This is a genomic window from Peribacillus sp. 05N428, from assembly GCF_056397085.1.
This window is the reverse complement of sequence record NZ_JBFTMS010000037.1, coordinates 1-41,212: the sequence shown is the minus strand read 5'-3', so window position 1 is coordinate 41,212 and position 41,212 is coordinate 1. Positions and strand designations below refer to the sequence as shown.

Annotated in this window: 33 protein-coding genes and 5 pseudogenes; 8 read left to right on the top strand and 30 right to left on the bottom strand. The window is 37.0% G+C overall.

What is annotated here, in order from left to right:
• Nucleotides 1-27 precede the first annotated feature (27 nt).
• The 3 genes and pseudogenes from AC1DIV_RS23800 to AC1DIV_RS23790 form a co-directional block, all read right to left on the bottom strand.
• Nucleotides 28-1,230: an IS110 family RNA-guided transposase gene (locus AC1DIV_RS23800; protein ID WP_477577509.1), complete on the bottom strand. Its 1,203-nt coding sequence runs from the start codon at nt 1,228-1,230 to the stop codon at nt 28-30.
• A gap of 505 nt (nt 1,231-1,735) precedes the next feature.
• Nucleotides 1,736-2,032 carry a molybdopterin-binding protein gene (locus AC1DIV_RS23795; RefSeq protein WP_340878490.1) on the bottom strand — a complete coding sequence of 99 codons (297 nt, stop codon included), beginning with the start codon at nt 2,030-2,032 and terminating at the stop codon, nt 1,736-1,738.
• 183 nt (nt 2,033-2,215) lie between these two features.
• Nucleotides 2,216-2,799, bottom strand: a pseudogene (locus AC1DIV_RS23790) (molybdopterin-dependent oxidoreductase); the annotation flags it as partial.
• A 1,252-nt stretch (nt 2,800-4,051) separates the two neighbouring features.
• Here AC1DIV_RS23790 and AC1DIV_RS23785 point away from each other — a divergent pair.
• Nucleotides 4,052-4,504, top strand: coding sequence for a hypothetical protein (locus AC1DIV_RS23785; protein ID WP_340875848.1), 453 nt, complete (start codon nt 4,052-4,054; stop codon nt 4,502-4,504).
• Between the two features lie 307 nt (nt 4,505-4,811).
• On the opposite strand, the gene AC1DIV_RS23780 is transcribed toward AC1DIV_RS23785, so the two are convergent.
• The 3 genes from AC1DIV_RS23780 to AC1DIV_RS23770 all read right to left on the bottom strand — a co-directional run bounded on the left by AC1DIV_RS23780 (nt 4,812) and on the right by AC1DIV_RS23770 (nt 8,160).
• Complete coding sequence (locus AC1DIV_RS23780; protein ID WP_340875847.1) at nt 4,812-5,126, bottom strand: MTH1187 family thiamine-binding protein; 315 nt, start codon at nt 5,124-5,126, stop codon at nt 4,812-4,814.
• Nucleotides 5,127-5,361: 235 nt separating this feature from the next.
• Complete coding sequence (locus AC1DIV_RS23775; protein ID WP_340875846.1) at nt 5,362-6,531, bottom strand: MFS transporter; 1,170 nt, start codon at nt 6,529-6,531, stop codon at nt 5,362-5,364.
• Nucleotides 6,532-6,783: 252 nt separating this feature from the next.
• Nucleotides 6,784-8,160, bottom strand: a complete 1,377-nt coding sequence (locus tag AC1DIV_RS23770) for an aminotransferase-like domain-containing protein (protein ID WP_340875845.1) — start codon at nt 8,158-8,160, stop codon at nt 6,784-6,786.
• Between the two features lie 159 nt (nt 8,161-8,319).
• Between AC1DIV_RS23770 and AC1DIV_RS23765 the strand changes: the two genes are divergently transcribed.
• Complete coding sequence (locus AC1DIV_RS23765) at nt 8,320-9,222, top strand: DMT family transporter (protein ID WP_340875844.1); 903 nt, start codon at nt 8,320-8,322, stop codon at nt 9,220-9,222.
• 455 nt (nt 9,223-9,677) lie between these two features.
• Here the strand turns inward: AC1DIV_RS23765 and AC1DIV_RS23760 are convergent, their stop codons facing one another.
• Together AC1DIV_RS23760 and AC1DIV_RS23755 are read right to left on the bottom strand one after the other, a co-directional pair.
• Complete coding sequence (locus tag AC1DIV_RS23760; protein WP_098865036.1) at nt 9,678-9,890, bottom strand: hypothetical protein; 213 nt, start codon at nt 9,888-9,890, stop codon at nt 9,678-9,680.
• Nucleotides 9,891-10,175: 285 nt separating this feature from the next.
• Nucleotides 10,176-10,802, bottom strand: a complete 627-nt coding sequence (locus tag AC1DIV_RS23755; RefSeq protein ID WP_340875843.1) for a GyrI-like domain-containing protein — start codon at nt 10,800-10,802, stop codon at nt 10,176-10,178.
• A gap of 481 nt (nt 10,803-11,283) precedes the next feature.
• Between AC1DIV_RS23755 and AC1DIV_RS23750 the strand changes: the two genes are divergently transcribed.
• Nucleotides 11,284-12,375 carry a GerAB/ArcD/ProY family transporter gene (locus tag AC1DIV_RS23750; RefSeq protein ID WP_323599301.1) on the top strand — a complete coding sequence of 364 codons (1,092 nt, stop codon included), beginning with the start codon at nt 11,284-11,286 and terminating at the stop codon, nt 12,373-12,375.
• Between the two features lie 254 nt (nt 12,376-12,629).
• Here the strand turns inward: AC1DIV_RS23750 and AC1DIV_RS23745 are convergent.
• Nucleotides 12,630-12,895: pseudogene (locus AC1DIV_RS23745) on the bottom strand (serine hydrolase domain-containing protein); the annotation flags it as partial.
• A gap of 468 nt (nt 12,896-13,363) precedes the next feature.
• Between AC1DIV_RS23745 and AC1DIV_RS23740 the strand changes: the two are divergent.
• Entirely contained in the window at nt 13,364-14,080 is a 717-nt protein-coding gene (locus AC1DIV_RS23740; RefSeq protein WP_340875841.1) for a vanadium-dependent haloperoxidase, read from the top strand.
• A 502-nt stretch (nt 14,081-14,582) separates the two neighbouring features.
• On the opposite strand, the gene AC1DIV_RS23735 is transcribed toward AC1DIV_RS23740, so the two are convergent.
• Nucleotides 14,583-14,984 (bottom strand): hypothetical protein, encoded by a 402-nt coding sequence (locus AC1DIV_RS23735; protein ID WP_340875840.1) that lies wholly within the window; start codon nt 14,982-14,984, stop codon nt 14,583-14,585.
• A gap of 371 nt (nt 14,985-15,355) precedes the next feature.
• Between AC1DIV_RS23735 and AC1DIV_RS23730 the strand changes: the two genes are divergently transcribed.
• A complete protein-coding gene (locus tag AC1DIV_RS23730; protein ID WP_477577508.1) occupies nt 15,356-15,826 on the top strand; it encodes a hypothetical protein in 471 nt (156 codons plus the stop codon).
• 823 nt (nt 15,827-16,649) lie between these two features.
• Entirely contained in the window at nt 16,650-16,952 is a 303-nt protein-coding gene (locus AC1DIV_RS23725) for a hypothetical protein (RefSeq protein WP_340875838.1), read from the top strand.
• Nucleotides 16,953-17,331: 379 nt separating this feature from the next.
• On the opposite strand, the pseudogene AC1DIV_RS23720 reads toward AC1DIV_RS23725, so the two are convergent.
• The 10 genes and pseudogenes from AC1DIV_RS23720 to hflX form a co-directional block, all read right to left on the bottom strand.
• Nucleotides 17,332-17,475: pseudogene (locus AC1DIV_RS23720) on the bottom strand (iron chaperone); the annotation flags it as partial.
• A 537-nt stretch (nt 17,476-18,012) separates the two neighbouring features.
• On the bottom strand, nt 18,013-20,070 hold the full coding sequence (locus AC1DIV_RS23715) for a transglycosylase SLT domain-containing protein (protein WP_340875837.1): 2,058 nt from the start codon (nt 20,068-20,070) through the stop codon (nt 18,013-18,015).
• A gap of 381 nt (nt 20,071-20,451) precedes the next feature.
• A pseudogene (gene tnpC, locus AC1DIV_RS23710) lies at nt 20,452-22,041 on the bottom strand (IS66 family transposase).
• Between the two features lie 41 nt (nt 22,042-22,082).
• The gene (gene tnpB / locus AC1DIV_RS23705; RefSeq protein WP_340875836.1) at nt 22,083-22,421 is read right to left on the bottom strand and encodes an IS66 family insertion sequence element accessory protein TnpB; all 339 of its coding nucleotides are present in this window, start codon (nt 22,419-22,421) and stop codon (nt 22,083-22,085) included.
• Between the two features lie 15 nt (nt 22,422-22,436).
• Nucleotides 22,437-22,757 (bottom strand): IS66 family insertion sequence element accessory protein TnpA, encoded by a 321-nt coding sequence (gene tnpA / locus AC1DIV_RS23700; protein WP_057276191.1) that lies wholly within the window; start codon nt 22,755-22,757, stop codon nt 22,437-22,439.
• 608 nt (nt 22,758-23,365) lie between these two features.
• The gene (locus AC1DIV_RS23695) at nt 23,366-23,947 is read right to left on the bottom strand and encodes a hypothetical protein (protein ID WP_340875835.1); all 582 of its coding nucleotides are present in this window, start codon (nt 23,945-23,947) and stop codon (nt 23,366-23,368) included.
• Nucleotides 23,948-24,889: 942 nt separating this feature from the next.
• On the bottom strand, nt 24,890-26,224 hold the full coding sequence (gene glnA / locus AC1DIV_RS23690) for a type I glutamate--ammonia ligase (protein ID WP_034313424.1): 1,335 nt from the start codon (nt 26,222-26,224) through the stop codon (nt 24,890-24,892).
• Nucleotides 26,225-26,260: 36 nt separating this feature from the next.
• The gene (locus AC1DIV_RS23685; RefSeq protein ID WP_048680941.1) at nt 26,261-26,665 is read right to left on the bottom strand and encodes a MerR family transcriptional regulator; all 405 of its coding nucleotides are present in this window, start codon (nt 26,663-26,665) and stop codon (nt 26,261-26,263) included.
• 197 nt (nt 26,666-26,862) lie between these two features.
• Complete coding sequence (locus tag AC1DIV_RS23680; protein WP_477577506.1) at nt 26,863-28,131, bottom strand: methionine gamma-lyase family protein; 1,269 nt, start codon at nt 28,129-28,131, stop codon at nt 26,863-26,865.
• 12 nt (nt 28,132-28,143) lie between these two features.
• On the bottom strand, nt 28,144-29,397 hold the full coding sequence (gene hflX, locus AC1DIV_RS23675) for a GTPase HflX (RefSeq protein WP_048680932.1): 1,254 nt from the start codon (nt 29,395-29,397) through the stop codon (nt 28,144-28,146).
• Nucleotides 29,398-29,565: 168 nt separating this feature from the next.
• Here hflX and AC1DIV_RS23670 point away from each other — a divergent pair, with 168 nt between their 5' ends.
• On the top strand, nt 29,566-30,174 hold the full coding sequence (locus AC1DIV_RS23670) for a trimeric intracellular cation channel family protein (protein ID WP_340875832.1): 609 nt from the start codon (nt 29,566-29,568) through the stop codon (nt 30,172-30,174).
• Nucleotides 30,175-30,211: 37 nt separating this feature from the next.
• On the opposite strand, the gene spoVK is transcribed toward AC1DIV_RS23670, so the two are convergent.
• From spoVK to AC1DIV_RS23620, 10 genes are all read right to left on the bottom strand, one after another.
• Nucleotides 30,212-31,168 carry a stage V sporulation protein K gene (spoVK, locus tag AC1DIV_RS23665; protein WP_034313433.1) on the bottom strand — a complete coding sequence of 319 codons (957 nt, stop codon included), beginning with the start codon at nt 31,166-31,168 and terminating at the stop codon, nt 30,212-30,214.
• Nucleotides 31,169-31,551: 383 nt separating this feature from the next.
• A complete protein-coding gene (hfq, locus tag AC1DIV_RS23660) occupies nt 31,552-31,785 on the bottom strand; it encodes an RNA chaperone Hfq (RefSeq protein ID WP_034313436.1) in 234 nt (77 codons plus the stop codon).
• A gap of 3 nt (nt 31,786-31,788) precedes the next feature.
• Nucleotides 31,789-32,709, bottom strand: a complete 921-nt coding sequence (gene miaA, locus AC1DIV_RS23655) for a tRNA (adenosine(37)-N6)-dimethylallyltransferase MiaA (RefSeq protein ID WP_048680990.1) — start codon at nt 32,707-32,709, stop codon at nt 31,789-31,791.
• A gap of 259 nt (nt 32,710-32,968) precedes the next feature.
• On the bottom strand, nt 32,969-34,291 hold the full coding sequence (locus AC1DIV_RS23650; protein ID WP_340875829.1) for a sensor histidine kinase: 1,323 nt from the start codon (nt 34,289-34,291) through the stop codon (nt 32,969-32,971).
• A gap of 547 nt (nt 34,292-34,838) precedes the next feature.
• Nucleotides 34,839-36,776: an FtsX-like permease family protein gene (locus tag AC1DIV_RS23645; RefSeq protein WP_340875828.1), complete on the bottom strand. Its 1,938-nt coding sequence runs from the start codon at nt 36,774-36,776 to the stop codon at nt 34,839-34,841.
• Nucleotides 36,754-37,530, bottom strand: a complete 777-nt coding sequence (locus AC1DIV_RS23640) for an ABC transporter ATP-binding protein (RefSeq protein ID WP_340875826.1) — start codon at nt 37,528-37,530, stop codon at nt 36,754-36,756. Before AC1DIV_RS23640 ends, AC1DIV_RS23645 begins: the two co-directional genes overlap by 23 nt.
• A 98-nt stretch (nt 37,531-37,628) precedes the next feature.
• A complete protein-coding gene (locus AC1DIV_RS23635; RefSeq protein ID WP_340875825.1) occupies nt 37,629-38,690 on the bottom strand; it encodes a sensor histidine kinase in 1,062 nt (353 codons plus the stop codon).
• Entirely contained in the window at nt 38,687-39,394 is a 708-nt protein-coding gene (locus AC1DIV_RS23630; RefSeq protein ID WP_251542513.1) for a response regulator transcription factor, read from the bottom strand. The genes AC1DIV_RS23635 and AC1DIV_RS23630 overlap by 4 nt, the downstream gene beginning before the upstream one ends.
• Nucleotides 39,395-39,466: 72 nt before the next feature.
• Nucleotides 39,467-39,922, bottom strand: coding sequence for an SMI1/KNR4 family protein (locus AC1DIV_RS23625; protein ID WP_241637916.1), 456 nt, complete (start codon nt 39,920-39,922; stop codon nt 39,467-39,469).
• A 398-nt stretch (nt 39,923-40,320) separates the two neighbouring features.
• Nucleotides 40,321-40,614 carry a hypothetical protein gene (locus AC1DIV_RS23620; protein ID WP_142398553.1) on the bottom strand — a complete coding sequence of 98 codons (294 nt, stop codon included), beginning with the start codon at nt 40,612-40,614 and terminating at the stop codon, nt 40,321-40,323.
• A 308-nt stretch (nt 40,615-40,922) separates the two neighbouring features.
• On the opposite strand from AC1DIV_RS23620, the pseudogene AC1DIV_RS23615 reads away from it, so the two are divergent.
• Nucleotides 40,923-41,212, top strand: a pseudogene (locus AC1DIV_RS23615) (DUF1641 domain-containing protein); the annotation flags it as partial.

Genomic DNA, 41,212 nt, shown 5'->3' with positions numbered 1-41,212 from the left:
TTTTTCTCTGTTTCACAAAATCGTTAATCAGGCTAAATCTAGGAATGCTTCTTTTCTCTTTAATAAAGCGTAAATCCAATGAAGCAACTTATTCATACAGGCAACGATTGACACTTTGGCCGGTTTTCCTTCTGATTTTTTCTTATCATGGAAGGCTTTAAGCTTTTTGTTCCTTGAACTTCTTATGCCACATAGTACGGCAAGATACAGAGAATGACGTAGTCTGCTCGAACCTCTTTTAGTAATACGATTAATGGTTGCCGTAAACTTACCCGATGAGTGAACACTTGGATCTACTCCAGCGAAGGCAACTAGTTTTTTCGGGTGATTAAACCGATCGATTTCACCAATTTCAGAGATAATCGTGGCTGCGATTTTTTCTCCGATACCGGGAATCGATTGGATGATCTTATATTCTTCCAGTTCATTTGCCAGGGCCACTATACGATCTTCCAACTCAGAGAGGTGTCCCTGGTAATGAAAAAGCAACTCAATATACATACTAATATTGATTACGTGACTTTGATACACGTTTATTTGAAATGGATTTCGAGACGCGGAGTCCATTATTTTTTTTGCTTTTTCCCATGCCCATTGACCCGATCTGCTAGGACAGAACTCTATAACACTCTGTGCTAGTTTACTTTCCCCGGCTGCTAATACCGCCTCTGAAGTGGGATATTCCTTTAATTTCAATAAAGAAACCCTTGAATATAGATCCCAAAAAACCTTTCGGTATTCAGGAAACACTTGATCTAAAATCGTGTGAAACTGAAGTTTAGCTTCCACATACATATTCGTTACGATTTCCCGTTGTCTGGACAAATTCCGAAGGTCTAATAGCTGAATTCCTCTAATTTTATGAGGTTCTAAATCCTCTTTGTAATACAGCACACACAACTGGTACGCATCGATAGCGTCCGTTTTCACCTTCCGTAAGCTGGACTTCTTTGCCTGATAAGAAWTAATCGGATTTAGTAAGATATATGGAAMCCCTTGTTCCTCCAGGTATTGAATAACAGGAGAATGGTAATGCCCTGTAGATTCTAAAATGACCATAGGCATTTGCCCTGTCACCTCTTCAATTTCTTTTAGAAATTCTAAAAAATGATCTAACKCCTCTTTGATATGCTTCATTGAAAAGCTCTTCCCATACGGTTTAGATTGATTTAAAAATGCCTGAACTTGGTTCTCTCCTTTTGCCACATCCAGACCAACAACTGGATTCATTGTTTTTTCCTCCTCTACTTACTAACCAGTACCCCTAGTCCTCCATGTAGTGTCATAGCTCCGCTTGTTATTCGAGATTTGCGTCCCAACCAGCCTCAAACATGTTTCTACAAGTAAGGGGCGGACAGTTTAGTTCACGGGATCAAGTCCCACGCACCCGTTAGTTCTATAACATATAGTTGAGTTGACACAAACTGTGAAATAAAAAAGTTACCTTTCAGAAACTTAGGAGTAGAAATCCATTATTATATTTAGGAAGCCAGTCAATTAATTGGTCATAGTTACTTGAGAAGATTGCGTTGTCTTTAGTATTAGACTGTTCAAGTGAATTAGAATATCCGTTTGTACAATTTGAATGTTGCCTCCAGCCACTCATCTCAACTTATCATCTAAATAGGGTGTCATCTCCTTATTCAGTTCTTTTTTTCTCTATATCACAAAACCGTTATTTGGCTAAATCCAAAAGTTTTTTCAGCCGTTTTCATTTCCTGAAATAAAATTTAAGTCATTCTACCTTAACCTTAATTTTATCAATGGCATTATATCCATAACCTTTCTTATTCCAAAAAGGTAAATTAGGTTGAATTTGACCAAATGAATCTGTTGCTCTGGATTTAATCGTGTACTCACCTTTTTCTGATATATTCCATTCGAATGACCAACTAACCCATCCATAACCAACATTCTTACCAGGTAATATATCGGCGCTACTCCATGTATAGCCATCATCCATACTAATTTCCACCTTGGTAATAACTCCTTTTCCTGTCCAAGCAATCCCTTTGATTAAATGCACACCCATATTAATTTTTTCCATATCGAGCGGTTTTTGGATAGTCGAATTGATATTTATTGCAGTGACCGGAAATGCATTTTGATCATTGTCTTTATTTGGATAATACATATAATCTATGGTTTGAAAAGGTCCAGTAAAAGTAGTATTAATAACACTTATCTGCTTTATCCACTTAACAGATGCCATTGCATACCACTGCGGAACGATTAATCTCAATGGATAACCATGTTTAAAGGGAATTGGCTGGTTATTATACTCATATGCAATGATTGTATCCTGATGCAGCGCCTTCTCGATAGGCAAACTCCTCGTGTAGGTGTAAACCTCATCCAGATCGGTCCTAAGGCCATAATCATACCCCTCCACGACAACTTCTTTCGCCCCTTCTCCTATTCCAGATATTTCAAGTAACGTCCGTAATGGTACACCTTCCACTTCCCTTGACTAATGGCCCCCTTTTCCCATTGTTCTCCAAATGTTTTAGGTTCGAAGAGATTACGCTTGTCTCCTGAGCATTCAAGGACAACCTCAACAGTTTTGGATGGAAATCGAAGAATGTCTTGCATGGACAGCAGTAATGGAGCTGATACCAACCCATTTATAGGAAGCCAATAGTTTGAATAAGAAAGTGTCGGATAAGTAAAATGGTTCCTTCTAAAAAATAATTGGTTTTCCACACTATCATTATTGATGAATTGAATGGGTGTCTCCTGATTTTCCGGCAGCAAACTACGCGTAGTTAAATAGGGTCTCACTTTTTGAGGTTTTGTCATGATTCCCTCCTAATTAATATGAATCATTATAGATGTATACGTTCATTACTGCCCATTTCATCCTACACACCATCCTGTTTAAATCCAGTTTGGCCGATCCCATTGATCCAGATGCCCTTAGGATATTAATCCAATTGCACTTTTTAGTACTTTCGGTGCCTTTTTAATTCCTTCCGTTCCAACAAAACTGCTCGCACTCGCTATTAAAATGCTTGAAGAAATGAATTTGACCACATAAAAAATTCCTGATCCAATAATTAGATCTAGGATTAAAAACCTTTTAATTGTTGAACCTTTTATTATATAAATAACGATTTGGTCGTTTTTCTTCATACTCAGAATGGTCACACCCTTATCTTTTTCTAAATGTTATGTCAAAGGGGGGTTGTCATATTCTTCTGCATCTTGTCTTTACTATTTAATAAGGACTGCTTTCTGTTAGCCTCGGGCATACCAAGCTTCTAAAAAACATATTTCTTTTGCTGTAATTTTGTGACGACTCCACATCAAAAGGTCGATATGAAAGTCTTTCATTCCACCAATCTAAAATCCTTTACGAACTGAATGGGTTCTCCAGATGGAATATTAACAAACTTGTCAAGGCGTTACAGGCAGGAATAATAACTGGCAAACAAAATAAAAGATATCGGATAACTTAGTGGGTACTAGTTGCTCTTACAGTGTTTTCACTGCCAGGAGTTTATACCCCTTCATCTATGACTGGATATGATGTTATTGATCTAATTTTATTTTTTATTATCAAAATGATTTTCAATCTATCTTTTAGTCGGTATTTATAAAAAGAGAGTGAGGAAAGAATTAGATTTCTTCTTGCCCTTTTTTGGCTTACTGATTCCACTGTTTTTACGTAACAGCTTATGGACCATACTTTAACTATCATTGGCTCAATTTACATTGTCTTATTTGCTCCTTATCATTCACTTGAGGAAACTAATATTATCGATGTAAGTATTCATGCTATAGTCGAAATTGTCATGAATATTATGTTTGTCCATTATTTTAAGAAGATATATAACTAGGAAGCACCTATTTTGGTACTTTTTTTAATTTGACTTCACACTTTCACTTCTTCCTGACAGCTTCATTCATGCCTTATAGGTATCACGTTTCACCCTATTAATTAAACAAACGAGAATCAAAAATGAAAAAAATTTCCCTCTTATCAGGTTCTTAGTACTAATCTCTTTTTCTCCTAATAAACTTAATAAACTAACTATTTAGGAGGGGTGCAATGTTTAATCAAAAACTGGATAATATTAGGCCGCTTATTTGTAAAATTAATGAAGTCACTTACCAAAAGTACCATCTATATAAGAAATCATATGAGCGGGAAGTTTTCGTCATAAAAGATTACGGTGAAGACCGCGGTATTACCAATAAAAGTATTGCATTATTCGAAGCAGTCAAGGATCATTTTGATCGTTTTAAAATTGCTAAAATTACTAAAGAGATTCATAAAGATAATATTTTTCTCGATAGCGATCTCATCCTTATAGACAAAAAAGGAAATGAGCTACACCTTTCTGGTTGTAGTTGCGGGTATGCTGGCACTGGTTCACAGGGGACAGTTGAAGTTTTGAATAAGGCTGGATTCGAGATAGATAGAAGGTTTGTGTTTTGTTCAAAAGGATTCACTCTTTTTCATCCAAATGAAGAAAAAGAACTTTATGGCGAACGTTTATAAATTATCCAGATAACGGTTTATATCTATCATTACCTAATCTACTCAGCAAGATAAAAATGGAAATGTATGAAATAAAAAATAAAAAAGCCTTGGGAACTGATAAATCAGTAATACCAAGGCTTTAAAGCTATTAATACATTGACATTAATTAAAAATCATTATCGAAACTCGGGATATAACTATGAAAGAACAGCATTATATCTCCGAAAAACTACAATATATCGACGAAATTCAGGATATATCTCCGAAAAACAGCAATATATCTCCGAAAACAGCATTATCTACCCACTGTTATTTACAAAGCCTGTTATTCCTCAAGCATGCCCTTCACTCGCTCTACTTTGTCTTCCATCCTGCGTTCTTTATCACGACGGTCATCGATTCGGATATTCGTACAAACTCTAGCAAGACCTTTTTCAAAAGGTAATTCGTGCATCGCTTGGATCACTTCAAACAACTTAGGCAGGTCGCCTTCAATGATTGTATTCATGGGTGTCAATTGAAAACGAATTTCTCCCTTATCTTCATATTGCTTTAATACCCTTTGAATATCCGCTACATAGCTGCTAACACTTGGAGTTTGTGTCCCCACAGGAATTACCGTTACATCAACTATTGCCATTCTTATTCACCAATCCTTTATATGTAATTCAATCAAGAAGCATCCATCCTATAGAAGACGGATGTTTTTTACTATTATAACTCAAACTTCGCACCTGGGAAATTTGATAGGAGCTTTGAAGTTTCCATTCGTGAAACAAAGCGCTTCTACTGGCAAGAAAATTACTATAAAATCGGCCAAATAAAAAAGAACCAGCAAACAAATCCACCTCTATTAAAATAGAGGTGGATTTGTTTTAAATCGATTTATTATGCATTATCTTTTCATTTATATAATCCTTATAGACCAACACAGCAACAACAATAAAACTTAGACTAACAATCCTGAAGATCATCTCTAAACTGATCCATTCTGCTAAAATACCTAATACAAACGCGCTAACTCCAACACCAAAGTCAAAACTGGAAAAAAAGGTAGCGTTGGCTGCTCCTCTTTTTTCTTCACATACCCTTTGAACAGTCCATGTTTGTAAACATGGCATAACCGTGCCATAACCTGCGCCAAATAAAATCGCCGCAACGATGAGTTGAGATTCATTTGTCATATATGACAGGATAACAAGTGAAAAGAATCCTAACACAGCTGCCATAATGATAATAGACCAAGGTCCTTTTTTGTCATACCATTTTCCGGTAAACGGACGTAGTAAAGTTGAGACAATTGCATTGATAAGGAAGAATAGAAAAATATGATCTACTTCCCTTTGCTTCCCAAAAAGAACCAAAAATGTGATAATAGCCCCAAAACCTAGTGTTGTAATAACCGTAAGTAACGCTTGGAACCATACGTCTTTTTCAAAAATCATATCCCAAAAGCGAAATGGCTTCTTCTCACGCTTTACAATAGTAGGTGAATAGACAAATTGAAGCGCAAGTACTGCCAATAAGCTCAATACTGCTGATGACCATATCAAAATATCGAAGGAAAAAGAGTCATAGATAAGGATACCTATACTCGGTGCAACGATAGCCCCGACCGTTGTGGATATAGAAAAATACCCTATTCCTTCTCCTAAGCGTGTCTTAGGAATAAAATCCACTACCATTGTACTGTTAGCTGTGGTTGATCCCCCCCAAGCTGCACCATGGAAAAGCCTTAACAATAGAAGAAGCCATATCATATTAAGAAACGGATATAGAATTGTAATGACCATTAAAGCTGCACTTGCACAAATGGCCAGACTTTTCCTCTGGCTATCCATTAAATAGTAACCTACAAAAGGTCTGATTAAAACAGCACCTATCGTAAATAATGATGTTACTAGACCAACTTGAATGGAAGATGCATTCATGCTTAACAAATAAGCAGGCAAAATAGGAAGCATCATTTCAAACCCAATAAAAACTAAAAAGTTGCTTATAAATAAAAAAAGAAATGATTTATTAAAGATTCTTTGATTTTTCATATAATTATTCCTCGCTTCTAAATTATTTTTCTAAGTTAGAAGCGTTTGGAACACCGAAACATTTTTCAATTGCCTAAGGTTTTTAGTCAATTGACTCACCCTCTCTTAACCCCTTAAAAAATTTATCAAACAATCATATCAGAACCTACCTTTATAAACAAGCAGTTCTTTTTTTAATAACTTTATAGGAAGGAATTAAGTGAGCGACAAGTTAAGATTATTTAGGTTGTGACCGGAAAAACCCGACACTTTCTAAATGAGTAAAAAGTTATTGGGAGTACTATGTTTTTTTCTACTGTCAAGTAAAGCAATACAGTGAGCCAATCGCTCTACCCCTAGTTTAATTTGACTCTCGTTCACTTGAGAGATGCATAAACGAACGAGATTTTCCTTTTTATATTCTGCTAAAAACATTCTGGAGGCATCATCAACATATATATGCTGCTCGTTTAGCATATGAACCACCTGTTTTGCTTTCACATGCTCGGGCAAACTGATGGAAAGATAGAAGCCGGAATTCGGTTTAGAAAAAGAAGTATTAGCCGGCAGCATTAATTCACATGCTTCTTGAAGGATTTGCATTTTAGTTCGGTATACCTCTTTTACTTTTTTGAGATGACTATTAAACATACCGCTTTTTAAATAGATTTCTAGCGCACCTTGAGAGAGTGCTGAACTATTAAAATCCGAACTGAATTTATACCGTAAAAAGTTGTTCATCATTAATGCAGGAAGAACGACAGTCCCAATCCTTAACCCTGGGAGAAAAATTTTCGAAAGGCTTTTGATATAAATCACTCTCCCAGAAGGATCAAAAGAAAATAAAGGATCGGATTTTGGATTTGGATCAAGGTCTCCTAAAATATCATCCTCCACTATGTATACATCGTATTTTTCAGCTAACTCAACGATTTTTTTCTTTTCGCCATTCGTGTAACTATGTCCAAGTGGATTGTGAAATCTCGGGATAATATAGAAAAATTTTATATCATTATTTCGAAAAATGTATTCCAGTCGATCAAGGTCTATTCCTTCCATTGATAATTCGATCCCAAAAGTAGTGGCTTGATGCAGATTGATGGACTCGATGAATCCAAAATAAGTAGGCTGTTCAATTAGAATATTGTTTTTCCCATTTGGAAATGGCATAGAAACTAATAAATGGAGGGCTTGCTGCGAGCCAGAGACAACGACTAATCTTTCTGGTTGGGTGAAAACCTGTAAATTTTGTAAATATTTAACCAACTGTACTCGCAGTGGGTAAAGCCCTTGTTGATCAGAGTATATAAAAAGCTCTTCTTTATAATGGTCAATTGCTTGATTCATACAATGTTGAAATTCTACATAGGGCATAACATTTTTATCTGGACCGGCAGACAAAAAATCAATCACCCCATTTTCTTCCGCCTCTTTTGGATAATCATTCACAACATAGTAGCCGCTTTTAGGAACAGAATAAATTAAATGCTCTTTTTCAAGTTCGTCGTATGCTTTAATGACCGTATTCTTGCTACATGAAAAATACTCAGATAACTGACGAACAGAAGGAAGTTTACTTCCTGCATTTAGCGAACCACCTGCTAGTCGAAGCTTAATTTCTTCCATTATCTTAATATATTTTGTGTTCATCACTTAATCCTCCTTAAACTGTACCAGGTCAGATGGGTAAAAAATGGGTTTATTTTTATTGTATGTACTCATAGTATGTTAATTATAGCAACTGTTTTTTATGATAAATAAACAATGGTACAGATGTGATACAAAATATAAAGATTGGGGTTGGGTAAGATGCAGGGAGTAACCAGGGAGAAATTAGGATTATTGTTGGGATTAGCAGGCGTCATTTGTTTTAGCTTAACGCTCCCCGCTACAAGTATTTCTGTAGAGTATTTTGGGACTACGGTCGTCGGTTTAGGAAGAACGGTTGTTGCTGCTATTTTAGTAGCGGTGGTATTGATCGTTCGAAAGGAAAAACTGCCTTCTCCAAATCAATTCAAAAGTCTACTTATTGTTGCTGTTGGTGCAGTTTTAGGATTTCCTCTCCTCACTTCTTGGGCAATGGAATCCTTGCCTGTTTCTCATGGAGCTGTGGAAGTAGCACTGTTACCGTTAGCAACAGCTGGATTTGCCATGTTTAGAGCAGGTGAAATCCCTTCAATCAAATTCTGGGTTTCAAGTATAATCGGCTCTTTAGCTGTCATTATGTATGCACTTCATCTTGGATTCGGCCAATTGCAATTAGCCGATTTAGCTTTACTGGCAGCTGTGATCATACTTGGACTTAGTTACGCAGAAGGGGGGAAATTAGCGAAAGAATTAGGCAGCTGGCAAGTGATTGCTTGGGCAATAATGATCGGTGCTCCATTTTTCATTATTCCAGTTGGACTAAACCTTACAACTGAAATGCTCCATGCCCCTATCCAAGCTTGGGTTAGCTTAATTTATCTCGCAGTGGTTAGTCAATTTCTAGCATATGTTGCTTGGTATAGCGGAATGGCTATGGGCGGAATAGCAAGGGTTAGTCAGATTCAATACTTACAACCATTTTTGATGATTCTATTTGCAACAGTATTTCTAGATGAATCCATCACATCTTTCACTTTTGTAACAGCAGTGATTGTTGTCTTTTCTGTCATATTAGGCAAAAATGCTCCCGTAACAAAAAAAGTAGCTGTATCAGGGAAAAGCTAACTGCATTTAGAACAACCGAATTCCAATAGATGAAAGAGACCGACAGTCATGAATATGGATTCAAAATAAAAATCAACTAAATAGAAGGGAAAGCTAAGTTATGTAAAAATCATCCATTGTAAAGACAAAAGTTAATCGTTGATCAACTGAAACGAATTCGAATACGGATGAGCAACAGATTTCATTATTAATGAAATCAAATCTAAAAAAATAACATGAATGCTACTGCACTAACAGGAGTGTTGATCAAATAAGGATTAACGCTCTTTCTTTTTTCACATTAGGCTTAAATCTCGTATTGTAAAATCCTTATATGTAAAAGCTTTCATATTCATTAGGTCTTCTAGATTCCACGACTTAGTTTCACTGGCTTCTTAACCGTTTTCTTTTCTTATCATGGTTCATCGTTCTCAACGTCATAAAAAAGCACCCAAATTATTGGATGCCTCCTCCTTTTATTCATCAATTTTGACTTCTTTCAGTAAATCATTTCTATACGAAATTGCATCTCGTTCAAAAACTTTTTTAAACCTGTTTTCGTACTCTTCACGGGTTATTAAACCTTTTTCTTCCAGTAATTCCACTATGGTTCTAACCCTTACTCTACTCGACACTAATTCGTTTGTCATATTGGACAATAAAATACTGATTTTCTCATCATCATTCATTCTCTCATCCCCTTTGTTTAACTAATTTGACAAAAGGGACCAATTCCCTGCAAAAAAAAACACCCAAAAGAATAGATGGTTTTCAATAGGTAAAATGAGGGTGGTGTTAGGTCCTCTTTTACACCTCATATAAACTATGAGCCATACCATAAAACCGTATTATGGAAAACTTTATAAGTACTACCTAATTGCATCCTATGGTATAATGCACCTTTTATCTATGTAAACTCCTTCAATCTTTGCTACATTAAATAATGAATGCATGTTAACTGCTAAGAGTTCATGCTATTCTATCGGCTTAACCTTATATCTCAAAACTGTTTTTAATTTTGAAGGTTCAACTTTCCTAAAATCTGAAAGATATATTTCTCTATGTTGTAATGACGTTTTTTCCAGATTATTATTTTTTATGAATTCATTCATTACTTTAAAACTTTGAGGTTCATCATCATATGGACCAACATGAAGCATTTGGACAGATAAACCATCTTGAAATGTACCGAACCTTACATTATTTAGAAATGGATGTGGTTTCTTTTTTTCAACATGTTCAAATGCTCTGTCCACTATTTCCTTTGTTACAAAATCTGGTTGTCTAATCATGATTGTATATAATAATTCATCTTTATTTAATGTATCTAGTTTCTTACCCTCTTCCGTTAAATCCCAAATTCCTTCTAATGGATATACGGTATATTCAAAATATCCAGCTGGAGTGCATCCTTGCTTCGGCATCATTCTGACCGCATAAGCCAATGAATAAAGAACACCTATCTTTTCAGCGAATTCGTTCTCATTTGGATTTCCTTTTCCCTTTATCAAAAAAAATTTCTGTTCTGGAATTGATACAAGTTCAGGTTTTTGTTTTGGGATATATAAATTCTTCTCTTGTTTTCTCCATTCGTATTTCATTAGTTTTGTTCCCTTCTGTATATTTTTTTCCATCCATCAAGAAATTAACAAACAGTTTGTCATGTTATTATCAAAGGACAATAGTTCCTCTAAACGTTCATCGTCAACCTTTTTATTAGCCGTGTCCGGAAAAGTATTAAGATCACTATTGCTTAATATTTCTTTTTATCACTCATCTATTATACCCCGCTGTTGTTCCAGAATAAGACTTTCTATCTTTCGGAAAAGGCCATCTCGGTTCTCTCCTTTTTTGTCCGCTCACGCTTGAACACATTGTAAGCCATACCCCTGCCGTCCACATGTTTCTGTTCCTTGCCTAATGCCTTACACAACCACTTTTCATTAAATGTCACTGAAGCTTTCAACTTACCGACAAGGATTATACAAAAATTCCATCCATAATTTAATCGATCTTTTTGAATAGATTTCACTTATAAAAGCCAGATTATTAATATATGAGTGATACAAATGAGGGTCCTACATGAATCAAGCTGGTGTCAATGAAAAATATAAGGTATCGCCATTTTATGTGTTTTTTTTAATGCATTCCATGCAAACTGGATTAGGCGTATTGAGTTTTCAAAGAGAGTTGGCTAAAGCGACGGGAACCGATGGCTGGTTATCCATACTCCTAGCTGGATTGATTGTTCATATATTAATTTGGTTAATCTATAAGATATTTAGGATTGTTCCTGGTGATATAATCTCCACTAATAATCATGCATTCGGTAAATGGATTGGTAATTTCTTCAGTCTTTTATTTATTCTTTACTTTTTTATCCTTGGAATGACAATCATAATTGGCTATATAAATGTCATTCATGTTTGGATGTTTGAAGAGGTACCTTCTTGGGCATTTGCTTTGGTTTTCCTTATTTTGATTTACTATATAAATACAGGAGGATTCCGAACCATTACGGGTATTGCCTTCTTAACTGTAATAGTTTCATACTGGCTTTTATTTGTACCTTTTTATGGTTTTAAATACTCTGATTTCACCGGTTTTCTTCCTATTTTCCATCATAATTTAGTCGAAATAATGGAAGGAACTAAAAGTTTTTCATTATCCATGCTTGGATTTGAAATGATACTGATGTATTATCCGTTCATCAAAAGTGCTGAAACATCGCAAAAGTATGCTCACGGAGGAGTTGTGCTCACTACGTTATTGAGCTTATTACTTTATTTTGTATCGATAGTCTTTTATTCACAGAAACATTTAACCCTTACTCTATGGCCAACACTAACATTGACCAGTATTATTGAGTTGCCCTTTATTCAACGGTTCGAATACATAACTGTTTCTTGGTGGACCATCGTTATCATACCCAATATGGTCATTCCTTTGTGGGCTGCCAGCAGGGGGGTCAAGCGCTTATTCAATGTCCAGCAAAAATATCCGTTATGGGGAATGTCCATAATCATACTACTTGTGAATATATTTTTTTATGATATCGATTCCTTATATATATTAAATAAAATAATCAATCCGTACAGCGTATGCTTCATTGTTATATATTTGCCTCTTCTTTTTGTTTTCATAAGCATTAAAAAATCGCGGAACCGGTTATGAAAAAGTTGGAAATTTCCAGTGAGATAATAGCTGCTGTTCTTATAACGAGCTCACTATCACAAATTGTCCCCATCAGATAAATATCAATTCTTTCACCAAATAAGTTCGGGCTAGGGAAACAAAAGGAAGACCACTTATTGTGGTCTTCCCAGACTGTAGACAAACTCGATGACAATCGAGTTTGTCTATTTTTATGGCTTGTACAATTTGGACGTTGATTGGAACGTAGGGCACTCGCTTTCCGCGGGCGGGCGGTCGGGCAGCCACTGATCTACTGGGTCATCCAGCCTCAGCCTGCACTCGTCGAGCAAGACTATCGCCCGCTGCCATCGTGACTGGCTTGGACGTCGAGGCAATCCAAAAGATCGTGTCCCGGCGCATCGGCGCACCACCGTCATGGCGCATCGTACCTATCACTTCGACATGATAACGTCTCACCGTACCGGCTGACCAGGGCGACGAGTCCAGGGATTTTTCCGGACTCGACATGCCGTGCCAGCACCTCACGCAGTCTACGCAGTCATGCTTCGCAGAAGCCGTTGTTGCTTATCTTTTTCATTTGGGTTCCCTCTCTTGACCTTTTTATCAGCCCAATTGCTCTACAAAATCGCTTTTGATAGAGCCATATGTTCATCGGACGTTTATTCTCGGTTTTATCTTTTCCGTAAGTAATCTTCTTTGACAACTGTTGTCTTGCCTCCTAATTGGAGCCGAGCAGAGCGAAAATACTGCCCTTATCCATTTAAGCTCCTACCTTCACAACACCTAAATATGTATATTCTAGAAGTTAAATATACATTCCTTCTTCAACTAACCGCCCCGATAGATGAAAATTCTGCCTCAGCATCCAGGGAATTGAAGTAAAACACATCTTAATCTAAGTGTATAACTCTTTCTCCTCTGATAAGGAATCAAAAAGTTATATGGTCATACTTCATTACACTTAATCATAAGGAACAAGGAGAACATTAATTAGGGGGTGGTCTTTATGAGAACAAGTTATAGAAGATGGACAGAGTTTCCTTACCCAGGGGAAAGTCTCCCACCTAAAGGTTCTCCAGAGGCAGGAAATTGGCCAATGTTTTTTATTTCAAGGGGAAGAGACAATGATTTCCTGGACCCCTTTCATCAACGAATCATTTGGCGAGTTAAAAATCCACTTGATATTGATTGGGAAACAGAGTTATTCATTGTAGAAGAGACATTAAAGTCATTGACTTCCCAGCAAATACGCATCGCACAATATTGGGGAACAGGTGAATTAACGGCGAAAATTACCACTCTAATTTTCAATTTAGCTGAAAAATATATGCTGGGGTCACCGAGTGTTGCAAGGGTTCAGAGTTATTTCCACGCGGCTATGAATGATACCTTTGTTGTCACGTGGTTTTTAAAATATCATTGGGATGTTGCACGTCCAAATCAATATGGCAGAAATCTGTCTACTGTGCTGTTTACCCCTCGTTTTCCAGCTTACCCTTCTGCACACGCAACAGTTGCAGGCTGTGCAGAGACAGTATTAAGTTATTTCTTCCCTCAAGAGTCTTCAGAATTAATAAAAATAATGGAAGAAAGTGCTCAATCTCGTTTGTACGCTGGGGTACATTTTAATGTGGATAATACGGAAGGTTTAAGTTTAGGCAGACAAATTGGAGAGCTAGTTGTAAGCTTTTTAAGGGCACAAAATCTAAATACGCTTCAATAATATTTTGGGTTCAGGTTGTGCTAACCTGAACCTTTAGTTAAATAAAGAAAGAGCTGCATAAAGTCAGCCCCGATCTTCAGCTAAAGCACCTGTTAGTGGACCAAGTCTATATACTTTTCCATAGCTAACCAATCTTTCATCCACTTTGTTCTTGGAAAATTGGTCTTTCTATTAGTAATGTTTATAGCTTTTACCTTGGACAAAAGGCAATGTTCCCGCAACTGCATCTAAGGGAAAAAGAGTGAATGAAGTAAAAATATAAAACGTAAAAGATTTTTATCTTTTTTTGAAGTTATGAAAAAATAAGTTAAACCCTCGTCGTAGAGGTCATGAAATACTTATATGACTAGTTTTTTTATCAACACCACTATTCATGAAAGATTTTAACAATATAATATTACTAGCTATTTGTAAACACAAAGAGCTTTACCCCTTTTGGCTAACGCTCTAAATCTATTAATAATACCTTACCAACTCATATATGAACCTTTCCGACTATGTGTTAAGCGTAAATATCACTCTCTTCTTTCTCTTCTTTCTCTCCATCATATAAATCGTGACCACCAACATAAATAGGACCGTTTGCATGATCAATTCTTATTGGCCATTCATACGGAACAGATATGCGTCTTGCTACACCTCTCCAAAAATTACACGAATCGGCTTCAAAGTCTTGAAACTCTTTTAATAGTTCTTTATAAGATGCACCGTCAAATTGTATATTCATATCCTGCAACCTCATGAAAGCCATATGTCTAATTTCAAGCTCGGCTGCCTTTTCCATTTCTTCATCAGTTGCCTCATCAATAATGGTTCCTGGCGGGGGTAAAATAGCGTAGATATTATCTACTTCTTCTGCCGTTTCTTGTGTGGGAATCAATTTATTTCGGATCCGATTAAGCATAAAGTCAACTCCTAATGGTTTTTTTCTAGTATATATTACCTATCAAACTAAGTAAACTAAATAGTCTTAATTTTGAATAAATAAAACTGTTAATCGTGTATACGCTTAGTTGAACATGTCTTATCTCGTTCCATACACGTGACCTAAAACCTTCTTCTGCTGCTCATCTGTCCTGTACTCTGCCAAGCTAAGCAACAACTCCTAGTCATTCGCTCGTAAACCGTTTCATTTACTTATAGAACTTCTTAGCTTGTCAGGCTGTTTTTGTTATTGTGGGACCCTAGACCTTTCCTACTATCTTAATAAAGATGGCTTTTGAGTAAATCCTAACCTATAATTAGTCTGATACTGTACTACATAAGGGGACAACAATGTATTTCTGGAATATTAACAAACTCGTCAAAGCTTTACAGGAAGGAACAATAACCAACAAACAAAAGAAAAGATACCGTATATTCTTCTGGGTAATATTTACTCTTTCAGTACTTGCATATCCTGTAGTTTATAACCCTTCAACCATGAATGGATATGATGTTATAGATTTAATTTTGACTTCAATTATCGATGTAATTGCAGTCTATCTGTTAATCGTTATTTATAAAAAGAGAAGTAGAAAAGATTTAGATTTTTTCTTACCATTCTTTAGCTTAACGATTCCTCTATTCTTGCATACCTTCGTATGGTCAATACCTTTATTTATCATTGCTTATACATATATTGAACTTTTCGCTCCTTATCATTCTATGGATGAAACTAATCTAATTGATATAATTATGTTTACGATAATCGGAATTGCTATTAACATAGTGAATATTCATTACTTTAAAAAGATATTTAACTGAGCACCTGCACCTTATTGGTGCTTTTTTATTCCTCCTCACAGACCCACCAACTGGTTTAATTCTTCTTTTTCTTGGCTTGGAATCAGATTACTCGGATTGCTGAAATAGTTTTAGCAAGATGGGTGATAAAAGCGCAAAGCCACAAAACCAATAAAGCGACTACTACACAGGCATTATGTTGAAGACACGCGCGTTTAAGAAATTTGACATGAAGTTGAAGAGCGGAGTAAATATGATAAAGTACCATTTGCATACTTCAATGGAATTGGGAATTGTGAAAAAGTTATTGGACAAGTTATATTTTGATATGGGACTTATTACTAATTGAATAACCACAAAAACTAACATTTTAGGATAATATATGATAATTTAACCTTGATATGTTTACATATAAAAAGGAGGGTGAATCTATGAAAAAAATAATTAGTATCGTAACACTTATAGTTTTATACTGGATTGTTTTATTAACGTATAGCGATAACTTAGAATATGATTCAATATTTTATTTAGCAAGTTCCTTATTCATTTTATCTTTAATTTTTATATGTTTCTTAAAAATTAAAGATAAGATAAATATATTTATTTTAATTGCGCTTTTAAATATCTCGGCAATTTATTTAACTGTTAATTTTCTTATAGGCATAATACTTTTTTTAGCTTTCATCGTGATTTTATGTTTTTCTATTTATTCATATATAAGTAAATAGTAACATGATAATAGAAAAAAGCAGAAATACTCTGAATATTTATTCCTATTCCCCTTTTTTTATGGTAGGTTTATATATGTACATGTACATATATTTAAAAGGAAGGAATGAAGGCGATGAATTTTAAAAAAGGTACTGCATTTTTCATGAGTTTTATATTATTACTTGGTACAGTATTAGTCGCCCTACCAAGTAAAACTTCAGCCAATTCTGAAATACATGTATTAGAAGAATCTTTAACAATAATTAAAGAAACCGATAAGAAGTTCGATTATATTTTATCAATCGATGGCAACCAAATCCGGTATATTGAAATAACGGAGGTTATGGATGATGGATCTAAAGTTATCCATACAAAATCTTATAACGAAGAGACAAATGAATTATTACAAGATTTTAAAACAATTATTAAAGATTAAAAAATAACTGATCAAGAAATCTATAAAAATGAAGAAATGCCTGAGCCTAATATAGAATACAGGCCCATTTTTTGTACCCTTTGCTACAGCAAGTAACAAATCATTAGTTTCTGTTTTAAACATGAGCTATAAAAAGAACTATTCTACCAAACTTTCACAAAAACGCCTATTTATTAGCATTCACTAAAATTCATTTATCATAATAACTCAAGAATTATCGGGCATTTATCGGGTGATTTTTTGGCAGTATTTTTTACTATACTTTTCACTTTTATAAATTTAAAAACCAAAAAAGTATAACGAGTTTAAGTCGTGTTGTTAAACCGTCCGACTACAGGATAGGCTAATACTTGCTTTACTCTTTTCATGTACTTTATACGTGATCGGAAAACAATGGCGTATTCCACTTGATTTGTGATTCCAAATTGGGGAATTTATTAGCAACCCACGCCAAAATTTCCTCTGTTCGTTCGCAGTGCTCGGGGTTATCGATACCCGCTAAATATTTCGCAAAAACTTCCATGTTGTTCCCTCCTAAAATAAAAATTAGGTCGTTCAGAGAAATTCCTCAAACCATTCGTTTGTAACTTTTTAAACTTCTACAAATAATACACAAACTCCTTCTTCCATAAAACTTCCTTTTACTCGAATAAGAAAAAGCGATCCTTCATTATTGGGAATCGCACCCGTTAGACATAACAATTCATATTAAATACAGCTTTGTAAATCCATTACAATAAACATAAGAAGGCAACTCCCATAAGGGTTAGTTGCCTTATTTTAAAATGAGCTGCGAGACACATTCAACATGTGCGGACTGCTGATTGTAGAAAAAATAATAAAGTGATGATGTAGCTTTGTTCACCTTACTATAAGCGTATTTTTACGCTTTTGAAATGGCATTTTTTAGATTATCAACCTCTCAAGGAAGATGTAACGGAACTAAAAGTAATGGTACACCTTAATTGATAAATTGTCCGTGAAAAGAAAATAGCCCCCTCCTGTATGAAGTGGGGGCTTTGATTTTGTCAGCTTTTTATACATATTCAGGTAATAATAATTAAGGTTTGGCACTAATTATTGTTGTCCAACCACTGTATACCTTTGTTGTGCCAACCGTTCTATATGCTCTTAATTTATAATAATATGTCTTTCCTGTTGTTAAACTACTATTTGTATAATATAAGGAAGTTGTGCTTTTTAGTAGATTATATGTTCCTGAGAATGATGTAGACCTGTAAAGTTCATAGCCACTTGCTCCAGATACAGAGACCCATGTCAGCTTTAAGCTGGTTGAACTTATTCTGGTTGCCTTAAAATTAGTTGGAACAGTTGGTACTGGTTTTGCAGTAACTACAGTTGAATAATTACTATATACCTTCATACTTCCTACGGTCCTGTAAGCTCTAATTTTGTAATAATATGGTTTATTCGTTGTAAGTCCTGTATTAGTATAACTTGTTGAGGTTGTTGATCCTGCAAGAGAATAAGTCCCTGTGCTTGATGTGGCCCGATATACTTCATACCCACTTGCTCCACTTACTGCGGTCCAACTAGTTCTTACACTATTATAGGAAGAAGATGCGGCTTTAACTGAACTTGGTACAGCTGGTAATGGTTTTGCCGTAACAATAGCTGAATAATTACTATAAACTCTGGTACTTCCAACCGTTCGGTAAGCTCTCATTTTGTAATAATACGATTGATTGGTTGTCAGGCCGCTATTCATAAAACTTGTAGATGTCGTCGTTCCAACCTTAGAATACGTACCTGCGCTTGATGTCGATCGATAAATCTCATACCCTGATGCACCGCTTACTGCCGCCCAGCTAGTTTTAATACTATTATAGGAAGAAGATGCGGCTTTAACTGAACTTGGTACAGCTGGTAACGGTTTTGCCGTAACAATAGCTGAATAATTACTATAATCTCTGGTACTTCCAACCGTTTGGTATGCTCTCATTTTGTAATAATACGATTGATTGGTTGTCAGGCCGCTATTCATAAAACTTGTGGATGTCGTCGTTCCAACCTTAGAATACGTACCTGTGCTTGATGTCGATCGATAAATCTCATACCCTGATGCACCGCTTACTGCCGCCCAGCTAGTTTTAATACTATTATAGGAAGAAGATGCGGCTTTAAACGCGACTTGTTTCTCGATATAAGCCGATGAAACGTATCCACTATACTGTCCATCGAGTGTTTTTGCTGGAAACCAGACAAATTGATTTTGACTGATTTCAGACTCATCAAATTCAAATGTGCCTTCAATTAGTAAGGGTGTATTGATCGGCAACCTTTTATAATCCGGTGACCCTGGTTTTTTTCGTAATTTAACGTCATACTCAGTTGTCAGTACTCGGTCCCCTGCTTTTAATTTGATCGTTGTCTCATGAACACCCTGTACGATATATTCGGGCTTTAGGAATTCAATGGGCTTATCACTTTCTCTGTCGTATTTGAAATACTTTATGTCAAATGGATACCTTGCTAAGATGGTATCGCCCCTGTAACTTTCTTCTTCGATTTTTCCGAAACTGTCTTTTTCGATTTTTCTGAAAACTAATTCTTGATAGGCCTCATGATTAATTTCTCCTGTTTCTTGGTATAGAGGGCTATTCACTGGCACGACCCCATTGTATGCCATGACAGGAAAATACCAATTTTCAATGATGTCTCGTCCTGCTCCTTTGATGCTCGGAAGCGTAGTCAAACTGGCCTTGCTATTGAGAATACGTACGCCTGTTTCGATATTGTAAAGAATATCATTCTTTAAGCGCTCTTGCTGTTCCTCTGGTAAGGTTGTATCTGTGATTTGCATAATCCCAATTCCCCCGTCCTTCGAGATGAACGGCTTACCATCGACGAATTGTCTCCAGTATGATTCTCTTGTGGCAATCCCTTTTACGACTTCAGGCGGAATATCCGCTTGGATTGCAGCGTTTGTCAACAAACAATTGATATGTTGGTAAGTTGGGTTTTCATTTGGTTTAATGTCACCATATTGTTCACAATTCAATGACCATTCTGTTTCCGATTCTGCTGTCGCTTTCCCATGAAACAAACTGACCATACATGCCACTAGTAACCCTGTTTTTACTAAAAAAGATTTCATGACTCCATCTTCCCCACTCTATTTGTTTATGTAGTTACCATTCTATTTATTTATGTAGTTATCAATTTATTTTAACATACTTAGTCCAGATTAAGTGTTTCACATTGTTGAAGTAAAAGTTTCAATGAAGCACTTTTTTTAAAAATTATTTAAATCAATCTTCGATAGCAAATACTTCCTCAAAGAAATTTCGATATTAGATGGGTAGCATCACTCTTGATGTAACCCAACGGATTATGAAAATGGAAGGTTTTATTCTATACGTCTTTAACCCACCTACCTCCTTACTCCATTATAAACTGCAATATTGCAGCTAGCCCTTCCAGTTAATCGTAAACGTTAAGTAGCCCCCAAATACTACATGGATGGTGTATTTCGGGACTATGTTTTGTTTGCTTCACTTTTTATCGGTACTCTGCATGCAGAGGGTAAACTAGATGACCACGGCAAGACTTTATCTATTTCTTTTTTATTCGTTAGATCCATATTTGGTAGCGTTTCAAACAAATAGCGAAGATAATGATAGGGACTCAAATCGTTCTCTTTTGCCGTTTCAACCACACTATACATGATGGCACTCCCTCTAGCACCTCGCGGTGTATTAGAAAACATCCAATTTTTTCTCCCAATCACAAACGGCTTAATGGAACGTTCACTTCTGTTGTTGTCGATTTCTAAATGTCCGTCCAATAAAAAAGCTTCAAGATGATTCCATTGATTCAAACAATAAGTGATGGCTTTTCCTAGCGCGCTTTTTGGTAGAACGAGATCTTTTTGTTCATAAAGCCATGCTGAAAAAAGGTCCAGAATGGGCCTGCTTTTTTCCAGTCGCTGCTCATATCGTTCTGTAGAGTCGACATGTTTTAGCTTTCTTTCGATAGAATACAGTTGATTACAGAAATACAACCCTTCGCTCGCCTTCACCTTTTTTCCCTGCTGTGAATCAGGTAAAGCCTTTAAGGATTCATCAAACTTACGTCTGGCATGCGCCCAACATCCCACAAGGGTGACATCCGGTACTTGATTGTAACCACTATATCCATCCACTTGTAAATAACCTTGATAACCCGTTAAAAAACGTTTCGGGTGTTCGCCTGCTCTTGTTGGTTGATAGTCATAGAGAACAATGGGGATATCATCTCGCCCTGTGCGATATAACCACAGATAGGACTTGGTAGTTGCGGCACGACCAGGTTCACGTAAGACTTGGAAGGTTGTTTCATCCGCATGAAGGATGGTTCGAGCAAGTAGATGCTCATGCATCCTTTTATACAATATCACTAACCATTGATCAGCCCCGTATAATAACCAATTTCCCATCGTTTGACGCGATAAGTAGATTCCCATTCGTTCAAAATGCTTTTCCTGACGATAAAGAGGCAATCCTTCTACATATTTTTGAGTCATGATATACGCCATAATGGACGGGGAAGCTATACTTTTGGGAAAGGCAGGAGCTGGCATATTCGCAGTCACGATCGGTGTGGAAACCTCATCTAGTTCACACTTGCGGCAAGCATATACGTATCTCTTATGTTCTGTCACCTTTACTTCTGCAGGAACAATCGTCAGTTCCTTACGGACTTCTACACTCATCTTATGTAGAGCACCACCACAGCATGAACAAACCTGTTCCTCGTCAGCCAAACGATATTCAATCGTTTCGATAGGAAGGTTTTGGACGGACTCATCCCTATGACCGCGTTTCTTTTTACGACGATAGGTGATGGTTTCAACAGCTGGTTCGGGTACTTCGGTGTCACTTTCTTTCTCAGCTTCATTAAACAGTTCTAGAGCGAGTTGATTTTCCGTTGTTTTTTCGCTAGACGTACCAAACCGTTTTTGTTAGCTAAGACGAAATTGTTCTTCATACCATCTCACTTTTGCCGTGAGTTCTTCTACTTGAGCTTGAAGAGATTCAATTGTAGGTTGATTTTGATGAGAGGATGTTGTTTTCATAGATGAATCCATTCGACAAAATGAATCAAATCCCTTCTAAATATATGAATTTCTCACACGATTGTTCTCGCATATACAGCTTGATGCCCTTGTTTTTGTTCAAATGGAAATCCATCAAGAAGCCATCTCAGTTGCCTTCTTGATATGGTAAGTGGCACATTTGGATGTTGAGTTGGCCAGTCAAACTTTCCTTTTTCCAATCTGCGATAATGCAACCAAAAACCATTATGTTTCCACACGAGAATCTTTAGTTTATCGCGTAAGCGATTGCAAAAGACAAATAAACAAGAAGAAAAGGGATCTAAATCAAACTCTTCCTTTACAATGGCTGCCAGTCCATCAATAGCTTTACGTAAGTCTTGTAGCTCCTTGTGCGATACATACCCTTTCAATGGCTGTTTCTGGTATCATAGCTGTTTTACCGTCTGCATCACTTGTAAAAGCACTTGTGGAGTAAAAGGTGCATCTATTTCAATTGTAGCTTCTTTAAAATGAATGCGGATGGTGGTATGTATTTTTTCTTCTATTGGAGGGATATTCACAGATACCCATTTTGTACGTTTACTTTCAGTTGGACTATCAGCTTGAGGAGATAATTTCTTGAGCCAATAATATAGCCGATGAACCGGCAGGTTCTGTTTTTGACACCAAGCAGCTTTTGATAATCCACTTTCTTTAAAATCTTGGATGTGAGCTTCCCATTCTTTCTTTATAAGGCGTTTTTTCATAAAAAAACCTCCACATGTATGATGTAAGGAGATTATCTCATGAGCTATTTACAAGTAGTAGGTGGGGAATATTTGACGCTTACCTTTATACCTTGCTTATAGTTAAAAGCAACTATTTGCTTACATTTGGCAAACTGTGGCTCTTTTGTTTCCAAAGAGGAGGCATAGGTTTTTTGGAAGGTTTTTATCTCGGATTTTTATATAAAATATCTGCCAAGGAGGTATTACTATAAATTAAGCTTTTATAAATTTTATTATCTTATAAATTCCAAAACCTATTGCGACCAATATAAGTAAGACTATAAGCATGTTTAGAAAATTAATATCTGACATAATTTGAGCTCCCCTTTGATAATGACAATTTAACTAAAATTAACATAATTTTTTGGAAATGAAATACTAAATTACTAATAATCCCTATATAATCATATAGGATTGTATAACAGTATATTCTTAACAGTAACTAGGAATTTAAGCTTTACCTGAATAATGGGCATGTAAAAAAAGTCCATTATTCAGGAATTTTTATATGTCCTTTTTTCCTCAGTCTAAGAACACGGTCAAACATAATATGACTTGACACCCTTCTATTGCACTATTTTATGGGGCTACAGTGATTTGTGTACCATCTGAGAAATTACTGTAGATTTTGCAAATGTATTTGCATATACAGGAATGCCACTATAAGTTTTAAGATTATCAAATGTGCATTTCTTCAGATTTGAACAAGATCTGTTTATGCTCCCTTTATAAAGTACAAAAAGACTTTTTGAAGCCCTCAAACCATAAGATGTGTGTGAAATTGAACTTTTTAGTGATTTTGCATTTGTTTTAGTAGTGATGGTAGTAGTGAAATCCCCATCAAAGGATCCAGAAGTTGCCTTTAAATTTGAATAATATGTTCCTGCAACTTTCGTCGTGTGCCTGCCTTTTGATTTTGTTTTATTAAAACCTTTAGTTTTTTTTGATAGAATATTTGCCTTTTCAAGATTCCCAGCGATAAACATGGCATCTTCGGTGCTAAGCTGAGCCCCTATTGGATATTTAGCGCTAATGCTTTCAAGCTTAGTTTGGACAGCAACAGAGTATTCTTCTGCCTTTGTAGCGGTTGAAAAACCCAATGATAGAGTAATAGCTATAGCACCAAGTGTAATAAATTTTCCTAACTCTTCTTTTTCATAATTTAACACTCCTTTTTTATGAATCGCTACAATAGTACCACGAAAAATTACAAAGTAACACTAATTTAGAAATTATTGTCATAATGGTTATTTTTTATGAGCACAATTACCCTTTAAAGTCATTAAAATTAATATGGTTTAGTAATTAAAAAGCCCTTCTCAAAATTAGAAGGATTTTTTAATTTTCTACAATTACATCAATAATTTCATCAAACTGTACTTTCTCAAAAGAACTGCCTTTCTTCTGGATTCTTATCTCTTTCGTAACAGAATGAATTTACATGCAGATCAATTGGGTTTCCCTCGTTATGTAATCTAAATCTTATCGGTAAATGATATTCCATTGAATAAAAAATGTGTTGTTGATGTTTCAATAGAAATAACAAATAAGTTCAAATATTCAATTGGCTTTCATTCCAAAATAGGCGCATTTCTCAATGAAAAGTGCTTATGGATGTACTCTATCCCTTTTAGGAGTTTTTTTTGGGAAGCTTGGCCTTATTTTTGAGCCCTTTGCTGAGTCCGGACTAAGGCGGCGAGAAGGCCCTAATATTCCGTAAGCTTGGGAAAGTCTATAACTGATATTAGTATAATATTTGCGAAGAACTGTGATGATGCCAAAGGAAGAATCAATTGAAATTAACACCTTATAAGTAATAGGTTTTAACGTTCTTCCAAAAAAGTCTCATGCTTCAAGCAACCTGGAAGAGTAGTAAGTAGTGGGTAGTTCACACCAAAAAAGACGAAGCCCTTGGACTTATCCCTCTCAAGTAGACAAGGGTAAGTCCAAGGGCTTTTCTTTGAATGGATTATCATTGGGGATACATGGATTATGCCCATTTGAATAAAATAGTTTGAAATGTGGTCAGCTAGCCCGTTCCCTTTCATTTTATAAAAATAAAAAAAGCCTTGGCAACTGAGAAACTCAGTAATACCAAGGCTTTAAAGCTATTAATACATTGACATATATTGTTCGCGTTCCCATGGGTGAACTTGAGTACGGAACATATCCCACTCGATTTCTTTTGCTTCGACGAAGTGTTCAAGTAAATGTTCACCTAATGCTTCTTTGATGACTTCATCAGATTTTAATGTTTCCAATGCAGCATATAAAGTAGCTGGTAGATCAACGATACCTACTTCTTCACGTTCTTCTTTATTCATTACATAGATGTTGCGATCAACTGGAGCTGGAGGAGTCAAGTCGTTCTTGATACCGTCAAGACCAGCTTTTAGCAGAACGGCAAGTGCCAAGTATGGGTTTGCTGCTGGATCGACACTACGTACCTCTACGCGAGTACTTACTCCGCGTGAAGCTGGGATACGGATTAGCGGGCTACGGTTTTTAGCAGACCATGCAACATAACAAGGAGCTTCGTAACCAGGAACTAGACGTTTGTATGAGTTAACAGTCGGGTTTGTTACCGCAGTGAAGCTTGGAGCATGCTTAATGATACCTGCGATGAATTGCTCAGCTGTTTTGCTTAATTCCAATTTACCTTCTTTATCATAAAATGCGTTTTCGTTGCCTTTGAATAGAGAAACGTTACAATGCATTCCAGATCCGTTAACACCGAACAATGGTTTTGGCATGAATGTTGCGTGTAAACCATGTTTGCGGGCAATCGTTTTAACAACCAATTTAAATGTTTGGATGTTATCACAAGCTGAAATCGCATCTGCATATTTAAAGTCAATTTCATGTTGTCCTGGAGCTACTTCATGGTGGGATGCTTCGATTTCAAATCCCATTTCTTCAAGCTCAAGAACGATATCACGACGGCAGTTTTCTCCTAGGTCAGTAGGTGCAAGGTCAAAGTATCCGCCTTTATCGTTCAATTCCAGCGTCGGCTCGCCTGCTGCATCCAGTTTGAATAGGAAGAATTCAGGTTCAGGTCCAAGATTGAAATCTGTGAAGCCCATTTCTCTTGCTTCTGCAAGAACACGTTTTAGGTTTGCACGTGGATCTCCATCAAAAGGAGTTCCATCCGTATTGTAAATATCACAGATCAAACGTGCCACTTTACCTTTTTCGGAAGTCCAAGGGAAGATAACCCATGTATTTAGATCAGGATATAGGTACATATCAGACTCTTCGATACGAACGAAGCCTTCAATGGAAGATCCATCAAACATCATTTTATTATCAAGTGCTTTTTCTAATTGACTGACTGGGATTTCAACGTTTTTAATTGTCCCTAAAATGTCAGTGAATTGTAAACGAATGTACTTAACATTTTCTTCTTTCGCTAAACGAGTGATGTCTTCACGTGTGAACTTTGCCAATTTCTATTCCCCCTAATAATTCATAAATCATATTTTTTATTGGAAAAAACGGGACATATCCCCTTGTCTAAGAGATGTTCGATGCTTGCTTCCTTGTAAAAGCTCGGCACGCAGAAGCTTGCGAAGCTCCTCGTCACTAAGGTCATGCCTTATTTTTTCCGCTTGTTCTAATTCTTGAGTTTTAGGTAAATTCTGTTCCTTTACAGTGAAAATCTTTTTAATGCCGGCCAGATTGACTCCTTGTTCGATTAAATCTTTAATCTCAAGCAGTCGATCGATGTCATTTAATGAAAAGACCCGACGATTTCCATCTGTTCTCATAGGAGTAATAAGTTGATGCTCTTCGTAATACCGAATTTGGCGTGCAGACAACTCAGTTAACTGCATGACGATTCCGATGGAAAAAAGAGGCATCGAACGCCGAATGTTGTTGCCGCTCATTCTTAGCATCCTCCTTTTGTTTATCTTAAAATAATCTTATATCATGTTATTAAACTTGTCAATATGATGTTACATTTTATGACGTGATTTTATCAGAAAAATTAAATGATTTGTTACTACACAAATATTATGACTATTATTCTTACTGGAATCCAATTGTATCTGGATTCCCATAACATAACTTATTTAATTTCAAATTACAATTGAATCAGCTTTTTGTCCATTAGCGCATTCACAGCAGACAATACAGCCATTTTAACATGGGCGTATGTCAATCCGCCTTGAACATAAGCAACATATGGAGCCCTTGTCGGACCATCTGCCGTCAGTTCAATGCTGGCCCCCTGTATAAAGGTGCCTGCAGCCATGATTACATCGTCCTCATATCCTGGCATATAGGCAGGATATGGTGTCACATGTGAATTGATTGGTGATGCATATTGGATGGCCTGACAGAAGGCAACCATCTTATCCCGTTCATCAAATTGAACGGATTGAATCAAGTCAGTTCGCTTCGCATCCCATTTTGGGGATGTATTCATACCGAGCTTTTCTAAAAAGGCCGCTGTGAACATCGCTCCTTTAACAGCTTGGCCCACGACATGCGGTGCCAGGAAGAATCCTTGGTACATTTCCTGCAGACTATAAAGCGAAGCACCTGCTTCAGCCCCTATTCCTGGTGATGTTAACCGGTAAGAGCAAGCTTCAACCAGGTCCTTTTTACCAACAATGTATCCACCGGTTTTCACTATCCCGCCGCCAGGATTTTTAATGAGTGAACCAGCCATTAAATCCGCTCCGACATGACATGGTTCTTGTGTCTCAACAAACTCTCCATAACAATTATCCACGAACACGACGATTTCCGGGTTAATGCCTTTAACAAAGGCAATCATTTCCTTTATTTCATCGATCGTAAAGGAAGGACGTGTAGCATACCCTTTTGATCGTTGTATACCGATCATCTTCGTATTCGGTTGAATGGCATGTTTGACGGCTTCGAAATCAACGGTTCCAGTTTCCGCCAACGGAACGGCCTTATAGCTGATCTGAAAATCACGTAAAGATCCAATACCCGTCCCCCGGATACCGACGATTTCTTCCAAAGTATCATACGGCTTTCCAGTTATGTATAACAATTCATCCCCTGGGCGCAATATGCCGAAAAGAGCGGTGGAGATGGCGTGTGTGCCTGATATAATTTGGGGGCGCACCAATCCAGCTTCCGCTCCGAAAACATCTGCGTATATCAATTCCAGCGTATCGCGGCCCATATCATCGTATCCATACCCAGTAGTCGGGATGAAGTGGGAATCACTCACTTTATGTGCTTGATAACTTTGTAATACGCGAAATTGATTTTCTTCGATTCGTTCGTCCACTTGCTTATGTAATGGAGAAATCATTGCTTCCACTTCCTGGGCAATGTTTTTCAACACTTCTCCATTTGTTAACTGCTGATACATCAAAATTCCCCTTTATAATGAATATTTCTCCAGCTGCCCGGTTATTGGATGATCAGCTAGACAAAAACCTTTGCATTCATATCTTTCCGATTCTTCATTAAAGGAGAGAGTGCGCAATATGGTTTCATTTTTCAGCTGTGATAATAGTTTACCCTCACTCGATGGCAGGAAAACATGATACGGGATCATTTCTTCAATCACGTACTTTTCAATTTCTTCCATGATTTCATTCAGATCCGATTGTTCATAGGCACTGATCATTAATGAAGCACGACTGGCTGATCTCACAAAATCAGCGTGAACCTTATCTTTCTTATTATACAACGTTAGCTGTGGAATGGAAGGGACATCTAAGTCATTTAGCAAATCCTGCACCGTTTTCTGATGATTAAAGTAATCGGTACTTGAGGAATCGACCACATGTAACAGCAGATCCGCTTCTTTCACCTCTTCCAAGGTAGAGCGGAATGCGGCAATTAAAGATGTCGGCAAATCTTGTATGAATCCAACCGTATCCGTCAGCAGCACGGTAAATCCGCTAGGAAGAATCGCCTTTCGTGTCATGGGATCCAGCGTAGCGAATAATTGGTTCTCTTCATATGAATCCGCCTCCGTCAAACGGTTGAACAGCGTTGATTTACCTGCATTCGTGTATCCCACAAGTGCTATTTGAAAGGTCTTATTACGTTTCCTTCTATCACGATAGCGTTCACGATGCTTCACTATTCCACTTAATTGCTGTTTTATTTCATCTATTTTTCCACGAATGTGGCGGCGGTCGCTTTCCAGCTTCGTCTCCCCTGGTCCCCTTGTGCCGATTCCGCCTCCTAGCCTGGACATTGCCGTCCCCTGTCCAACCAAACGCGGCAATAAATATTGGAGCTGAGCAAGTTCAACCTGCAGCTTCCCTTCCCTGGATCGAGCCCGCTGAGCAAATATATCCAATATTAGCTGTGTCCGGTCTATGACCCTTGCCTCCAATTGTTTCGAAAGGTTCCGAATCTGGCTCGGGGATAATTCATCATTAAAGATAAATAAATCCGGCTCCAGTTCCTCTTCCAGATTCCGGAGTTCTTCCACTTTTCCTTTTCCTATATATGTAGCCGGATCGACGCTTTCCCTTTTCTGGGAGATGGTCATTAAAACCTCAGCATTCGCAGTCTTCGCCAAAGAAGCCAGTTCATCGAGTGAATATTCAAAATGTTCACTGGTCTCAGTTGTTTGACACCCAATCAAGACAGCCGTTTCCTTTATTGCTTCTTCCAAATCACATGCACCACCTTCTGGTAGATTTCAGTTAATCATAACAAAAAAATTGAATATATAAAAATTTCCTCAAAACGAAGCTTTTAACCGTTTTAAAAATTGCGATACCATGCTAAAATCAAATTTGGCTTTACCATCAAAATCGAAAAGACATAGAGGGACATTCATATGACATGGGAAGTATTAAGCTTCATAGGTACGATTGCATTCGCTATAAACGGAACCATCATCGCCATGGAAGAAGAGTATGATATTTTAGGAGTTTATATTTTAGGAATCATAACCGCCTTTGGCGGCGGGGCAATCCGCAATCTGTTGATCGGCGTCCCCGTTTCAGCTTTATGGGATCAAAGTTTCTATTTTGTCATCGCTTTAGTATCCATCACCATCGTTTTTGTTTTTCCTACAAACCTATCAAAGCACTGGGACAGATGGGGAAATCTCAGTGATGCCATTGGCCTCTCAGCCTTTGCCATCCAAGGGGCGATGTATGCCGTGGAACTTAATCATCCAATAAGCGCCATTATAGTATCAGCTGCATTAACCGGATGCGGCGGCGGGATACTCCGTGACGTGCTGGCCGGAAGAAAGCCATTGGTCTTCAGAAAAGAAATCTACGCAGTATGGGCCATCATTGCAGGCTTGGCTTTAGGCAGTGGTGTTTTATCCCAATCATGGCAGCTTTATTTGCTCTTTGCCGTCATCACGATATTGCGAGTCCTTTCTTACACCAATAATTGGCATCTTCCTAATAAAAAATGGGTGCCTAAAACATAAATTTGAAAAGCCCGCCATCTTGGTGGGCTTTTCCATGTCATTCTTTCTCTTCATCCTCGAAAATCAAATCTTGGCTGGTAAGCGTCAATAAATCGGATTTTTCAAATGAATCTTCCAGTAAAAGCCGCATCGCCTGCGCCCTAATTGACTTTTCTATTATATTGCGGATATAACGACCGTTAGAGAATGAAATAGGTCCCCGGAATGAACGTAATATGATTAAATGTTCCCTTAATTTCCTTTCGGCATCCCGATTCATAAGATACTCCTTTTCCTGCAGCATCCGATCGGCTATTTCCATTAACTGTTCAATCGTATAATCCGGAAAATCAATAACGAGCGGGAACCTGGAATGAAGGCCAGGATTAAGACTTAGGAAATATTCCATTTCCCTCGAATATCCAGCAAGGATCAAAATGAATTCATGCTGCCGATCCTCCATATGCTTGACAAGGGTATCTATGGCTTCTTTTCCAAAATCCTTTTCGCCGCCTCTTCCCAAGGAATAGGCTTCATCAATAAATAAGATTCCGCCAATGGCCTTCTTAATTAAATCCCTGGTTTTTTGGGCAGTATGACCAATGTATTCCCCGACTAAATCTGCCCTCTCCGCTTCAATTAAATGCCCTTTCGAAAGTACATTCATTTTTTGAAACAACTTCCCGATTAAACGTGCAACCGTTGTTTTCCCTGTTCCCGGATTTCCTTTAAACATCATATGCAGCGCTTGCCGGCCAGTCTTCAGCCCCTTTGCCTCACGTTGTTTATTGATGTAAATCCAGGCATATATCTCTTTTATCATCCGTTTCATTTCTTCCATTCCAACCAGCGATTTCAGTTCATCTTCAATCTCTTTCAATGCCACATGCTGGTGGGGGATTTCCTGCACCAAAATTTCTTTTATCGGCAGATCCTTTTGTAGCGCTTTTCTGTTTTCCGCATTAAACACAATATTGATTTGCCCGTTATTTTTCATACGGATCGGTTGTTCCATTTCATTCACCTCTCCATCTTGGACCCTGACTCTAACACCACAATTTTTTATGATGGCATGGCAAATGCTGCATAGCCAAAATTATCCCATCGGAAAATTCGTTTATTCCTTTCGTGATTAAGCCCCATTCCCTTCTTGAAAAGCGACTTATTCTGACAGGATTTTTTCATTGGAGGATTTATTACGACAAATCCCATTCCCATTCACCAATATATTAGGGGTAATGTCATTTCCTGCGGTTTCCCGGAAAATAATCCGTCCCTTGATATATATTCAAATAAGGTACGTAAAATTATCGATTCTTTGAAAAAGGACAGAGAAGGGCATGCAAAAAAAAACAGGTCGCTATAAGCTAAACCTGTTTTTTACATTCATATATATGATTATTCCTTCACTTCGTAATCGATCTGAACATTACGTTGTGGAGCAAATGTAGAAATCGCATGTTTATAGACTAATTGCTGCTTGCCCTCCGATTCAAATAAAACGGTAAAATTATCGAACCCTTTCACTTGTCCTCTAATCTGGAACCCGTTTAATAAAAATACCGTCACATACGTACCATCTTTACGTAATTGATTAAGAAACTGATCTTGAATATTTACTGATTGTTTCATGTATTAGTCCTCCTCTTTTCTCTCTAAATTTATGTATTCGCCTTCACTGAAAAGCTTTCCTGCTATAAATCCAGATATTTCATGTATTTTTTTTGGAAAACCTTCGAGATCGGTCATATCAAACCAAATTACATCCATTTTATTCCGGAACCAGGTCAATTGCCTTTTTGCGTATCGACGGGAGTTTTGCTTTAATGTCTCAACGGCTTCATCCAATGAAGCCCTTCCATCAAAATAATCATAGATTTCTTTATAGCCTATAGCCTGGATCGATTGGCAATCCCTCAAACCTTTTTCATGAAATGACTCCACCTCTTGAATCAGCCCTTGTTCTACCATGACATCAACACGTTGATCGATGCGTTGATATAACTTTTCACGTTCCATTGTCAATCCAATGATGCACGTATCATATTTCAATTCTGTAGGCTGTTCATTTAGCTGCTCACTCATGGTTTTACCAGTACAATGAAAAATCTCAAGTGCCCTGATCACCCTTCTTACATTATTCGGGTGAATCCGATTCGCGCTTTCAGGGTCAACGCTGCGTAATTGTTCAAAAACAGGATCGATTCCTGACTCCCTTACCTGTTTTTCAAGTCCCTCCCTATAAACAGGGTCGGATGGAGCCTCCGAAAATTGATAATCATAGATGACTGATTGTATGTATAATCCTGTTCCGCCGACGATAATGGGAAGTTTACCTCTGCTTTGGATATCCTCGATACAAGCATTGGCTCGCTCCTGGAACTCTGCTGCACTAAATGGTTCATCAGGTTCTTTAATATCAAGTAAATAATGAGGGATTCCTTCTGTTTCTTCCCTCTTGATTTTTGCAGTACCAATATCCATCCCCTTATAAACCTGCATGGAGTCTCCGCTAATAATTTCACCATTAAATAACTTTGCCATCTCAATGCTCATCTTTGTCTTCCCAACAGCAGTCGGTCCAATGATAACGAGAAGTTTTCCTTTTTGTTGTTTCACAATCTCACTGCCTTATATGATTTTTTCCCTATCTTATCATAATCTCGTTGAGAGCAGCTAAACATCTACCCATTATGTCCAATTGAGGTACTTTTATTCAATTTTTCACTTGTAATAATCGTCACCTTTATATAAAAAAGGTATGATCCCTTTGAGGGATATACCTTCTTATCAAATGTGTTTCCTTTGGATCAATTTAGCCCATTTTTCCATTTACGGGAATGATCATCGTAACGGTTGTTTCTTTTTCAGAGGATTGTACATAAATCTCTCCATCATATCTGTTCACTAAGTCTTTGACGATGAACAATCCTTGTCCGCGAACTTTGCCCTTTTGTGCCTTTTTGGTTGAAAAACCGCTGGCGAATATATTCTCCAGATCTAATTCCGAAATCATTGGTCCTGTGTTCGTGACCATAAACGTATACTTTTCATCATCAGCTTTGCAGGCAATATTCATTCGGCGTTCTTGCTCTGGCAATTCAATTGTTGCCTCAATAGCATTGTCGATAACATTTGATAATAATTTTATCAAATCGATTGTTTTGATCCGATTGAAGGATTTGGGTGAAACATCAATTTCAATATCGATATTATAATTCTGTGCCGAGAGCCTTTTGGTCTCCAACAGGACAGATAAGCCCGGATGAATCACATCCAATTTCATTGATTCAATTGAATGCACTTCTTTTGAAAGCCCTGTTAAGTATTCGAGTGCTTTTGCGTTCTCCTCTAATTTAAGCAGTCCATGTATCACCTGAATATGATTGGAAAAATCATGCCTTAATGAGCGGACTGAAGCAAATAGAGATTGAAATTCCGATTGATACGTATCTTCCGTATCCCCCACTTCACGTGTCAGTTCCTTTTGATACCATTTTTGAATGACAAAAAAGGTAACCAACAGCATGATGACAAATCCACCATTATAAACAAGAATGGCAATGCTGCTTTTCAATACCTTGCCGTTAATGGCATTAATATCTTCCGCGCTCACATCAATGCCCAAAAAACCAATAATGTCGCCTTCTTGATTTTTCATTGGCACTCCCACAGTCAAATACTCACCATACTCCGGATCTTCTAGAATCCCGGTAATGAAGCTTTTGCCTTCATACCCCTGTTTGACCTGCTCCGGCGGAACAGTACATGCACCACCGATAGGAAAATCCCCTTTATGATCTTTAGAAAATCCAGTAATCATGCACTTGGATACTGTGGGATTATCAATCATGATGGTATAAACATATAATGCTCCTATTTTTTCACGGGCATCCTCTAAGTAAGCTTTTATATCCTTATAATCCCGGCTCTTTACTTGGTTATTGAGAAATCGCTGATAGGCCTCCATATCCATCGAGTCGGCTATAGATCTAGCAGCTACCAAGTTTTGATTAGCAACGGATTTTTGCACAGAATTTTTAATGCTTAAATATGTTGAAAACATATTTAGAAGAATGAAAACTATCAATAAAAGTATGGTCAAATAAAGAAGTGCCCTTAACTTTTTATTTTTCATAGGATTAAACTTACCTCATCTCTAGCAGCTAAAAGTTAACGAACCTATTCTGAGTTTACTATATTAAGGGATAAAGAAATAGGGAAAAATCTAATATTCTCTATAACCCCAGGCATATAATACTATAATAAATCAAGTAATTGACAGATCACCCACTATTTTTTTGATCATATGACCTTTTATGTTTTAATCTAAACCACGTCTATTATTAATCATTTCCAATAAATTATTTTATTTCCTCAAAATAATTATTTTAGTATAATTATGTATGCGAAAATGGTAAAAATAAATGATGCGGGGTTCGATATTCTTGCTTAAAGTAAATAATTTTACCCTTTATATGAAAATATTACAAGATAGTAAAAGATTCACCTGTAAAATCACACCATAATTCATATGGTTTGTGCAATAGCAGATTACTCCTCTTTCAATAGTGCATATTAACTAATTTATCATCAATGAAAATGCCGTTTCAATGAGAAGACCTCCTGAAAAAGAAAATGGAATCGAGGACTGATTCCCTGATTCCATTTACATATGATAGCTTCTATTTAATCGAATTGATGACTGCCCGCCCATACATCTTTTTAGTTACTTGATAGTACAGCAGTTGAAAAAGAAAATACGTTGCGATGACCATGGCCGAGTAGACAAACAAATTCGATCCCAATAAATTGCTTAATGCCACGTAGGCGACTATGGCATGAATCACCCCTATCAGAAAAGGAGCGAAAAAGAGGATGCGTATTTCGGCACTTAAAATTTGCCGTATTTCTTTTTTTGTCAACCCCAATCGATGAAGGGCATGGATTTGGATTTTTTTATCTTCTAAATTCGTAAAAACTCGCAGATACATCATGCTCCCTTGGACGATAAAGAATAATAGACTGACAAACAAGCCTATAAAAAGAATCAATATGCTACCCTGTTTCATTTCTTGATAAATCGGAGCTCTTGTTTGCAGTTGATTATGATTAGGATTATTAGACATTTGTTCGATTTCACTAGATGTTTCCATTGATTCTTCCCAATCTTTAACTTCATACCCCCGTACTCTTGCCATCTCTTTTAATGGCACATCAGCAGTGATTTCATGATACAGATGATCATCAACCACCATCAGTGTCGTTGCCGCTTTTATGGGTGCGACTATCGATTGATTGCGCTGACCAATCATTGTTACCTGAATGGTTCGATCGCCAAAGTGCAGCTCCTTTTGTTCTCCCTTATGGACGAATTGATAGTCCAGTCCTCCATAAGGAAAAATGTATAATGCTTCTTTTCCAGATAACTTTGCTGGTTCAATTTTTCGTAATGCAGCCGTATTGTTATAATCACTTTCCGAGATTAATAATGACCTATTTTCACTGGATTCTCCCGTTCTCATATGGGGTAGCATGTGGGTGATGGGCACTCCAGTCATATTTACTTCGTAAAGGATCTTGAATCCATCTTCCTTTAATATTTTCTCCACTGCGGATGGTTCAATAACTGAATAAACGGAGGCATCATTTTCAATCCAGCCAATTGATTGCGGAATGTTATCCATCCCTTGCTTTTTTAAATCTGCACTGAACATGAAAAGTGTTCCTGCAGCTGTCAAAATCACGGCTGTAATGATCGAGGTCAAAAAGAATAACCTGGAATAGTCCTTAATATTAAAGATCAGGTTTGTTTGAGTAATTAAATTCGTTCCGCCATATAAGCTTTTCTTCTTCCGGTAAAGCCTGCTGCATAGAGCGACAATGCTTTGGCTGAATAAAAAATAGGTGCCGATCAGTACGAAGAATACTATGGGCAATACTCTATAAGAATTGTTCAACGACATCGTGCCTGCCAAATAATAAGAAATGCTTAAGCAAACTGCTGATAATGCAATTAACCACTTTGAAACGAAGGGAGTCTTTTTGGGTTTTTGTTTATCTTTTAGTAAATCGACTACCTCCGCATTTCCTATTTGGAACAATGATAGGAGCGATAATAGCTGAAATAGTAAAACGAAACCAACAATTGTATAAACAAAGGCCTCAGGAACAAAGACAAATGATATTGGTTGCTCTACAGCCAATAACCAAGAAACTGCCATTAAGAATAACTTTGAGAACAAAAACCCTAAGCCTACTCCAATCATGATAGATATGAGGGAAACCATCGTTTGCTCCAGGTAAATCAGTTTTCTAAGTTGGGATTTGGACATTCCAAGCAGTGTCAGCAGCCCAAACTCTTTTTTTCGCGGCTGTATAAATGCTGCATTCGAATAAGCGATAAAAAAAACTGAAAATATGATGATCACTATTTCAGCTGCAATGAGTCCCTTACTAATTAACTGTCCCCCTGGAATATTCGCATGGACCACATCAGGATGAAAGATAAACGATGCGTAAATAAAAAAGATTGAGACGGAAAGGACAATACTAAAAAAATAAGCAAGATAACGTTGTGCATTTCCTTGAATATTCCTCTTAGCGAGAAGTCGGATGTTCATGATAGACTCCTCCCAAAACGCTTAACGTATCTAAAATCCTTTGATGGAAGCTCTGCCTTTCCCCTCCGCTGTGAACCTCCGAAAAGAACCTGCCATCCTTTATGAATAGAATCCGGTCACAGAAGCTGGCGGCAGTCGGGTCATGAGTGACCATAAGGATGGTTGCTCCCTTTTTCTCCTGAAGTGTCGTGAGGGTATCCATTACCTGCTTGGCAGATTTGGAATCCAAATTACCAGTAGGTTCATCCGCTAAAATAATGGAAGGCTCATGAATCATCGCTCTTGCACAAGCCGTTCGTTGCTGCTGACCTCCAGAAATTTCAAAAGTCCTCTTTTCTAAAATCCCTTCTATACCAAGAATGCTTGCCAACTGATTTACCCTATATTCCATTTCCTGCAGTTTATAATGATCTAACGCTAGAGGAAGTAGGATATTTTCACGAACGGTAAGTGTATCAAGAAGGTTGAAGTCCTGAAAAACAAATCCAATTTCCCTCCTGCGAAACAATGCCAGGTCCTGATTGTTTAATTCATTGGGATTTTGATCATTTAGAATGACTTTACCTGTGGTGGGCTTATCAATCGTTGCCATTAAGTTAAGCAGAGTGGTTTTCCCGCTGCCAGATGGACCCATCACTCCGACAAATTCCCCTTTCTGTACATTCATGGTGAAATTATGTAACGCCTTATGAATTAAATTCCCCTGCTTTTGAAAATAAGTTTTGGATAGTTGTTCCGCTTTTAAAATCGACATCCGAAAATACCTCCCTTTCTTACCGTAAGTATAATGAATAAAGCGGGAGGCTCCCATCGAAGTTTATTACATAATCGTTCAGCACCCTTACAATTCTGTCACCTTTCATGTAAGATATTTGTCTTAAAGAGAAACTCCACAGTAGTCCCTTCGGATACAGTCGATTGGATGGTAACAACATGCCCAAGTCTGTTAACGATTTCCTTCACTAGATATAGTCCCATTCCGGTTGATTCTTGTTTGACTCGCCCGTTCTCACCAGTAAAAAATGGATCAAACACCCGTTTTACATCTTGTGGGACTATTCCAATTCCCTGATCTGTTATCCTAAGGAAAATCTCCGACTCTTTTTCAATGATATTGAACGTTATGCTGTCATGCTCTTCCTGCCTTGAATACTTCAGTGCATTAAAGACAACCTGACTAATGGCGAAGTGGAGCCACTTACGATCCGAATGCACATATACATTCTCAAGCTCCGTTTCAAGCCTGGGATATATGAACCGTTTGATGAACTGTTTTTTTTCCTCGTTAATTACTTGCTTGACCAGATTAATTAAGTCAACCCGCTCCGATTTTACATCCTCCGAAAAACGCTGCAGCCTTGCTCCATGCAATATAATTTCCAGCCCTCTGCGAAATCGATCATTCTCTTCTTCTATCTCTTTAAGATAATCCTTCATCGGCTCATTCGAAAATGTCCTTTTGCCTTCTTGAATCAGTAAGGAAATAACTGAAACAGGTGTCTTCATTTGATGAACCCATTGATGAATCAACAGCTCATATTGTTCCTTCTGTTTGATTTGTTCTTGTAACTGCCCAATAGTTACCTTGTTCATTTGTTGAAAAAGTTCCATCCACAACTTTTGTTCATTTGTCAAAGGTTCCCTAAAGGCTTCGACATATTCAAAAGACAAGCTCGGTTCTTGCTTCATCCTTGCTAATTGATTAAGGAAACGGTATTGCCTTATGTAATCGGCCGCTAAAAATATAAGCATCATAAACAACGCGAGAATAATTAAATAGATGATATTTGAAATCGATATGTGATTCCCCGCTTCCAGAACGGCTAATGCATAAGCAATGATAAGCAGGCTTACCAGTAGAACGGTATAAAATATAAAATAAAGACGGTCTTTTATAAAGGATTTCAGATTCACATTTCTTCACCTTGCACTATTTTTAGTCGATATCCTTTTCCCCTGCTAGTTGTTATGGCATGCTTGACGCCAATATCCTCAAGTTTTCTCCGTACCCTTGTGACATTGACGGTCAATGTATTGTCATCAACAAATGAATCATCATTCCATAATGCCTCAAGTAATTCTTCACGAGAGACAATGGTGTCATACTGTCGTAGTAAACAACTCAATAATTTCAACTCATTTTGAGTTAAATTTATCTGATTGTCTTGATATTCGATCATCGCTTTTTCCGTATAAAGCGTTAATCCCTCCATTTCCTTTACTTGTTGGTGGAATGAAGATATATCCGCATATTCACCATACACCCTACGTAGGACACTCTTTATTTTCGCTAACACCACTTCCAAATGAAACGGTTTTGTTAAATAGTCATCTCCCCCGTATTCAATGGCCATGACTTGGTTCATTTCATCTGTCCTTGCAGAGATGAATATGACAGGAACCTTCGAAACCGTCCTTATTAGCCGACACCAATGGAACCCATCATAATAGGGCAGGTTAATATCCAATAAAACCAAATCTGGCTTTATATCTTGGAACTCCGCAAAAACTTGGTCCAGTTGCTTCACTTCAAAAACCTCATACCCGTACCTTTTTAAATAATTGACCAAGATTCCTGCTATTTTGAGATCGTCTTCAACCAATAATATTTTATACATTTTTATCTCCTCATTAACATGACAATAAAAACCCTTGAATGGCATGAGCCAATCAAGGGGATTACAATAAAATTAGATTTCCTCCGGGACTTTCAATCCCTCAATGAAGGATTTAAAACTCGATGCAACTTTATAAATGTTTTCATCCTGGCTTGATGGATCCGAATACCAACCCTGATCCCAGAAGTAAACTCCCTTTTCTTCTTCATTATTTATCAGCAAAATTTTACCTGCACATGTATCATTACCTATTATAATACAATTCTTATGTAAGTCTTCTCTGTTTTCTTCATGCCATTTCTGTAAATCCAGTTCTTTATCTAGAAGCTCTAATCCATAAAGTGCATGTAAGCATACAAGTGTGTCTAATCCATCCACATAAAACTTACAGTTTTGAACCGTAGTTGTGCCGCCATTATGCTTAAGGAGAAATTGTTTATAATCTTCAGGAATTTCAAAACCCACAAATTCCTGAAAATTATTCACCGCTTCTTCTCTCGCTTTCCCATATCCAGTAATACTCACCATTGTATCGACTCCATTTCATTTTATTGTAGTAAAATCAATTGAACTAATTGCTGTTTATAAATACCTTTTCTTAATGGAGATCCTTTAAATATAAATTATTCATTATTACTTTAGAAAATAATACTTTTTTTAAATATATTAACATAATTTTACTATCCTTTTCAGTATTTTCTGATATATTTTTTGACAATTTCGTTGCTTTTCACTAAGAAAATAGCTTTTTTTAATCGAAGTTTTGTCGAAAAATCGATAAATCGTATACTTTCGCAGATAAATCAGAAGTTTTCGATGATATATCTCCATTTTCGAAGATATATTCCCGATTTCGCAGATAAAAATATTATTCTATAAAAAGGCGCCCACTTCATCTTCAAGATTGGGCGCCTTTTCTCTATTTATCAAACAATTTTATAGTCTTCATACGTAATTAATAACCTGCTCATAGAAACTGTCTCAGCACGAAGTTTATTCTTGTCACGACAATAAGCAATGATGGAACTATTAGGAACTTTAGCTGTACAATTCCATTTACTATATTTTTCATTATACCTAGAGGATATTTCGATAATCCCACCACGTACCTTTAACATCCTTCGTTCTACCAAGGGCATCAACTCCAATTCCGATAATAGTATATACCCTAAATCAGATAAAATATTCTCGAGGCCCATTCCGTCAAAGATTATGGACATTATAGCAAAACAAACATACAAGCAAAATAAAAAGGTTTCTGCTATAGGTCTATTATTATAGGAATGACAAGGTAGAATGTCTCTAATACCCCTCTTTATTTAAGGTATTATAACCAGAATAATCTTAATATTCTTTTGGAATATTAAGATAAATCAAAAAAACCACCAAATAACTCTTAATTATTACGATAAAATTATATTCGTATCACAAAAGAAATATTTGAAATTAAGAGATTAGAGTCGTATGATTAGTAGTATCGGCGGAAAAAACATAAATCAAAATAATTAAGTTTAAAGGGGAATTAGATATGGTAGATGTAATCTCAAAACCTGAACATGAAACACTTAATATTTCTGCAAACCAAGAGCAATTGGATATCCTAGATCAGCTTTTAAAGCCTGAGGTTCAGGAATCATTGAACACTTTAGTCGAGCAGTTACCAAAACTGACTGAGTTAGTGAATATTTTAACAAAGTCTTATGATTTCGCTCAATCGGTTGCGACTGATGATGTGTTGAAAAATGATACGGTCAGCGCCATTTCGGAGATCGCGACACCTGTGGTCCATTCAGTGAAAGGGCTTGCGGCAAATGCCAT

What these genes read in the sequence shown, in the direction of transcription:
- AC1DIV_RS23645 (WP_340875828.1), bottom strand. Translation starts at nt 36,776, where the DNA reads ATGAACATCCGACTTCTCGCTAAGAGGAATATTCAAGGAAATGCACAA.
- AC1DIV_RS23740 (WP_340875841.1), top strand. Translation starts at nt 13,364, where the DNA reads ATGAGAACAAGTTATAGAAGATGGACAGAGTTTCCTTACCCAGGGGAA.
- AC1DIV_RS23775 (WP_340875846.1), bottom strand. Translation starts at nt 6,531, where the DNA reads ATGAAAAATCAAAGAATCTTTAATAAATCATTTCTTTTTTTATTTATA.
- AC1DIV_RS23730 (WP_477577508.1), top strand. Translation starts at nt 15,356, where the DNA reads ATGTATTTCTGGAATATTAACAAACTCGTCAAAGCTTTACAGGAAGGA.
- AC1DIV_RS23640 (WP_340875826.1), bottom strand. Translation starts at nt 37,530, where the DNA reads ATGTCGATTTTAAAAGCGGAACAACTATCCAAAACTTATTTTCAAAAG.
- miaA (WP_048680990.1), bottom strand. Translation starts at nt 32,709, where the DNA reads ATGAGCATTGAGATGGCAAAGTTATTTAATGGTGAAATTATTAGCGGA.
- AC1DIV_RS23715 (WP_340875837.1), bottom strand. Translation starts at nt 20,070, where the DNA reads ATGAAATCTTTTTTAGTAAAAACAGGGTTACTAGTGGCATGTATGGTC.
- AC1DIV_RS23630 (WP_251542513.1), bottom strand. Translation starts at nt 39,394, where the DNA reads ATGTATAAAATATTATTGGTTGAAGACGATCTCAAAATAGCAGGAATC.
- AC1DIV_RS23620 (WP_142398553.1), bottom strand. Translation starts at nt 40,614, where the DNA reads ATGTCCATAATCTTTGACGGAATGGGCCTCGAGAATATTTTATCTGAT.
- AC1DIV_RS23755 (WP_340875843.1), bottom strand. Translation starts at nt 10,802, where the DNA reads ATGAAATACGAATGGAGAAAACAAGAGAAGAATTTATATATCCCAAAA.
- AC1DIV_RS23625 (WP_241637916.1), bottom strand. Translation starts at nt 39,922, where the DNA reads ATGGTGAGTATTACTGGATATGGGAAAGCGAGAGAAGAAGCGGTGAAT.
- AC1DIV_RS23725 (WP_340875838.1), top strand. Translation starts at nt 16,650, where the DNA reads ATGAATTTTAAAAAAGGTACTGCATTTTTCATGAGTTTTATATTATTA.
- hfq (WP_034313436.1), bottom strand. Translation starts at nt 31,785, where the DNA reads ATGAAACAATCAGTAAATATTCAAGATCAGTTTCTTAATCAATTACGT.
- spoVK (WP_034313433.1), bottom strand. Translation starts at nt 31,168, where the DNA reads ATGGAACAACCGATCCGTATGAAAAATAACGGGCAAATCAATATTGTG.
- AC1DIV_RS23780 (WP_340875847.1), bottom strand. Translation starts at nt 5,126, where the DNA reads ATGGCAATAGTTGATGTAACGGTAATTCCTGTGGGGACACAAACTCCA.
- AC1DIV_RS23765 (WP_340875844.1), top strand. Translation starts at nt 8,320, where the DNA reads ATGCAGGGAGTAACCAGGGAGAAATTAGGATTATTGTTGGGATTAGCA.
- AC1DIV_RS23685 (WP_048680941.1), bottom strand. Translation starts at nt 26,665, where the DNA reads ATGAGCGGCAACAACATTCGGCGTTCGATGCCTCTTTTTTCCATCGGA.
- AC1DIV_RS23750 (WP_323599301.1), top strand. Translation starts at nt 11,284, where the DNA reads ATGAATCAAGCTGGTGTCAATGAAAAATATAAGGTATCGCCATTTTAT.
- AC1DIV_RS23670 (WP_340875832.1), top strand. Translation starts at nt 29,566, where the DNA reads ATGACATGGGAAGTATTAAGCTTCATAGGTACGATTGCATTCGCTATA.
- AC1DIV_RS23770 (WP_340875845.1), bottom strand. Translation starts at nt 8,160, where the DNA reads ATGAACACAAAATATATTAAGATAATGGAAGAAATTAAGCTTCGACTA.
- tnpA (WP_057276191.1), bottom strand. Translation starts at nt 22,757, where the DNA reads ATGAAAAAACGCCTTATAAAGAAAGAATGGGAAGCTCACATCCAAGAT.
- AC1DIV_RS23650 (WP_340875829.1), bottom strand. Translation starts at nt 34,291, where the DNA reads ATGAAAAATAAAAAGTTAAGGGCACTTCTTTATTTGACCATACTTTTA.
- AC1DIV_RS23680 (WP_477577506.1), bottom strand. Translation starts at nt 28,131, where the DNA reads ATGTATCAGCAGTTAACAAATGGAGAAGTGTTGAAAAACATTGCCCAG.
- AC1DIV_RS23795 (WP_340878490.1), bottom strand. Translation starts at nt 2,032, where the DNA reads ATGGGTGTGCATTTAATCAAAGGGATTGCTTGGACAGGAAAAGGAGTT.
- AC1DIV_RS23735 (WP_340875840.1), bottom strand. Translation starts at nt 14,984, where the DNA reads ATGCTTAATCGGATCCGAAATAAATTGATTCCCACACAAGAAACGGCA.
- AC1DIV_RS23785 (WP_340875848.1), top strand. Translation starts at nt 4,052, where the DNA reads ATGTTTAATCAAAAACTGGATAATATTAGGCCGCTTATTTGTAAAATT.
- AC1DIV_RS23760 (WP_098865036.1), bottom strand. Translation starts at nt 9,890, where the DNA reads ATGAATGATGATGAGAAAATCAGTATTTTATTGTCCAATATGACAAAC.